Raw genomic sequence first — 57,671 nt, 5'->3', positions numbered from 1 at the left:
CGTCTGGTCGACTGCCGCGCGGCGCTGGTCGAGGAGGGCCTGGCCGCGCTCACCTGCGGGGCGTTCCACATCCGCTCGGGCGGGCGGGCCTACTTCAACACCACCCCGCTCGGCCGCGCCGTCACCGGCACGCTCCTGGTGCGGGCAATGCTGGAGGACAACGTCCAGATCTGGGGCGACGGCTCCACCTTCAAGGGCAACGACATCGAGCGGTTCTACCGCTACGGCCTGCTCGCCAACCCGAACCTGCGGATCTACAAGCCCTGGCTCGACGCGGACTTCGTGACCGAGCTCGGCGGCCGCAAGGAAATGTCGGAGTGGCTGCTCGCCCACGACCTGCCCTACCGCGACAGCACGGAGAAGGCGTACTCCACCGACGCCAACATCTGGGGCGCCACCCACGAGGCCAAGACGCTGGAGCATCTGGACACCGGCGTGGAGACCGTCGAGCCGATCATGGGCGTGCGGTTCTGGGACCCCGAGGTCGACATCCTCACCGAGGACGTCACCATCGGCTTCGACCAGGGCCGCCCGGTGACGGTCAACGGCAAGGAGTACGACTCCCCCGTCGACCTGGTGATGGAAGCCAACGCCATCGGCGGCCGGCACGGCATGGGCATGTCGGACCAGATCGAGAACCGGATCATCGAGGCCAAGAGCCGCGGCATCTACGAGGCGCCCGGCATGGCGCTGCTGCACGCCGCGTACGAGCGGCTGGTCAACGCGATCCACAACGAGGACACCCTCGCCCAGTACCACAACGAGGGGCGGCGCCTGGGCCGGCTGATGTACGAGGGCCGCTGGCTGGACCCGCAGGCCCTGATGGTGCGCGAGTCGCTCCAGCGCTGGGTCGGCGCGGCCGTCACCGGCGAGGTCACCCTGCGGCTGCGGCGCGGCGAGGACTACTCGATCCTCGACACCACCGGCCCGGCCTTCAGCTACCACCCGGACAAGCTGTCCATGGAGCGCACCGAGGACTCGGCGTTCGGCCCGGTGGACCGGATCGGCCAGCTCACCATGCGCAACCTCGACATCGCCGACTCGCGCGCCAAGCTGGAGCAGTACGCCGGGATCGGCCTGATCGGCACCACCAACCCCGCCGTCGGTGCCGCCCAGGCGGCCGCGACCGGGCTGATCGGCAGCATGCCGGAGGGCGGCGCCGAGGCCATCGCCTCCCGCGGCGAGGTCTCCGACGACGAGGAGATGCTGGACCGCGCCGCGATGGAGTTCGGCACGGACTGATCCGGCCCGCCGAGCGGACGGCTCGGCTCGGCTCCCGGAGGAGAACGGACCACCGAAGAGGCCGGCTCGGCGCCCACGGCGCCGGGCCGGCCTCTTCCGCTCCCCGGGATCGGAGGCCGTGTCACATCTGCGGCGGCCCGTCCGTCAGTGTGGTGAGCGGGAACGGGCCGCACACGGAGAGCGCCGGCGGGCCGGATCGCAGCAGGCGCGAGGGAGGACACCGGTCATGGACGAGAAGCACACCGCGGCGGCCGCGGGCAAGGAACCGGGCGACCGGGCGGACCGGGAGTGGCTGGCCACCCGCTTCGAGGAGCAGCGCGGCCAACTGCGGGCGGTCGCCTACCGGATGCTCGGCTCGCTGAGCGAGGCGGACGACGCCGTCCAGGAGGCGTGGCTGCGGCTGAGCCGGTCCGGGGTGGACGGGGTGGAGAACCTGGGCGGCTGGATGACGACGATCGTCGGCCGGGTGTGCCTGGACCAGCTCCGCACCCGGCGGGCCCGGCGCGAGGACCCGTTCGACGGCGGGGTGTACGTCCCCGAGCCGGTGGTGAGCCGGGTGGAGGGGCCCGACCCGGAGCAGGAGGCGCTGCTGGCGGACTCGGTGGGCCTGGCGCTGCTGGTCGTCCTGGAGACCCTGACGCCCGCGGAACGGCTCGCCTTCGTCCTGCACGACATGTTCGCGGTCCCCTTCGACGCGATCGCCCCGATCGTCGACCGCACCCCGGCCGCCGCGCGCCAGCTCGCCAGCCGAGCCCGCCGCCGGGTCCAGGGCACCGCGCCGGTCCCGGACACCGACCCGGCCCGCCGACGCGAGGTGGTGGACGCCTTCCTCGCCGCCTCGCGCGGCGGGGACTTCGATGCGCTGCTGGCCGTCCTGGACCCGGACGTGGTGCTGCGCGCCGACGGCGGGGCCGCGGCACCCGACATGACGAAGCTGGTCCGCGGCGCGGCGGCGGTCATCGAGCAGGCGATGCTGTACTCCAAGGTCGTGTCGTCCGCGCGGCCGGCGCTGGTCAACGGGGCGCCTGGGCTGGTCAGCATGCGGGAGGGGCGGCCGTTCTCCGTGATGGGCTTCACCGTCGCGGACGGGCGGATCGTGGAGATCGACATCCTGGCCGACCCGGTGCGGCTCGCCGTGCTGGACCTGACGTTCCTCGACGAGTGAGGGCATCCGGGCGGCGCGTTCCCGGACGGCTCAGCCGCTCCCGTACGCGGCCAGTGTCCGGTCGATGGCCGGGGCGAGGAAGGCGCGGGTGAGCTCGGCGCGCCGGACCGGCCAGTCGGCGCGGTGGGCGTCGGGCGCCCCGGGCGCGTCCGGTGACGGGGGCGCGTCCGGTGACGCGGGCGCGGGGCCGTAGCGCCGGTGCCGGATGTCGGCGAGGACCTGCGTCGGCGCGCCCAGCCCGGCCAGCACGGGCAGCGCGCGGCGCTTGCTGATCAAGGTGCCGTTGCGCAGGGTCACGGTCGCGCGGGCCAGGGTCAGCAACCCGAGGTCCACCCAGATGTCCCGCAGCCAGTATTCCGGGTGGCCCAACGCGGGCCGCCAGAAGCCGCGCAGGTCGGCGAGGACGAAGGCGGTCAGCTGGTCGTCGGTCACCGGGGGCAGGAGCGCGGCCGGGTCCTCGCCGTACAGGACCCGGCCGAAGGTGTGGAGTTCCCGGCGGGTGACCGGGGTGATCTGACGGTGCATCAACTCTTCGTGGGCCCATGCCAGATGGAGATGCGCCGGGTCGTCCGGCGCGGTGCCGTCGAGGTAGGCGCAGTGCAGCGACCGGGCCGCCGGACCGCCGGTCGCGGCGAGCCGGCGGTGCAGACCGGCCAGGTCGTCCGCCTCCTGCGGTGTGGCGGGACGGGCCAGGAACGCGATCAGGTCGAGGTCGCTGCGGCCCTCTTGGTAGTCGCCGCCGGCGAGCGAGCCGTGGGCCCAGAGCGCCCGCAGCGGCACCCGGTCCCGGAGTCCGGTCAGAAAGGCGCGGAGCAGGGCGGCGGTGGCCTGCGGTGCCGGTTCGTACACATCCGTCGCCGGCCGCATCGCCGCCTCCTGTCCCGGCCGCCGCGGCGGCCGTCCCGAATTCCGTGCCCGCCACCTGCCCGGCCCGCGCCGCCCCGAACCGCCTTACGGCACCGCGCCCGGGCAACGTACCGCCGTCCGCCCCGAAGCCGTCGGCCCCCGCGCGGCGGCCGGGCCGGGTCAGCCCCCCTCCAACCCCAGCCGGACCACCCGCACGATCTCCTCGTCGGTCAGGCCCAGGTGGCGCGCCTCGGCGATGAGGCGCTCGGCGGTCTCGCCGACGCGGGCGCGGGCCGGCGAGGCGGCTCCGGTGACCACCGCGCCGCGGCCGCGGCGGAGTTCGATCAGCCCCTCCTCCTTCAGCCGCTGGTAGCCGCGGAGCACGGTGTGGACGTTGACGCCGAGCGAGGCGGCGAGCGCGCGGGCGGCGGGCAGCCGTTCACCGGACCGGACCGATCCGTCGGCGATGGCGCCGCGCACCGATGCGGCGATCTGGTCGCCGAGCGGAACCGGCGAGCCCGGGTCGACACGGAACAGCACGTCAGCCTCCTTCCCCGGACCGCTCGCGGTCGAGATACGTGTTGAGCAGCGCGGCGGCCGTTGCGGAGTCGTCGACCGTCACCACGAACTCCCGGCCCGTGGTGAGCCGCAGCACCACCCCCTCGCCCGAACGGAGCAGCAGGCCGCTGCCGCCGGGCCGGATGCGGTACCCCCAGCCACCGTACTCGGCGAGCGTGGAGATCCGGCGGCTGGACGCCTCCGCCACCTTGCCCAGCGGTATCCGGTGCAGCGGGACCGGCAGCAGGGTCGGGGTGAGGGTCAGCCCGCGCCGGTCGACGGTCACCCGCACGGAGCAGTGGACCGCGACCGCCAGGCCGCCGAGGAGCATGACCGCACCGCCGACCCACCCGGCGGACACTCCCAGGACGACCCCGAGACAGGCCATCGCACCGGCCAGCACGGCCATCGGCGGCGAGCTGATGGTCCGTGACCAGCCGGCCCGGACACCGGCGGGCAGGTCCAGGCGGCGCACCGGCCCGGACGCCGGACGGCGCTCCGCCGGGTCGGCGCCGGCGAGCAGCCACCCCAGCCCGGCGGCGACGACGCCCGCCCCCAGCGCCACGAACATCTGCCAGCCGGACAGCCGGACCGCGGCCACGTCGGTCCCACCGGCGTTCCCGAACAGGATCGCGACCGCCGGACAGCCGAGGACGACGGCCGTGAAGTAGCCCGTCGCGACCAGCAGGCGCCCGCTCTGCGCGGGCATCCGGAGCTGGACGAGGCCGACGGTGCCCGCGCCGAGGACGAGCAGGGTCAGCAGGCACCCCCACAGGAAGCCCTGCGTCGAGGAGTAGCCGTCGGGTCGGCCGTCGAAGCCGAAGTGGGTGGCGATCCGTTCGGGCAGCCGGCCGGCGACGGATGCGTAGATGCCACCGAGGGTCACGGTGACGAGGATGAACGGCAAGGCGACTGTCCAGCCCCGCCGACGAGCGTTCACGGGCGGGTCGGACGGCATGGATCGCATCATGGCAACCTCCAGTTGTTCGCATCCTAGTAGAACAACGACCCGCGATCGACAATGCCGCACCCATCTCATATCTGAGATACGGTCACCCCATGGCAGACGACTACCTCGTACGCATCGGCAGGCTCATCCGTGACGCCCGGCAGCACCGTGGCTGGACACAGACGCAGCTCGCCGACGCACTCGGCACCAGCCAGAGCGCGGTCAATCGCATCGAACGCGGGAACCAGAACATCAGCCTTGAGATGATCGCCCGCATCGGCGAGGCCCTGGACAGCGAAATCGTCTCGCTCGGGTACGCGGGGCCGATGCATCTGCGGGTGGTCGGCGGCCGCCGACTGTCCGGCAGCATCGACGTCAAGACGAGCAAGAACGCCTGCGTCGCGCTGCTGTGCGCGACGCTGCTCAACGCGGGCCGCACAACTCTGCGCCGGGTGGCCCGCATTGAGGAGGTCTACCGCATCCTGGAGGTGCTGGGCAGCATCGGCGTCCGCACCCGCTGGATCAACGACGGCAACGACCTGGAGATCGTGCCGCCGGCCCAACTCGACCTGGCCGCCATGGACTTGGAGGCGGCCCGGCGCACCCGCAGCGTCATCATGTTCCTCGGCCCGCTGCTGCACCGGATGGACCGCTTCAAACTGCCCTACGCGGGCGGCTGCGATCTCGGCACCCGGACCGTCACCCCCCACATGACCGCACTGCGGCACTTCGGCCTGGAGATCACCGCGACCGACGGCACCTACCTCGCCGAGGTCGACCGCAGCGTCGCCCCCAAGCGCGCCATCGTCCTGACCGAACGCGGCGACACCGTCACCGAGAACGCGCTGCTGGCCGCCGCCCGGCACGACGGCGTCACGGTCATCCGCAACGCCTCCTCCAACTACATGGTCCAGGACCTGTGCTTCTTCCTGGAGGAACTGGGCGTCCGGGTCGACGGGATCGGCACCACCACCCTCACCGTCCACGGCGTGGCGAAGATCGACCGCGACGTGGACTTCGCACCCTCCGAGGACCCGGTCGAGGCGATGAGCCTGCTGGCCGCCGCGGTCGTCACCGAGTCGGAACTGACGATCCGCCGGGTCCCGGTGGAGTTCCTGGAGATCGAACTGGCCGTCCTGGAGGAGATGGGCCTGGACCACGAGCGCAGCGCGGAGTACCCCGCCGACAACGGTCGCACCCGACTCATCGACCTGACGGTCCGCCCCTCCAAACTCCAGGCCCCGCTCGACAAGATCCACCCCATGCCCTTCCCGGGCCTCAACATCGACAACGTCCCCTTCTTCGCGGCCATCGCGGCCACCGCCCAGGGCCAGACCCTGATCCACGACTGGGTCTACGACAACCGCGCCATCTACCTCACCGACCTCACCCGACTCGGCGCCCAGGTCAAACTCCTCGACCCGCACCGCGTCCTGGTCGACGGCCCCACCCGCTGGCGCTCCGCGGAAATGATGTGCCCCCCGGCACTCCGCCCCGCCGTCGTCGTCCTCCTGGCCATGATGGCCGCCGAGGGCACCTCGGTCCTGCGCAACGTCTACGTCATCAACCGCGGCTACGAGGACCTCGCCGAACGCCTCAACTCGATCGGCGCGCAGATCGAGATCTTCCGGGACATTTGATACGCGGATGCCGCCGCCCCCCGTCTGACCTGCTGCTTAGCGAGTCAGGGAGGGGTGCAGCGGCATCCGTGGGACTTCTCTGGGACTTTGCGATCGAGCCGGGGATCCTACGGACTCATCAGTCCGGACCCGGCGCTGTCCGGTCCGCGGCTACGCGAAGATCGCGTCGATGGCAGTGCTGCCCCGCGCGCCCGCGCGGGGCAGGAAGTGGGAGTACTTCCGCAGCGTGAGCCCGGGGTCGGAGTGGCCCAGCCAGCCTGCCCGCGAGACGACCGATTCGCCGAGGTGCCAGTTGCCCTTTGCGTTCCGGGTGACCGACACCTCGTCGGCCCAACCGACCTCGCCGGGCTTCAGAGTGCCCGTGGTATCGCTGCTCTCCGTGTTCCGCGTGAACCAGGTGTGTTTCTGCGTTTCGGGGAATCGGCTCACAAACACCGATCCCGGCTGCCTCGGATGTGCGAGGCAGCCGGGATCAATCAGCCCGCCGGGTCAAAGACCATGTGCCCGTTAGGCGCAACCAGCCTGTTCAGCCGGCCTTCAGTTCACGGATCGTACGGATGGGCCAGGAGCCTGAGCGGCATTCACCGCCGATAGATGGCTGGACCCGCTTCGCACGAACGACTCGCTCCAGCTGACTACACCCCACCGGGCCTGGTGGACGTGCACTCGGGCTCCTGGGAGAGCGTGTCGCATTTCGCGGTGATGCTGTGGAAACCGTCGACGCCCTCCACCGGCATGGTGACGGTCATGTGGTGCGTCCACGTCGACCCGACATCGTTGCTGAATGTCCAGTCGCCGGTGGTCGTCTTGAGCGCCAAGGCTCGCACCAACCACGCTGTCTGGCCGGGCGGAATCTGGAATGCCTTACTGGTGCCCGATGTATCAGTGCTGGTCTGATTGCTGCTCCAGGTGTGTTGGTAGCCAACCTGGACGTCGGATTTCAGTGGGCTCAGATCCTCGCCACCGAATTTGCCCGGTCCGAGCGTGAGGCTGACGCCGACGGTGCTTGTCTCGGTGATTGTGTCCGCTGTGGACGACGACCAGTTGAAGGTGCAGCTCATATCGCCGGCGGTACTGGAGTTCTTGCAGCTGGGGGAGGAACCATCCTGGTCACTCGATGTGGAAACGAGTGAGTAGGGTCCGATGAAGGCGGGCTTGGAGTCGTCGGTGATGGTGTACGAACTCGACGTGATGACGCCGGATCCCTTGTTGCGCTGGGTCAGCGCGTACTGCGTCGCCAGATCATCGAGGGTCGGGCCGCTTGCGCCGTCACCGGGGGCCGCGGTCACGGTCCACTGCTCAGTGGTGTCTCCCCCGCTGGCGCCCGCTCCAGCGGTGCAGCCACGGGAATTCATCTGGAGGGCGGCACCGCCGGCGTAAGGGGAGGCGTACTGGTCCCAATACGACGAGACGCATTCGTCGTTGTCGGCGCGCCGAATCAGGTAGGTGTTGGCCACGCCGGTGACCGGTTCGGCGTAGAACAGCTGTTTCTGGTTTGTGGCATCGCAGGTGACGTTCATGGTGAGGAAGCCATTTCCGTCGATTTCGACGCAGCCGCTCTTGCTGGGGATGTTGTTGGCGATCTGGAAGCTGCCGTCGTTGTTGGGGTTGGGCTTGAAGCTCCACTGATCGCTCGGCACCGTGCCCTTGTCCGTGGGCCGCAGGACGGGGTCATTGCTGTCCGATGAGCCGTCATTCAGCAGATCAACGGCGCCATTCGGGTTCCCGGCCCGCGCCATCCCGGTGACCTCGTGCTGCACGCGGGCGATGGTCATGCACCCGGTGTTGGAACCCTTGTCACACGAGGGGTCTTCTGCGTGAGCCGGCGTGGTAGCCAGCAGTGACAGCGGCATGGCGAGTGCGAACGCAAGGAACGCAGGCATTCTTCGTGTCGCATTTCGCGGGACTTGTTCAGTGGGCATGAGCCATTTCCCTTTCGTCTTTCTTCGTGCTTCCGGCACTGCGACCACCTGACGCTGAGGCGACCCCGGCCTCTGGGGCGTCATCTCAGCGGTCATGGTTCTCGGTCCTCGTTCCGGTGAGCTGTGCTCTTCGGGCCGGCCAGGTGACCCCGAGCGGCACCGGTCCACCCCGTGCGCCCAGACCACCGCGGCACCGTCAACGTAGGCGCAGGCAAGCGGAGGAACATCCTCCAACTGACGGATATAGTTCGTGATTTCCGGGCGCCGGGCCGTGGTGACCTGCGGTCAGTCCTGCCGAGGCGGCACCCCGGGCTTCTGCCGGCGGGTCACCTCCGCGGCGACTTCGACCCGTGAGGTCATCGCCAGCTTTCTGAGGATGCTGGACACATGGGTGCTGACGGTGCTTCGGGCGATGGACAGCCGAGAGGCGATCTCGGGATTGGAACACCCTTCGGCCACGTGCTCCGCAACCACGCGTTCGGTATGGGTGAGTGCTTCCCAGCCGCCGTGAGAACCGGTTCGGGGCCTGTGTGAGCCCCGGCGAACGGCGACCGCACGCAGCCGGGAGGTCGCCTGGGCCGCGTCCCAGACCGCGCCCATCCGCGTGAAGGTGTCCAGCGCCTGATCGAGCAGGACGCGGGCCTCGGCCAGCTGCCCGCTACGGGCCAGCAGTTCCGCCGCATCGGTAAGGGCGTGTGCCGCGTTGAGTGGCCGCGGAGCGTTGCGGTAGCAGCGGACCGCTTCCATGAGCAGATCGGGGTCCTCGCTCAGCAAGCCTTGGCAGCGGTAGGCGTCACCGAGCTGGTTGGGGCCGCCGCTGTGGTCGGCGCGCTGTTGTGCGGCGGCGGCGTATCGCTGCGCGTTCGCAAGGTCCCCCTGTGCCAGGGCGAGGCGGACCAGATCGGGTGTCAGAACGCTGAGGTTCCGCCGGCCCGGGTGGCCGCTCCCGAACGCCTCGGCGAGTCGGGAGTAGGCGTGCTGGACATCGTCCTGCGCTTCGTCCAGAAGGGCGCCGGCGCGCAACGGCAGATACGCGTAGAAGGCAGCGACCGCCGGGTTGCCGCCCTCGGGCAGCGGAGCGGTCAGATGTGCTTCGGCGAGGGGATGCCTGCCTCTGTGCACGGCGATCGATGCCGCCACCGCTCGCAACGCCCGGCTCAGCGCCTCCTGGCCTCCGCAGGCGAGACCTGAGGCGACCTCCGCCAGCGCATCGTCCCAGCGCCCCGTGTGAAATGCGAGGAGCGCGCAGGCCAGGTGGTACCAGGGCAGAAACATCCCTCCGGTGCGCTCCGCCGGGATGCGTATGGCGGCGAGGGTCCGCCGGGCGTCGTGCCCGAGGTCGAGGGCGATGTAGTAGTTCACCAGCGCGAGTTGCATCCCCATCCACTGCGCCGGGTGCACCGTGTCGGGCATGATGCGGAACGCCTGCCGCGCAAGTTCAATCGCCTCGGCGTCAGGCGCCTCCAGGAAACGCTTGGCTGCCAGCACGGTCAAGGCGTCGGCCAGGGCCTGGTTGTCTCCGGCCTTGTAGGCTGCGCGCCGGGCACGTGAGGCGACCACGCCGGCTTCGGTGAGGTCGCCCAGCGCGAAGAGGCATGCGGCGCTGAACGCCTGGAGCCGGACCGCCTCGATCGCCGGTACGTCCGGGCTCCGGCATCCGGCCCGCGCCTCCGCCAGCGCCAGGTCAGGCATGCCACGGGCGAACGCGGCCTGGATGACGATCCAGCGCATCAGGTGTCCCCACCCGGGGTCAGGCGCCTTAGCCAGGGCGCAGCGGGCACTTTCCTCCGCCTCGGCAAGGAGACCACAGGAGAGCTGCGCAAGGGCATGGTGGAGACGGAGGTTGGCGTACCCGGCATCCGTGGGGTCGCCGACTTCCAGCGCCATGGTGAGCAGCCGCATTGCCATGTCCGGTGCCCGCATGGTGAGCCGTGCCGCGACCCCTTCCAGCCACGTGATCAGGAAGTCGGGGCTCGGCAGCCCACTCAGGAGGTGCTCGGCAACGCGTTCGGGAGCTGCCCCGGCCTCGGCCAGACACTGCGCTGCTCTCATGTGCAGCATGGCCCGGACCGACCCCGGCACGGCGTCGTACAAGGCGTGCCGGATGAGCTCATGTCGGAAGCGCAGCTGTTGGCCGGTGTCCCCCAGCACCCCGGCTGCCTCGGCCTCCGCGATGACGGCCAGCAGGTCGGGTAGCGGAAGGTCCACCACCGCTGCGAGTTCGGCGGTGGTGCAACCGGCGCCCAGCACGGAGGCCACGCGCAGCACCTGCAGCACGTCATCACGCAGGTACCGAAGCCGGTGCGTCACCAGTGCGGTCAGCGACGGCAGCGTGCAGCCGGCGGCGATGTCCGCCATGGCCTCACCGGTCTCGATGGCCTGCTCGCGCCTCAGCGCGGCGATCAACTCGGCGAGGTACAGCGGGTTACCGGCGGCTCCCTCGGCCATGCGGCGCAGTCGCGGACCGGCCGGCCGGTCGCACAGGTCCGCCAGCAGAGCCGCCACGGCCTCCGTATCGAGGGGTGCCAGCTCCAGCAGTGTGCGATTCCCGGCGATCGGGCTCCCCGACAGGTGGCCGACCTCCGCGGCTCCGGACACGGGTCGGTGAGCCCCCACCACCAGAAGCGGCAATCGATGCACCGAACACACCAGCTTGTGCAGCATGGCCACGCTTGCCGAGTCCGCCCACTGGAGGTCGTCGAGGAACAGCGCCAGCGGCCCCTGTGCGCACAGGTCCTCGACCAGTCCGGTCATCGCCTCGCTCGTCGCGGCACAGGCTCCAGTCGCCTCGGCCTTGGCGCCCGGCACCCCGTAGCAGGCATCGCCATCCAGCACCTCGGCGACGTGGGCCCGCCAGGCATCCGGGGGAGACTCCTCCAGCCTCAAGCAGCTTGAGATGAAGGCGAACGGCAATGCCTCCGACCGCTCCTGGACCCTCCCCCGCAGCACTCGCAGGCCCCTGCGCTCTGCGGCTGCCGCGGCTTGCTCAAGCACCGCGGTCTTCCCGAGACCGGCCTCACCCACGACGAACGCGGCGTGCCCCACACCTGCAAGCGTGGACTCCGCCAGCCTGGACAGCTCCGCCAACTCAGCTGCACGACCCACAAGCCGACCTTTGAATGCAGTCATCACTTCGCCCCCGAGCCATGTAACGCCAGGCCTTCCATAGCCCATGTCTTGGATTTGTGTAGTGAACGACCGCCGCCCGGACAAGGTCCGCTCGTCGTTCAAGGCAGCTGTGGAGCCCGGGTATACGCAGTCCAGGACGTGACTCTCGTCGTATCGCCCGGTTGCCCCGGCCGCGGGGACCAGACGAGTACCGAACGGCGGCGGCCCGGAGGCCAAGGCGACCAAGGTGGAGCCGCGGGCTCGGGGCTCCACGCCTGGCGATCCGTACCCCCACGCGGCCTCGTTCGCCGGGGTGCCGCCGCATGGCTCAGGTTGACTGGATCGAGCGCAGCATGTTCAGGCCGGCTGCCCGACGGGCCGGCCAGATCGCGGCCAGGACGCCGATCGCCAGGGCCAGCACCAGGAAGATCCCCAGCCTCCCCCACGGCAGCGCCATCTCGTACGTCGTCATCGACGACGTCATCAAGCTGCCTCCGGCCCAGGCCAGGAAGATGCCCGTGCCGATCCCGAGTACAGCGCCGAACAGGGAGATCACGATCGACTCCAGCCGGACCATCTGCTTGATTCCGGCGCGGTCGAGGCCGATGGCCCGCAGCATCCCGATCTCCCGGGTGCGCTCGAAGACCGACATGGCCAGGGTGTTGACGACACCGAGCACCGCGATGACGACGGCCATGCTGAGCAGCCCGTACATCATGTTGAGTGCCGTGGTCATTGCCCCGCCTGCCGCCTTGATGAATTGCTCCTGGCTTTCGACCTTCAGCAGGGGGCTGTCGCCGAGCGCGGCACGGATCTTCCGCTCCAGGCCCGCGTCCTTGCCGGGCCCGGCCTTGACCAGTACCTTGTCGAGCTTCTTGGTGCCGGAGTACGGGAAGACGTCGGCGAGTGTGCCCAGCGCATCCTGCACGGCGCGGGTCTGGGCGTAGATGCCGACGACCGTCAGCTTCTTCGTCCGGGTCTTGCCGGTGTTTGTGCCGACGTCGAGGGTGGCGCCGAGTTTGAGGCCGGCCTTCTGGGCGAACTCGTCGGAGACCGCGATCTTCCCGGGGCCGATGTCACGCAGCGATCCGGCGCGGAAGTCGAGCTCCGCGGTCTTGCCGAACGCCTTGGGGTCGGTGCCGGTGATGACGGCGCGCCCGCTCTTGGTGCCGAATCCCGTCGAGGTGACGGGGACGGCCGCGGCTACCCCGGGTACCCTCGCGACCTTGTCGGCCGCGCCCGGTTCGAGACCGCCGCGGTGGAAGCTGTTGGAGACCGTGTAGTCGGCGGTCAGTCCCTGGGCGATCTGCTTGTCCATGGCCTGTTGGGTGGAGTACCCGGCGACGGTCAGAGCGGTGATCAGGGTGAGCCCGATCATCAGGGCCGATGCGGTGGCGGCGGTGCGGCGCGGGTTGCGCAGCGCGTTCTCCTTGGCCAGCTTGCCGCTGACGCCGAACCAGCGGGTGGTGACCTTGCCGGCCAGGGTGATCAGCGGCCGGGAGAGCAGCGGGGCCAGCACGATCATGCCGCTCATGGTCAGCCCGGAGCCGAGCATGGCGATCTGCAGGTCGGACCGGGAGAGGGTCTGGAGGGTGGTGACGTGGAGCATCACCAGTACCCCGGCCCCGGTGAGCAGAGTGCCGAGCACGTTGCGGATCACCAGGGCGCGGGTGGGCGGCGCCTGGTCGACGCTGCTGAGCGCCTCGACGGGGGCGATCTTCGCGGCCTTGCGGGACGGCAGCCAGGCGGCCAGTACGGTGACGAGGACGCCGACCGCGAGCGAAGAGACAACGGTCGAGGACGTGATGACCAGCGGCCCGTCGGGCAAATCGGCGCCGGTCGCGTTGAGCAGCGGGCGCATGGCGGCGGCGATGCCGAGGCCGAGCGCGAATCCGGCGGCGGAGGCGCCGAGGCCGAGGAGGGCGGCCTCGGCGAGGACGGAGCGTACGACCTGGCGGCGCGAGGCGCCCACGGCCCGCATCAGCGCGATCTCGCGGCTGCGCTGGGCGATGAGCATGGTGAAGGTGTTGGCGATGATGAACGCGCCGACGAACAGCGCGATGCCGGCGAAAACCATCAGCAGCTTGGCGAAGAACCCGCTGTCCCCGGCGCCCCCTCCGGACTGCATGGCTGCCAGGTCGGCACCGCTGACGACCCTGGCGCCCTTCTCGGGAAGCAGCGTTTGCACCCGGGCGGTCAGCGCACGTTCATCGGTACCGGTTTTGGCCGCGACCGTGATCTCGTCGAACTGACCGGCCTGGAGGAACAGCTTCTGCGCGGTCGGGGTGTCGAAGAGGGTGAGGGTGCCGCCGGCGGCGACCCGCGGGTCGTCGGTGGAGACGGTACCGACCAGCTTCTTGGTCAGGGCAGGCCCGTCGGTGGCGAAGCGGACGGTGTCGCCGATCCGGTAGCCGGTCTTCTCGGCGGTCCTGGTGTCCAGCGCCAGCTCGCCCTCGGCTGCGGGACCGCGGCCTGCTGCCAGCGGGAAGCGGCTGTCCTTGCCGTCCTTGCCGGGCAGGTAGTTGGTGGCCAGGTTCTGCCAGTTGTTGTCGGCGTTGACCGGGCTGCCGTCCTTGGCGGCCAAGGTGGCCGTTCCGTTGACGGTGGGGCGCACCGAGGCGACGCCGGGCAGCGCGCGGATCTTCCGCGCCAGCTCGGTGTCAAGGACGGTGATCGGCTTGCCTTCCGAGCCACCGGGCCCGGAGGCGCCATCGGCCTGTACGGAGGCGGCCACGCCCTTGAGGTTCTTGGCGGCGGCGTTGTGGAAGGAGCCGGCGACACTGTCGCCGAAGACAAGGGTGCCGGAGACGAAGGCGACACCGAGGAGGACCGCGAGTGCGGTCATGAGCAGTCGGGATTTGTGCGCAAGGACGTTGCGCAGGGCTGTACGCAGCATGTCGGAGCCAGTCCTGGAGGTACGCGGTCGGGACAGGGAGGCCGTGCGGGAGGAAAGCCGAACGGGAGGGAAGCCGTGCTGGAGGGGAAGCCGTGCGAGCGGGACGCGTCAGCTCGTCCGTCCCTCGGTGTCGAAGAGCCGCAAACGGTCGAGCACGGCCTCGGGGGTGGGGTCGGGCAGATCGTCGATGAGCCTCCCGTCGGCGAGGAAGACCACCCGGTCCGCGTAGGAGGCGGCCACCTGGTCGTGGGTGACCATCACGACCGTCTGCCCCAACTCGCGTACGGATTCCCGCAGAAAGCCCAGGACCTCCGCGCCGGAACGGGAGTCGAGGTTGCCGGTCGGCTCGTCCGCGAAGACGATCTCCGGCCGTCCGGCCAGCGCGCGGGCCACGGCGACGCGCTGCTGCTGGCCGCCGGAGAGCTGCGAGGGGCGGTGCCGCAGCCGTTCGGAAAGGCCGAGGGTCCCCACGATCAGCTTCAGCCACTGCTGGTCGGGCTTGTGGCCGGCGATGTCCATCGGCAGCGTGATGTTCTCCAGGGCATCCAGCGTGGGCAGCAGATTGAACGCCTGGAAGACGAAGCCGATCTTCTCCCGCCGGAGCCTGGTGAGTTGCCGGTCGCCCAGGCCGGACAACTCGGTGCTACCGATACGAGCAGACCCGCTGGAGACCGAGTCGAGCCCCGCCATGCAGTGCATCAGCGTCGACTTGCCGGAGCCGGACGGCCCCATGATCGCGGTGAATTGACCACGGCCGAACTCCACAGAGACCGAGTCGAGGGCGACGACGCGGGTCTCGCCCTCGCCATAGACCTTGGTCAGCTCTGCTGCGCGAGCAGCGACGCCCAAGGGGGCCCGGAGGCCAAGGTTGGGGGTGGTGGTCTGCGACATGGGGACTCCTCGCGGTGGTGCGGTGCGGAACTCCCGACCATCGTGGCCGCGGCCCACCCCCGCCTGCGTCGCCCTGGGGTCGGGAATACGCCGCCTACCGAGGGGCAGATCCGCCGCGCCGTGTCACCCTCACGGACCATGGCCCCTCTACCCAAAGAGAGGCCCGAAGCCCAGGCCGGGGGCTCAGCCCATGAGCCCGGCCTGGTGTGCCAGCAGTGCCGCCTGTACCCGGCTACCGCACGCCGTCTTCGCCAGGATCGATCGGACATGGGTCTTGACCGTCCCCACACCGATACCGAGGCGTCTGCCGATCTCCTGGCTCGACAACCCCTCCCCCAGCATGACCAGCACCTCCCGTTCCCGGTCCGTCAGCCCCGCCACCCTGCTGTCCGGGGCGGCGGCCACGGCACCGGCCCCGCCGCCGCGCAGCATCCGCCGGACGACGATCCCGGTGACGCCGGGGGAGAGGACCGCGTCCCCCGCTGCCGCCGCGCGTACCGCGCTGATCAGCTCCTGCGGCCTCTCGTCCTTGAGCAGGAAGCCGGTGGCCCCCGCCCGCAGGGCCCGGAGCACGTTCTCCTCGTCGCCGAAGGTGGTGAGCATGACCACCTGCGGCGCGGGGTCGAGGGCGACCAGTGTTTCGACGGCCGCGAGCCCGTCGAGTATGGGCATACGGATGTCGAGGAGCACCACATCGGGCCGGTGCTCGGCGGCGAGCCGGACGGCCCCGGCACCGTTGGCCGCCTCGGCCACCACCTCGATGCCGTCGGTGTGCTGGAGGATCAGCCGGACGCTGTGCCGGATCATCTCCTCGTCGTCGGCGAGCAGCACCCGGATCGCGGAACCCGCCCCGGAGTCGGCGAAGTTGGCCCGGTCAGTCATGCGTCTTTCTCCCACGGGGTGGTTCGGTCGCCTTTTCGGTCACCATGGGGACCGTGAAGCGGTCGATCGCAATCAAGATGTCGGCCCGGAAGCAGTACCGGACGATCTCCAGCCGCCCGCCCTTGGGAATCCCGCGCGGGTACGGATACAGGCAGTCCGTGGCGGAAGCCGGCCGCGGCGGCTCGCGCCCGGCGGCGGCCGCGCGTGCCCCGAGGTCGTCCGGTGCCACGACGCGCTTCACCTGCTCCCTGGTCATGCCCACCCGCGGCTTCTGGGCGGTCCGGTTCTCGGGACCGTGATGTGCGTGGTCCACCAGCACGACCCCGAACAGCATCATCACGCCCACCCCCACCAGGCCGAGCAGCCCGGTGACGGCACCGGCCAGGCGCCGCTGGAGGGCCGAGAGCCCGCTGCCGGGCCCGTCGACGGTGGCCGGGCTGCTGTCGTACGGCGCCGTGCCCGCCGTCTCCGCGCCGGGCCCGGGGTCGGCGGGGATGTCGGCCGCCACGGCGAAGCCGCCACCGGGCGTCCGGTGTGCCTCCAGGCCACCGCCGAGCAGCGCCACCCGCTCCCGCAGCCCGATCAGCCCGCGCCCGGTGCCGAGCCCGGTCGTGGCGGTGGGCGGCACCGGCGGCACACCGTTGCGCACCCGCACCTCCACCCGCTCGTCGGCGTGCCGGACTGCGACGGTCACCTGCGCCCCGGCCGCATACCGGTGCACGTTGGTCAGCGACTCGCGCACCACCCGGTGCACCGCCCGCCGCACCCTGGCCGGCCGCGCATCGAGATCCGGCCCCTCCCAGACCAGATCAACGGGGATACCGCCGCCGCGCGACTCCTCGGCCAGCGCTTCGATATCCGCGCGCGTTCCCGTCGCATCCGTCAGTGCGTCGGTGCCGGTGTCCCGCCCCAACAGGCCCAGGACCCCCAGCACCTCCCGCAGCTCCTCCATCGCGTCCCGGGCGGCACGGCCCACCGCGGCGGCCTCGTCCTGCAGTCCGGGCGCCTCCTTGGACAGCGCCATCTCCAGCCCGCCTGCGTGCAGGGAAACCAGGCTCAGGCGATGCCCGACCAGATCGTGCATCTCCGCCGCGATCCGCGACCGCTCGCGCATCCGCGACTCGCTGTCCGCAAGTCGCCGCGCCTCCTCGGCGGCGGCCGTGCGTTCCCGCAACGCCCGCAGCAGCCGATCCTGCTGCCCTGCGACGGTGCCCACCAACCCGGGAATGACCACCGTGGTGGTGGCGAGCACTGCACTCAGCGCAAGACCGAACGACTTGCTGCCCATCTCCAGCACGGGCGCGAACGCCGCGCAGGTGGCCACCGTTACGGCAGCCGCGCCGAGCAACAGCCCGGCTCGCTGCCGCGACGTCTCCAACTGCCGGGCCGCGGTGTAGACGGCTACCGCGGTCAGCAGCGCCACGGCGGGCATCACCCCCATCAGCACCGCCAGCCCGAGCACGCTGACCACCGGGAACCGGCGCCGCACCAGCACCAGCGCGATGCCCACGAGCCCCAGGGCCACCGCTCCGTCCTTGAGCCTCGCGTCGAACGCCGACTCACCCGTGTGGACGAGCAGCACCAGCACCCCGGCCAGGACCGCCTCACCCGCCGCCCGCAACAGCTGCCATCCGCTCTCCCCGGGCCCGGCGAGGAGGCCTCGGGTACGGCGGTTCTCGGTGGCAGGTGGAGCACTGGACGGCATAACGCCGATTATCGAGGTCTTCCTTCGGGGACGCCCTGCGCCTTGGGGACGACCCGCCTCTGCCCAAAGGCAGAGGCACCACCGGATGGCAGAGGAACGAGTACTGGCAAGGTTCGGGCCAGAGGCGGCCCGGCGCCGCAGCCGGATCTCGGAGGGCAGCCGGAGCGATCAGGGCGGCCGGTCCAGCCCGCTTGTGCTGGACCGGGCGAGGCAGCCCCGTCGCCGTCGGCTGCTCTGTCTCTTGGCCACCCACCAGGATGCTCTCCCTGTCCCGTTCGTCAGCGTTCCTCGGCAAAGGGTTTGTTCGCTGCGTAGGGATGTACATGCCGGTCGTCGTTGAACGGCCCCGTAGGGGCCCCGGCCCACACGGCAGTAGGCCCCGCCAGATCTCACGGGGCCTACTGCCGACCGAGATCGGTCGCGACATCTGAACACCCCTCACCCCCGCCCCACCCCTTCCGACAAGTGCGCGCCACTGGCCGGGAAGGTGCGCGGCGCCGCTCGGCGGACGGGGCGGGACGGGGCTGGGTCGGAATCGTGCCCGGTCAGGCCGAGGGGGCGTGGGTCACGAACGGGCCAGTGCGGTGTCGCGGTGTTCGTGGCGTGGTGCGGAGGGTGTGCGGGTGTCGAGGAAGACGCGGACCGCGCCCGTCCATGCGAGGGCGGAGCCGAGCAGGTGCAGGACGACGGCCGCTCCGGGGAGGGCGGTGGCGGACTGGACCAGGCCGACCAGTCCTTGGGCGAGGAGCACCGCGAGGAACACGGTGGTGCGGCGGTGGGCGGTGCGGTCGGGGTCCGTCCGGGTGCGGTTCCAGAGGGCGGTGGCGAGGGCCAGGACCACGGCGGCGACGGCTCCGTGCAGCCAGGTCATGACGGTCCAGTTCAGCGGCATCCGCGTCACGTCGGAGGAGTCGCCGGCATGCGGTCCGGTACCGGTGACCAGCGTGCCGGCCACGAGGAGCAGTGCCGTGCCGGCGAACAGGGCGGTGGCGAGCCGCCGGACGGGGGCGGTGACGGGTGGGGCGGGGCGGTCGAGCGTACGGGTCCGGTGCCAGGAGACCGTGCTTCCCGTCAGGAGCAGCACGGCGGCGAGGAAGTGCGCGGTGACCATGTAGGGGCTCAGTCGCGCCAGCACGGTCAGGCCGCCGACGACGGCGTTGAGCAGGACGATCCAGAACTGGGCCCAGGCCCATCGGGTCACCGCGGGGACGGCGTCGCGCTGCAGTCGGGAGACGATGATGAGCCAGCCGACGGCCGCGGACACCACGAAGGTCAGCAGGCGGTTGCCGAATTCGATGGCGCCGTGCAGTCCCAGCGCGGGCGTGGCCGCGAGGCTGTCGGCGGAGCAGTTGGGCCACTGGTCGCAGCCCAGGCCGGAGCCGCTGACGCGGACCACGGCGCCGGTGACGATGATCATCACGCTGGCGGCCAGTGCGCCCGCGGCGGCCGTTCGGAGGGCCGGCCGCCCGAAGGCGACTCGTGCGGCGAGCCACTGGAAGGGTGTCGTCATGTCCGGCCTGCTCCAGGGTGGGTCGGTGGGCAGGAGACGGCGTCGGGAACGGGCGGCGCCTGCGCCGGGAACGGGAACGGGAGCCCCCGCGGCGGTGCCGCTGCGGGCGGCGCGGTGGGCTCGGGCCACGACTTTACTCCGCGGCCCTTCGCCCTCCGCATGCGGCTTCGGTTCCCGCCCGCCTCGTCCAACTCCGGTGCTCAGAGCCGGTGTTCAGCCCCAGATTTCGGTGCCGGATGCCCGGTTCCGGTCGGCGGGAGGACGGGGTTCCGGTACAACTCCTTGGCGATGATGGAGCGTTGGACCTCGGTGGCGCCCTCGTAGATCCGGGGGGCGCGGACCTCGCGGTAGAGGTGTTCCAGGAGGTGGCCGCGGCGCAGGGCGCGGGCGCCGTGGATCTGGACGGCGGCGTCGACGACGTCCTGGGCGGTCTCGGTGGCGAGGAGTTTGGCCATCGCCGAGCGGCGGGCGATGTCCGGTGCGCCGCGGTCGTAGGCGGCTGCGGCCGCGTACACCAGCAGCCGGGCGGCCTCGACGCGGGTGGCCATCTCGGCGAGCCGGTGGCCGACGGACTGGAGGTCCTTGAGCGGTCCGCCGAACGCGGTGCGGGTGCCGGCGTGCGCCAGCGCGGCGTCCAGCGCGGCCTGCGCCATGCCGACCGCGAAGGCGCCCACGCTCGGCCGGAAGAGGTTCAGGGTGCGCATCGCCACCCCGAACCCGCCGCCCACCTCACCGAGCACGTCCGCGTCGGTCACCGGCGTGCCGTCGAAGACCAGGGTGCCGATGGGGTGCGGGCTGAGCATGTCCAGCCGCTCGCCGCCCAGGCCCGGGCGGTCGGCGGGGACGAGGAAGGCGGTGATGCCGCGGGCGCCGTCGGGGCCGCCGGTGCGGGCGAAGACGGTGGCGAAGTCGGCCTCGGGCGCGTTGGAGATCCAGCACTTCTCACCGGTCAGCCGCCAGCGGCCGGGGCCGTCGGGCTCGGCGGACAGGGCGAGCGCCGCGGCGTCCGAACCCGCGCCGGGCTCGCTCAGCGCGAAGGCCGCGACCGCCCGTCCGGCCGTCACCTCCGGTAGCCAGCGGCCCCGTTGGGCGTCCGTGCCGGACTGGACGATCGGGCAGGCGCCCAGCCCTTGGAGCGCCAGGGCGGTCTCCGCCTCGGTGCACTCCTGGGCCAGCGACTCCCGCAGGAGACACAGGTCCAGTGCGCGCGGGCTGCCGCCGTCGGGGAAGAGCCGTTGCAGCAGGCCCAGTTCGCCGAGGGCGGCGACCAGGGGCCGGTTGACCCGGCCCGGTTCCCCCTTCTCCGCCAGGGGGCGCAGCCGTTCGGCCGTCCTGGCGCGCAGCCGGGCGCACCATTGCTGTTCCTCCGGTCCCAGTGCGAATGCGGTCACGAGCGGCTCCCCTGGTAGCGGTACCGGACGCGGCGACGGCCCGGCGGCCGGTTATCGCGGTCTGTTGACTGCCGTCACGAAGACGTTACGCTGACGAGGATCCGTACGGCAGTCCTCCCCGGTCCCCACACCCCACCTCCACCCCTCCCCGGCCGCCCGGCGGCCACCCGGCCCAAGGGGGCGCACCCCGCATGGAGCTACGGTCCTCGGCCCACACCGACACCTTCACGCGCGACCGGCTGCCACCGCCGGAGCAGTGGCCGCACCTCACCGACCTGGGCTATCCCGACCGGCTGAACTGCGGCGCGGAACTCCTCGACGGCACCATCGCCCGGCTGGGCCCGGACCGGCCCGCACTCCGCGACGCGCACGGCCGGGTGTGGTCCTACGGGGAGTTGCGGGAGCGGGTCGACGCGATCGCCCGTACCCTCACCGGCCCGTTGGGCGTCGTGCCGGGCAACCGCGTGCTGCTGCGCGGTCCCACCACGCCCTGGTTGGCCGCCTGCTGGCTCGCGGTCATGAAGGCCGGCGCGGTGGCGGTGACCGTCCTGGCCGCGCACCGGCCGGACGAACTCGCCACGATCTGCCGGCTCGCCCGGGTCGGGCACGCGCTGTGCGACGCCGCCGCGGTCGGCGATCTGGTCCGGGCCGACGTCCCGGGATTGCGGATCACCACCTTCGGCGGGGACGGCCCGGACGACCTGGCGCAGTGCGCGCGGCCCGGCGGCGCGCCGTACCGCGCGGTGCCGACCGCCTCCGACGACGTCGCGCTGATCGCCTTCACCTCGGGCACCACCGGCCGTCCCAAGGGGTGTCTGCACTTCCACCGCGATGTGCTCGCCATCGCGGACACCTTCTCGGCGCAGGTGTTGCGGCCGCGTCCGGACGACGTGTTCGCCGGCAGTCCCCCGCTCGGCTTCACCTTCGGGCTCGGCGGGCTGGTGGTCTTCCCGTTGCGGGCCGGGGCCTCGGCGTACCTGGCCGACTGGGCCGGGCCGGAGCGGCTGCTCGGCGACATCGCGGCCCACCGGATCTCGGTGCTGTTCACCGCGCCGACCGCCTACCGGGCGATGCTGTCCAAGCTCGCCGGGCACGATCTGGCCTCGCTCCGCCGCTGCGTGTCGGCCGGCGAGAACCTGCCAGCCGCGACCTGGCGGTCCTGGCACGAGGCGACCGGCCTGCGGATCATCAACGGGATCGGCGCCACGGAGCTGCTGCACATCTTCCTGTCCGCCGCCGACGACGCGATCCGGCCGGGGACGACGGGGCTGCCGGTGCCCGGTTTCGAGGCGCGGGTGGTGGGTCCGGACGGCCGGCCGGTGCCGGACGGCGAACCGGGGCTGCTGGCGGTCCGCGGCCCGACCGGCTGCCGCTACCTGGCCGACACCCGGCAGACCGGCTACGTCCGCGACGGCTGGAACCTCACCGGCGACACCTATGTACGGGACGGGGACGGCTACTTCCGCTACGTGGCCCGCGCGGACGACATGATCATCTCGGCCGGGTACAACATCGCCGGTCCCGAGGTGGAGGACGCCCTGCTGCGGCACCCGGACGTCACCGAGGCGGCGGTGGTCGGCCGGCCCGACGCGGACCGCGGCCAGGTGGTCGTCGCCCATGTGGTGCTGCGGGACGGCGTGCCGCCCGGGGCGGACACCGTCACCGCGCTGCGGGCGTTCGTCAAAGCCCGGATCGCGCCCTACAAGTGCCCGCGCGAGGTGATCTTCCACACCGCGCTGCCGCGCACCCCGACCGGCAAGCTCCAGCGCTTCCGACTGCGCGACCGGGATCTAGAGTGACCCGGTGAGCGACGAGCAAGCCCAGCACACCCCGCGGTCCCTGATCGTCACCTTCTACGGGGCCTACGGACGCGGCGCCGCGGACGGTTCCGGCGGCGCGCCCGGCCCGGTGCCGGTGGCCGCGCTGATCCGGCTGCTCGGGGCGCTCGGCGTGGATCCGCCGTCGGTGCGTTCCGCGGTCTCCCGGCTCAAGCGCCGCGGGCTGCTGGTCGCGGAGCGCACGGCCGCGGGCGCCGCCGCGTACGGCCTCTCCGACGCGGGCCGCCAGTTGCTGGAGGACGGCGACCGCCGGATATTCGGGCGGCCCGCCCGACCGCCGGCGGAGGGCTGGGTGCTGGCCGTCTTCTCGGTCCCCGAGGAGGAGCGGCACAAGCGCCACCTGCTGCGCTCCCGGCTGGCCCGGCTGGGCTTCGGCACCGCGGCGCCCGGCGTCTGGATCGCCCCCGCGCACCTCTACGAGGAGACCCGGCACACCCTGGAGCGGCTCCAGCTGGCCGCCTACGTGGACCTGTTCACCGGTACCCATGCCGGTTTCACGCCCACCGCGCAGGCCGTGGCGCGCTGGTGGGACCTGGACGCCCTCGCCGCGCGCCACCGCGCCTTCCTGGCCGCGCACGAACCGGTCCTGGACCGCTGGACCCGGCGCCGCTCACTGCCCCCCGAGGCGGCCTACCGCGACTACCTGCTCGCCCTGGACGCCTGGCGCCATCTGCCGTACGCGGATCCCGGGCTGCCCCCGGCGCTCCTGCCGGCGGACTGGCCGGGCGGTCGCGCGGCGGAGGTGTTCGGCCGGCTGCACGGCAAACTGCGGGCGGCCGGCGCCCGTTACGTGCAGGAGGCGACGGCCGGGTCGTTCCGCACCCAGGACGCGGGCTGAACCTCCCCATTCTCGACTCCGCTCGAATGGGAGGCGGCCCGCTTCCTCGTACGCCCCGTGCCGTCGCCTCCGGCCCGCGGCCCCGGTGTTCCCCCTGGGCCGCGGGCACCCCGTGCCCCCTGTTTCAGCGTCGCCGCTGCTGCGCCCCCACCGTGACGGCGGTGCGGCGCGGCCGGACGACCGGTCCGGCGGCGGCCGCCGCTGCCGGGCGCGGCCGGGCGGCGGCGATCACCGACACCACGTCCTTGAAGGAGCTGCACATCCGCGTGCCGGCGACCGCGGCGAGTTCACCGAACGTTCCGCTGCCGTAGGTGACCGCGACCGGCTCCATGCGCGCGGTCACCGCCATCCGCATGTCCCCCACGGTGTCCCCCACATAAGCGCTCTGCCAGGCCGGGACCCCCAGCCGGCCGGCCGCGCGCAGCACCATCTCCGGGTGCGGCTTGCCGCGCCGCACCATGTCCTGCCCGACGACCGGGCCGACCAGGTCGCGGATGCCCATCACATCGAGCAGGGCCTCGGCGCTGCGGGTGGTCTTGGAGGTGGCGACGGCGAGTTCGACGCCGTGGGCGCGCAGCGCGGACAGCCCGGCCGTCACTCCGGGGTAGAGCAGCTGCGGCCCCTGGCACAGGACCTCGTAGGCGAACAGTTCCCGGTAGCGGGAGATGGCGGCCTGCACCCGGCCGTCGTCCTCGGGCCGGCCCAGCAGCCGGCCGAACGCGGCGGCCGGGGGCTTGCCGATGGCCGTGGCCGCCTGCCGCGCGGTGACCGAACAGCCCTGCTCCGCGGCCACCTTGACCAGCAGCTTGCTGATCGCGGGCAGGGTGTTGGCGAGGGTGCCGTCCAGATCGAAGACGGCGGCCTTGAGCGTCTCGCCGCCGGCGCTCCGCGCGCCTCTCATCACAGGACGTTCGCCGACTTCCATTGATACGCGCATGGATGGGGACCTTTCCGGGTTCCGATGGGTGCGGGGGCTCGGGTGACTGTGCGGGCCCAGCTGGTCGGGCGGGCCTGCGGTCGACGACTGTGGCGGCAGAGGCGGTCTCGCCGTGGCGCACCGCTGTCCAAGGGCGGTACGCGACCGTCGAGGTGGCGGCATCGGAAGGGATCGTCCCGTTTACCGCCTTCGGAGATTTAAAAACCGCCTGCGCTGTTTGTCAATGTGCCTTAGCCCCTCCCTGACGGTCGACAAGCAATCCGGGGCGGGCCACACTGGACATATGCGCCACCAACGCCCGGCGCCAGGTACGGACCAGGAGGCAGAGCGATCACTTCCCGACAGAGCGGGGAGGATCCGGCCATTTCCCTCCACCATAGCGAACCGCATGGTTGGTTTTCTCTGTAGACTGCAAACACGTTGCAGTCGTACGAGAGACGGGACGGACACGTGCCCACGCAGCATCGCGCCATCCAGAGCCGCCAGGCGCTCATCCGCTCGGCCGCCGAGACGTTCCTGGAAAAGGGAGTGCCCGCCGCAGGCATGGTCGAGATCAGCCGGCGGGCCCGGCTCAGCAAGGGCGCCCTCTACTTCCACTTCACGTCCAAGGACGACCTGACCCTCGCCGTGCGGGACGCCGCCCTGGCCACCCTCAACGAGGTCGAGGAGGGCTTCCTCCGCTCCCCCGAGCCGCTGACCGTCGCCGTCCGGGACTTCGCCGTCGAGCTGTTCGGCCGGGTGCAGTCGGACGCGGTGCTGCGCGCCGGGCTGCGGCTGCGCCCCGAGACCGCGCCCGGTCTGGACATCCACGCCTTGGAGCAGCGCTGGTACGCGCTCTTCCTCGACAAGGCGGTCACCTGCGGCACCGGCGAGCCGGTCCACCTCGGGGACGAGCTCACCGGCCCGCACCCCACGGACGTCGAGCCCCGGCGCACCGCCCAGCTGCTGACGTCGATCGTGGTGGGGCTGCTGCACCTGGGCGGCGGCGACCGGATGTGGTGGGACGCGGAGGCGGTCGCCGGACTGTGGGGGCTGCTGCCGGCCGCGGCGGGCCGGGTCGCGGCCGCCGGAATCCCGGCGCCGGCGCAGGTCCCGGCCGGCTGACCGCCCGGCCCGCCCCGCGGCGGCCGGCGGCCCGCACCCCGCTCCGGCCCCGCACCGGTCTCACAACTCCACGAGCACCGCTCCGACATGGCGTCCCCGGGTGAGCTCGCAGAGCGCCCTCGGCGCCTGCTCGACCCCCGTCAGCAGGGCGTGCGGGAAGACAAGGGAGCCGTCCCGCAGCCCCCGGCCGAACTCCGCGGTCCACTCCTCCGGCAGGTCGGGGTGCGCGTACAGCCCGAAGCCGCGCAGCGTCACCCGGCGCGTGATGATCAGTGCCGAGTCCAGCTCGACCGGACCGGCCACCCCACCGCCCGCGCCCAACTGACTGGACAGCGCGCCGACCAGGGCGAACCGGGCCTCCGGGCGCGCCACCGCGAGCGCCGCGCGCAGTTGCTCACCGCCCACGGTGTCCAGCAGCACGTCGATGCCGTCCGGCGCCGCTCGGCGCAGCTGCTCCTCGATGGGCCCGGCCCCGCGCACCACCGCGGCGTCGTACCCCAACTCCGCCCGCAGGCGGGCCGCCTTGGCCTCCGAGCCGGTGCTGCCGATCACCCGGCCGGCTCCCAGCCGGCGGGCGAGCTGGCCGGCCAGGCTGCCCACCCCGCCGGCCGCGCCGCTGACGAACACGGTGTCGCCCGGCCGGACCCCGGCGGTCCGGCTCAGCGCGCCCCAGGCGGTGGCGCCCTGGGAGAGGTGCGCGGCCAGGGAGGGGAGGGCGTCGGGGTCCAGCCGCCGGGCGTGCTTCTCGTCGACGACCGCGAACTCCCGCCATCCGTAAGGGTGGTGGACCAGGTCACCGGGGACGAGGGTGTCGCCGGCGGCCGCCACGACCTCGCCGACCGCGGAGCCCCACAGCGGCCGGCCGGGTTCGAAGGAGGGCATCGGCAGCCGGACCTCGGTCATCCGCGTCCGCATCGCCGCGGTGACCGCCATATAGCGGGTGCGCACCAGCACCTGCCCTGGTCCCGGCTCGGGCAGGGGGACCTCGACCACCTCGAAGTGACGCTCCGTCACCTGCTCGTCGCCGACACGGCGGGCGAGCCGTACCTCCCGGTGGACGGCGGGGAGGTCGGGCGCGGCGGGGACGGTCATCGGTCTGCTCCTTGCGCGTTCGGCGGTACCACGCGGCACCGCATCACCGGGCATGTATTCCGGCCGTAAACGCCTCGCCGCCCATGAATACCGCACGGTTGGCTTCTTTATGATGCGGAAATAGACTGCGCGGCCACGGCAGCGGGTCTCGCCCGGACTCAACAACTCCACGAGAGCATACGGAGGATGATCGGTGGTCAAGCAGGAACGGGCGGTGCGCACCCGGCGAGCCGTTCTCGAAGCCGCGGCCCACGTCATCGGCACCCGCGGCTACCAGGCCGCCACGATGGCAGAGATCATCCAACGCGCCGGGGTCACCAAGGGAGCCGTCTACTTCCACTTCCGCTCCAAGGACGCACTGGCGCGCGCAGTCATCCGGGAGCAGACCGAACCGTTCGTTCCGCCGGTCAGCGACTCCCGTCTGCAGGACGCCATCGACTTCACCCATCAGGTCGCGCTGGCCCTGCGCAGCGACCCGTTGCTGCAGGCCGGCACCCGGATCGCGGTCGAGACGACGTTCAGCGAGGAGCCGCTGGTCCCGTATCAGGCGTGGACCGACATCATCACCGCGATGTTCACCGACGCCCGGGACAAGGGCGAACTGCTGCCCGCCGTCGCGCCGGACCGGGCCGCGGAGTTCTTCGTCGCCGCGTACATGGGCGTGCAGCTGTTCTCGCGGGCCGCGACCAATCGGGCCGATCTTCCCGAGCGGGTCACCGCCCTGTGGAAGCACACGCTGCCGGGCCTGGCGTCGCCGGGTGCGCTGAGCCATCTGGACCCGCACGGCCGATCTGTGAAGATCGCCGTCTGACCCTCCACCAGGACTCGCCACGGCGAGGGAACGGTCGGCTCGTCACTGGAAAACAAACCGCATGGTTCGTATCTTGGGGCGGAGACCGGATCCCGACCGCCGGAGCGCCGAGCGCCGCCCCTCTGAAAGGACCTCCATGGCCAGCGCCACCCTCACCCCGTCCGCATGTGATCAGTCCGGCGGCATCCACGGACGACGGGGGGACGGAAACCGACCGCGGGCGCTGACCTCGACGGTGCCCCGGGAGTACGTGCACCGGGCCGCGGTGTCGGAGGTGTTCCTGACCAACTGGCGGCAGAGCGGGTCGGACGGCTGGCTGGTGACCGCCCAGTGGCCCCGCGCGCACAGCTTCTACGGGCCGGCGCACGGGCTGCACGATCCGCTGCTGCTGATCGAGACGGTGCGGCAGGCGGGGATATTACTGAGCCACGTCGCGCACGGCGTGCCGCTGGACCACCGGATCATCTGGCAGCAGGTCCGTTACGCGCTCCGCCCGCAGGCGCTGCGCGCCGCCCTGAAACCGGCCGACATCGCGCTGCACATCACCGACCGCGACGTGGTCCGCAGGCGGAAGCAACTGGTCAGCATCCGCCAGGAGTTCCGCATCGTGTGCGACGGCGCGGAGCTGGCCCGCGCGACGCTGGCGTACTCCTGCCACAGTCCGGCCGTCTACCGCCGGGTGCGCGGCGAGTACGGCGATCTGGCGCTCGCCAACGCCCGGCGGCTGCCGCCGGCGGAGCCGGTCGCGCCACAGGCCGTGGGCCGGGACCGGACCGGTGACGTGGTGCTCTCCCCCACGGACCGCGCCGACCGCTGGCGGCTGCGGGTGGACACCTCGCATCCGGTGCTGTTCGACCACCCGGTGGACCACGTCCCGGGCATGCTGATGGTCGAGGCGGCCCGGCAGGCCGCGCGGGCGGCGGCGCCCGACTGGGCGCTGCCGGTCGCGCTGACCTGCTCCTTCGAGCGGTACGCCGAACTGGACGCGCCGTGCTGGGTGCAGGCCCGGCCCGCCGGGGTGGCCGACGACGGCCGCCGGGAGGTGGCGGTGTGCGTCGAGCAGCACGGCCGGGCGCTGCTCGACGCGCGGGTCACCGGTCTTCCGCTGCCGGAGTGCCTGCCCGACCTGTGCTGACGGCGGGCGCGTGGACCGCGCCGCGGATCGGCCCCGCCCCGCGCTGCGTCCGGCCTCCCCGTCAGTGCAGCGTGAGGCGGGGCTTCGGCGCGTCGGTACGGCCGGTGGGCGGGGTGCGGCTGCCGGCCTGGTAGGGCAGCGGCCAGGGGGCGCCCGGTCCGCTGTAGCCCTGGTCGGCGGCGGCGTGCAGGGTCCAGTGCGGGTCGTAGAGGTGGGGTCGGGCCAGGGCGCACAGGTCGGTGCGGCCGGCCAGGATCAGGGAGTTGACGTCGTCCCAGGAGGAGATGGCGCCGACCGCGATGACGGGGATGCCGAGGGTGTTGCGGATGCGGTCGGCGAACGGGGCCTGGTAGGAGCGGCCGAAGTCGGGGCGCTCGTGGGGCACGACCTGTCCGGTGGAGACGTCGATGGCGTCGGCGCCGTGCTCGGCGAAGGCGGCCGCGAGGGCCACCGCGTCGTCGGCGGTGGTGCCGCCCTCCGCCCAGTCGGTTGCGGAGATCCGGACAGTCATGGGGCGGTCTTCCGGCCATTGTTCCCGTACCGCGTCGAACACTTCGAGGGGGAAGCGGAGGCGGCCGGCGAGGGAGCCGCCGTAGGCGTCGGTACGTCGGTTGGTCAGCGGTGAGAGGAATCCGGAGAGGAGGTAGCCGTGGGCGCAGTGGAGTTCGAGGAGGTCGAAGCCGGCGCGGGCGGCAGCGGCGGCGGAGCGGGCGAACTGCTCCCGTACCGCGGCGAGTTCGGCGGTGGTCAGGGCGTGCGGGACCTGGTTGACGCCCGGGCGGTAGGGCAGTGCGGAGGGGGCGACGAGCGGCCAGTTGCCGTCCGGGAGCGGCTGGTCGATGCCCTCCCACATCCGGCGGGTGGAGCCCTTGCGGCCGGAGTGGCCCAGCTGGACGCCCAGGGCGGTGCCGGGCGCCCGGGTGTGCACGAAGTCGGTGACGCGCCGCCAGGCCCGCTCGTGTTCCGGGGTGTACAGACCGGTGCAGGCCGGGGTGATCCGCCCCTCGGGGCTGACGCACACCATTTCCGTCATCACCAGGCCGGCGCCGCCCAGGGCGCGGGCGCCGAGGTGGACGAGGTGGAAGTCGCCGGGCGTGCCGTCGCCGTCGGCCGCGTACATGTCCATCGGGGAGACCACGACGCGGTTGCGCAGGGTCAGTCCGCGGAGCCGGAAGGGGGTGAACATCGGCGGTGTCCCGGTGGGGACGCCCGCCTCCGCGGCGACCGCGTCGGTGAACTCCGCGTCGCGCAGGCGCAGGTTGTCGTGGGTGACCCGGCGGCTGCGGGTGAGCAGGTTGAAGGCGAACTGGTGCGGCGGCTGGCCGGTGTAGGTGGCGAGGTCCTCGAACCACGCGAGGCTGGCGCGGGCGGCGCGCTGGGTGGAGGCGACGACGGGGCGGCGTTCGGCCTCGTAGGCGGCGAGGGCGTCCGGCAGGGTGGGCTGCTCCCGTAGGCACGCGGTGAGGGCGAGGGCGTCCTCGACGGCGAGTTTGGTGCCGGAGCCGATGGAGAAGTGGGCGGTGTGCGCGGCGTCGCCGAGCAGCACGATCGGGCCGTGTGACCAGCGCTCGTTGGCAACCGTGCGGAAGGCGATCCAGCTGGAGTTGTTGGTGCGCAGCGGGCGGCCGCCCAGGCTGTCGGCGAAGAGAGCGGCGCACCAGGCGGCCGAGGCGGACTCGTCGTGGGTGTCCAGGCCGTTGGCGCGCCAGACCTCTTCGCGCATCTCGACGATGACGGTGCTGGCGCCGCCGTCGGGTTCACCGGGGCCCTCGGGCGCGGGGCGGGCGTACGGGTAGGCGTGGAGCTGGGCGATGCCGCGGCCGGTGTCGGCGATCTCGAAGCGGAAGGCGTCCAGGGCGAAGTCGGCGGAGAGCCAGATGTAGCGGCAGCGGTGGGTGGTCAGCTGCGGGCGGAAGACGTCCGCGTGTGCGGTGCGGGTGGTGCTGTGCACTCCGTCGGCGGCGATCACCAGGTCGTGGTCGCGGGCGAGTCGGGCGGCCGGCGGGGCCTCGGTGCCGAAGACCAGCCGTACGCCCAGGGAGCGGCAGCGGTCGTGGAGGATCGCCAGCAGCCGGCGGCGGCCGAGGGCGGCGAAGCCGTGGCCGCCGGAGGTGAGAGTGCGGCCGCGGTGCACGATGTCGATGTCGTCCCAGCGCACGAACTCCGCTTGCAGGGCGCGGTAGACGACCGGGTCGGCGTGTTCGATGCCGCCGAGGGTCTCGTCGGAGAGGACGACGCCGAAGCCGAAGGTGTCGTCGGGGGCGTTGCGCTCCCAGACGGTGATCTCGCGGGCCGGGTCGAGCCGTTTGAGCAGGGCCGCGGCGTAGAGCCCGCCGGGGCCACCGCCGAGGACGGCGACCTTCAGCGGCCGCGGGTCGGGGCCCGCGGACCCGGTCACTTTCCCTGCCACTGGGGGGGCCGCTTCTCGGTGAAGGCGGCGTGGAATTCGGCGTAGTCGGCGCTGTTCATCAGCAGCGCCTGGGTGGCGGCGTCCATTTCGACGGCGGCGGCCAGCGGCATGTCGAGTTCGGCGGTGAGCAGGGCCTTGGTCTGGGCGTGGGCCAGTGCGGGGCCGTCGGCGAGCCGGCGGGCGAGGGCGGCGGCCCGCTCGTCGGCGCGGCCCTCCTCGGCGAGTTCGCTGATCAGGCCGAGGCGTTCGGCCTCGGGGGCGCGGACCGGGTCGCCGAGCATCAGCACCCGGGTGGCGTGGCCGAGGCCGATGACGCGCGGCAGAAGGTAGGCCGCGCCCATGTCGCCGCCGGAGAGGCCGACCCGGGTGAAGAGGAACGCGAAGCGGGCGGAGGGGTCGGCGACCCGGAAGTCGGCGGCGAGCGCGAGCACCGCGCCGGCGCCGGCGGCCACGCCGTGCACGGCCGCGATGACCGGGAAGGGGCATTCCCGGATGGCCCGGACGACCTGCCCGGTCATCCGGTTGAAGTCCAGGAGCTGGGCGGTGTCCATGCCGAGGGTGACGCCGATGATCTCCTCGACGTCGCCGCCGGAGCAGAAGCCGCGGCCCTCGCCGGCCAGGACCAGGGCGCGCACCGAGCGTTCCCGGGAGAGTTCGGCGAGCAGGTCGCGGAGGTCGGCGTAGGACTCGAAGGTGAGCGCATTGAGCTTCTCGGGGCGGGCGAGGGTGACGGTGGCGACGCCGTCCTCTCTGGTGACCCGGATGTGCTGCCATGCGCCGGTGCTTCGGGCGGATCCTGCGAACGGGCTCATCGGTCTGCCTGCCCCCTTCAGCCGGATGGCTGGTGCGTGTGGTGGCCGCGGATGCGGTGGCGGTGCGGGACGCGCGAAATGCCCTTCGAAGCTATCACTCCTTTGTGACTGTCGTCATGATGGCGCGATATCGGGTCGGGTGCGCCGGGGCGGTCGGCGGAGCGCGGGACGGGCCGGAAGTCCTGCCGCTCGCGGGGCGTAGGTCCCGGCCGGCCCGGTCTCCCGACCCTGCTGCCGGCGTCGGTGCGCGGCCTAGCGTGGAGGCGTCCCGCAGGGCCCGGACGCCGGTCCCGGCCCTCGGCGAAGGGAGCGGCGCATGCCGGAACCGCAGACCACGGAACCGACCGCGCAGCACGCGCCCGGGCCGTCCGGCCCCTCGTGCTGGCGGATCGAACTGCCGCACGCCCCGTCCGCGGTGTCCCTGGCCCGCGCCCTGACCGGCGCCGCGCTGAGGGATCTGCGGACCACCGCCGACCGCGCCACCGCCGTGCTGCTCACCGCCGAACTGGTCGCCAACGCCGTCGCGCACACCCGCGGACCCGGCCCCGTCGAGCTGGTGGTGCGGGCCCGGACGGCGGGCTGCGAGGTGGAGGTGCACGACGCGGATCCGTCGCCGGTGGCGGGGCTGGACGGGGCGGCGGACGAGGCGGGGCGGACGGGGTGCGGGGCGGCGGAGCCGGTCGCCGGGGGGCCGGGGGCGGCGGGGCTTCGGGCCGCCGGGGTCGGGGCCGCGGGCGGTCAGCGGTCGCCGGCGGCCGGGCGGGGGCTACGGCTGGTCCGGGGGCTCAGTTCGGCCGCCGGTTGCCGCCGGACGGCGCGCGGCAAGGCGGTGTGGTTCACCCTTCCCGCGCTGCGGGAGCCGCGGCTGTCGTGACGGCCGACGTGCCGGCTGTCCCGGCGGGCAGCTCGCCGGGGACGGGGGCGGCGTCGGGGGCATCCGCGGTGCGGGGCTCCGGGAGGTCCTCCGCACCGTCCGGGGCGGAGCCGGGGGTTCCGGTCCCGAGGCGCGAGTGGCGGCGCCCGTAGAGCGCGTAGACGACCGCGCCGATAGCGAGGAATCCGGCGAACTGGAGCCAGGTGGCCGGGCCGGTGCCGTAGACGAGGTAGCCGCAGAAGGCGACGCCCAGCAGGGGGCTGACCGGGAACAGCGGGACGCGGAAGCGGCGCCCCAGGTCGGGCCGGGTGCGGCGGAGGACCAGCACGCTGATGTTGACCACCGCCATGACCGCCAGCGTGCCGACGCTGCTCAGGTTCATCACCATGTCGAGCGGGACGACCGCGGCCGGGACGGCGAAGACCAGGGCGACGATCCAGGTGTTGGCGACGGGCGTGGCGGTCCGCGGCGAGACCCGCGCGAAGACCCGCGGGACCAGGCCGTCCCGCGCCATCGACATCAGGATGCGGGTCTGCCCGTACATCACGGCGAGGACCACGGAGGCGATGGCGACGACCGCGCCGAAGGCGATCACCGTGCCGCCGATGCCGGACTGGGTGACCCGGTCGACGATCAGCGACAGCGCCGCGGGGCGGCCCGCGACCTGCCCGGAGGAGAGCGCGCCGATGGCGGCCAGCGCGACCAGGCAGTAGAGGACGGTGACCACACCGATGCAGATCAGGATCGCGAGGGGGATGTTCCGGCGCGGGTTGCGCGCCTCCTCCCCGGCGGTGGTGATCGCGTCGAAGCCGATGTACGAGAAGAACGCGACGGAGGCGCCGGAGGTGATCCCGGCGAGGCCCTCGGGGGCGAACGGGGAGAGGTTGCCGCTGCGGAACGCGCCGAAGCCGATCACGCAGAACAGCACCAGGACCGCCAGCTTGAGCACCGCCATCGCCGCGGTGGCGCGGGCGCTCTCCCGAACGCCGCGGACCAGCAGCAGCGCGGCCAGCAGCACCACGACCACGGCCGGGAGGTTGACGACGCCGCCGTCGCCGGGCGGGTTGGCGAGCGCGGCGGGCAGCTGCCAGCCGGTGAGGCTGCCGAGCAGTTGGTTGAGGTACTGGCCCCAGCCGACGGCGACCGCCGAGACCGAGACGCCGTATTCGAGCAGCAGGCACCAGCCGACGAGGAAGGCGGTGCGCTCGCCGAGGGTGGCGTAGGCGTAGGAGTACGAACTGCCGGAGACCGGGATCGCGCCGCCCAGCTCGGCGAAGGAGAAGGCGGTGAAGACGCAGGTGACGGCCGCCAGGACGAAGGAGACGACGACCGCGGGACCGGCCTGGGCGACGGTGTCGGAGAGCCCGACGAAGATGCCGGTGCCGACGACGGCACCGATGCCGAAGCAGACCAGTTGGAAGAGGCCCATGCTGCGCCGCAGCCCGTGGCCGTGGAGGTCCGCTCCGGATTCGGCGATGAGGAGGTCGGGGGACTTGATGCGCAGTCCGGACGCGCCTGAGCGGGGCATGGGTGGTTCTCTCTCTGGTGGTGCGAGGCGCGCGGCGCGGGTGGGCCGGGCGCGCAGCGGGGTCCGAACCGGTGGGTCCGGACCCCGTGAGCGGCTCGATGGTAACCATCCGGGCCGCCTGACCGCGCATGGGGCGGACGGCTGCGCCCTGCCCGGTGCCCCGACGGGCGGCAGGGAGGAGCCGCCCGGCTAGCCGGCCAGCGTCGCCACCATCACGGCCTTGATGGTGTGCATCCGGTTCTCCGCCTCGTCGAAGACGACCGAGTGCGCCGACTCGAAGACCTCGTCGGTGACCTCCAGCGAGGTCAGGCCGTGGCGGGCGTGGATCTCCCGGCCGACCTCGGTGCCGAGGTCGTGGTAGGCGGGCAGGCAGTGCAGGAACTTCACCCCGGGCTTGCCGGTGGCGCGCAGCACGTCCATCGTGACCGCGTACGGGGCGAGCAGCGCGATCCGCTCGTCCCAGACCTCCTTGGGCTCGCCCATGGAGACCCACACGTCGGTGGCGACGAAGTCGGCGCCCCGCACGCCCTCGGCGACCTCCTCGGTCAGGGTGATCCGGGCCCCGCTGGTCTCCGCGAGCGCCCGCGCCCGGGCGATGACGGCCTCTTCGGGCCAGAGCTTCCGGGGCGCCACGATCCGTACGTCCATGCCGAGCAGGGCGCCGGTGACGAGGTAGGAGTTGCCCATGTTGTTGCGGGCGTCGCCGAGGTAGGCGAAGGCGGTCTCCTCCAGGGGGCGGCCGCCGCCGTGCTCGATCATGGTCAGGACGTCGGCGAGCATCTGGGTCGGGTGCCAGTCGTCGGTGAGCCCGTTGTAGACGGGCACCCCGGCGTGCGCGGCGAGTTCTTCGACGTCGGCGTGGGCGCTGCCGCGGAACTCGATGGCGTCGAACATCCGGCCCAGGACGCGGGCGGTGTCCTTGACCGACTCCTTGTGCCCGATCTGCGAACCGGTCGGGTCGAGATAGGTGGTCGTGGCGCCCTGGTCCGCGGCCGCGACCTCGAAGGAGCAGCGGGTCCGGGTCGAGGTCTTCTCGAAGATCAGGGCGATGTTGCGGCCGTTCAGGCGGCGGACCTCGGTACCGGCGTGCTTGGCCGCCTTCAGCTCGGCGGCCAGGTCGATCAGTCGGCGGAACTCCTCGGCGCTGAAGTCCAGCTCCTTGAGGAAGTGGCGGCCCGTGAGGTCTATCGCCATGGGTGGGCTCCTGGTTCGCGGCGGTCGGGATGGATGGGGTGGAGCGGGGTGGAGCGGGGCCGATGCCGGGGCGGGCCGCAAGCGGGGGCGGGCCGATGTCGGCGTCGGATCTTGCGGTCGGCGTCGGGCCGATACCGGGGCCGGGCCGAGGGTCGGACCAGTCCCGGTGGGCGGATCGGACGGATCCGATGGGTGGATCGGATCGCGCTCGAACACTGGAAGTGTATACGAGGTGCCGTATCTCTATACGGAGTCTTCCCCCATGAGCGTGCTCCAACCCGATGCGGTGCGGTGCGGTGTGCTGCGGTCCGGTGGGGGCTGGTGCGGTTCGGTGGGGGCTGGTGCGGTTCGGTGGGGGCTGGTGCGGCCCGGTGGGGCCGGGCCTGGACTGATGCCGCGGCCCGGCACCCCACCGTGACACGGACCCGGCGGGCCCGCCCACCCGGACCGTCCTGCCGGCTCGGCCCACGCCCCTCTCAGCCCACGCCCCTCTCAGCCCACGCCCGGCACGGCGTCCCTCGTCACCGGGCAGCTCATACAGCGCGGTCCGCCGCGGCCCCGGCCCAGCTCGCTCCCGGGGATCGTGATCACCTCGATGCCGCGCTTGCGCAGGAAGGTGTTGGTGGTGACGTTCCGCTCGTAGGCCACCACCACGCCCGGCTCCACCGCCAGCACGTTGCAGCCGTCGTCCCACTGCTCGCGTTCGGCGGCGTGCACGTCCTGGGTCGCGGTGAGCACCCGGATGTCGGAGAGGCCCAGGGAGGCCGCTATGGCGCGGTGCATGTGCTCCGGCGGATGGTCGGTGACCTTGAGGTCCTGCGCACCCGCGCCCGGTTCGATGGTGTACGAGCGGAGCATGCCCAGACCCGCGTACTGGGTGAAGGTGTCCCCGTCGATCATGGTCATCACGGTGTCCAGGTGCATGAACGCCCGTCGCTTGGGCATGTCCAGCGCCACGATCGTCTGCGCGGACCCCGCCTCGAACAGCCCGCGGGCCAGGAGTTCCACCGCCTGCGGAGTGGTCCGCTCGCTCATGCCGATCAGCACCGCGCCGTTCCCCATCACCAGGACGTCGCCGCCCTCGATCGTCGAGGGGTAGTCCGCCTGGCCCTCGGACCAGACGTGGAAGGACTCGTCGCGGAAGAGCGGGTGGTAGTGGTAGATGGCTTCGTAGTGCACGGTCTCGCGCTGCCGGGCGGGCCAGCGCATCGAGTTGATCGACACCCCGTCGTAGATCCAGGCGGAGGTGTCGCGGGTGAAGAGGTGGTTGGGCAGCGGACCCAACAGGAAGTCGTCGAGGTCCATCACGTGGAAGCGGACCGAGGTGGGTTCGGGGTGGCGTTCCAGGAACTCGCGCTTGGTCATCCCGCCGACCAGCGCCTCGACGAGTTCGGACACCGGCAGTTCCTCGAACGCCGCCCGCAAGTGGTCGGTCGCCAGCGGCCCGTACTCGTTCTCGTCGAAGACCCGGTCCAGGACCAGCGTGCGCGCCTGGGGGATCTGCAGGCTGTCGGCCAGCAGATCCCCGAAGAGGTGCACCTCGACGCCCCGGTCGCGGAGCACGTCCGCGAACCCGTCGTGCTCGGCCCGGGCCCGACGGACCCACAGCACGTCGTCGAAGAGCAGGGTGTCCTTGTTGGAGGGGGTGAGCCGCTTCAGTTCCAGATCGGGGCGGTGCAGGATCACCCGGCGCAGCCGCCCGGCCTCTGAGTCGACATGGAATCCCATCTCCCCATCTTGTCGGCTCGGAGCGCGCGACGTCGGGAGTCGGGGATGTCGGGGGGTGTTGGTGGGCGCCGCACCCGCCCCCGAGCCCCCGCTCCGACACCCCCACTCCCACCCCCACCCCCAGGCAGCCCGTCTCCCTCGCGCTCCCCATCTACCGCCCCGGGATCAGCACCGCCGCAACCTCAGCGCCGCGGCCACCGCGCCCGCCGACATCACCGCCGCGATGATCCAGCCGCCGCGCAGCGCCCCGAACTCCGGGTGCTGCTGGCCGCCCATGGTGGCGACCAGTACGGCGACGCCGAGCGCGGTTCCGGCCTGCCGGGAGACCATCAGGACCCCCGAACCGAGGGAGAGTTGGCTACTGGGCAGCGACCCCGCGGCGGCGAACATCACCGGCTGGTACAGCCCGGTGCCGATCCCCGCGAAGATCAACCCGGGCAGGAACCGCACCGCGTAGTGCGTGCCCCCGCTCCCGTCGCCGGCCAGGACGATCCACCACAGGGCGGCCGCCACGAACCCCAGCGCGCCGATCACCGCCGTCCCCCGGCCACCGACCGCCCCGACGATCCGGCCGGAGACCGCGGAGACCACCAGTACGGTCAGCGGCCAGGGCGCCATCGCCAGCCCTGCCGTCCGTACCGAGTAGTGCCAGACGTCGGTGAACAACAGGCTGGCGGCGAGCATCATCGCCCCGTAGGCGACGAAGTAGCCGAGCAGCCCCAGGGTGGCCGGGGTGAATCCGGGGGTGCGGAAGAGCACCGGGTGCAGGATGGGTTGCGCGGCCCGTCGGACATGGCGCACGCCCAGCACACCGGCCAGTACACCGGCGGCGAGGACGGCGAGCGTGACCGGGGCGGCATACCCCCACTCGGGGGCCTGGACGCACGCGGTCACCAGCGCACCGATGCAGACCAGCACCAACGCCGTCCCCGGCAGGTCGAGCGCCTGCCGCGGCCCGCGTGCCGAGCGGGGCAGCAGTCGGACGCCCGCGCCGACCGCGAGCAGCACCACCGGAACGTTGATCAGGAAGATCAGCCGCCAGTCGGAGGCGGCGAGCAGCCCGCCGATCACCGGCCCGGAACTCGCGGCCACGGCGCTGACCGCCGTCCACGCGCCGACCGCGGTCGCCCGCTCGCGGGCCGGGAAGGCGGGCAGCGCGAGGGAGAGGGAGGTGGGGATCAGCACGGCGGCGGCCGCGCCCTGCACCACGCGCGCCACGACGAGCAGGGTGAGTGTGGGCGCCGCCCCACAGGCCGCCGATGCCAGGCCGAACAGCACCATGCCGATGAGGAAGCAGCGCCGCCGCCCGGCCTCGTCGGCGAGCCGCCCGGCGGGTACGAGGAGCGCGGCGAGCACGACGGTGTAGCCGTTGAGCACCCAGGAGAGCGCGGAGGCGGGTGCCGGTGCGAAGTCCTGGCCGATCGCCGGGAACGCGATGGTGACCGCGATCAGGTCGAGTACGGCGAGGAACTGCGCCGCGGAGGCGATCGTCAGGATCAGCCAGCGGCGGGGGTCGGGCGCATCGCCAGGCTCTGGCGCATCGCCGGGGCCGGAGGCTGCGGGCCGGTCGGAGGCTACAGGCCGGTCGGAGGCTGCGGGCCGGTCGGAAGTTGCCCGGGGGGCGGGGGCCACGCGCGGGCCGGGTTCTACGCGGGCTGCCGCGGGGTCGGCGGAGGCGTCGGCCTGTCGGCCGGTGGCACGGACTGACGGCCGCGCGACGGTCGTCGAGGTGCGGGGCTGCGGGCCGGTGGCCGGGGCGCAGGGGTGCCCGTTGTCGTCGGGTCGGCGGGTAGCGGGGGTGGCGCCGGTGGGCGCACCCGTCCCCGGGCTTCCCGGAAGAGGAGTGGTCATGTCGCTCAAGCATCGGCCGTAGGCACCCCCGTCACGAGTGGCAGCCCTGCCACCACCCGCTACATTCCTGCCACCCGTTCTGCCACACTCGCGCCATGCCCTCGATCGCGATCGCCGTCACCGACGGCATGCCGTTCTTCGAACTCTCCGTCCCCTGCCACATCTTCGGCTTCGACCGGCTCCAGCCGCCTCCGGACTGGTACGACCTCCGGGTGTGCGCGATCGGGGGCACGGAGGGTGAAGCGCCGCTCGCCGGGCCGTGGTTCAGTGCCCGGACCCCGCACGGCATCGAGGACCTGATCTCCGCCGACACGGTCATCGTGCCGGCGTCCGCGGACGTCCACGGCGACCCGCCGGCCGAACTCGTCGCGGCGCTGCGCGAGGCCCATCGGCTCGGCGCACGCCTGGTCTCGTTCTGTTCCGGTGCCTTCACCCTCGCCGCGACCGGACTGCTCGACGGCCGGACCGCGGCCACCCACTGGATGTACGCGGCCCTGCTCGCCGAGCGCTATCCGAAGGTCACCGTGGACCCGTCGGTCCTCTACGTCGACCACGGCGATGTGCTCACCGGCGCGGGCGCCACCGCCTCCATCGACGTCTGCCTGCACCTCATCCGCGAGGACTTCGGCACCGGCGTCGCCAACTCCTACGCCCGGCAGCTGGTCGCGCCCGCGCACCGCCCCGGCGGCCAGGCGCAGTACATCGAGACGCCGCTGCCGGAACGCCGCGACGACTCCCTGGCGCCGGTGCTGCACTGGGCCGCCGAACGGCTCCGCGAACCGCTGACCGTCGCCGACCTCGCGCGGTACGCGCACACCAGCCCGCGCACCCTCGTCCGGCGCTTCCACGCCGCGACCGGGACCACGCCGATGCAGTGGCTCCAGTCCCAACGCATCGCCCGTGCACGCGAGTTGCTGGAGAGCACCGATCTGCCAGTGGACCGGGTGGCGGAGGTCGCCGGCCTGGGAACGGCCGCCAACCTCCGCCGCCACTTCACCCGGGCGATGGGCGTGCCCCCGGTCGACTACCGGCGGACGTACCGGACGGCACGGGTGGCATCAGTCGCACCCGTGGCACCCGTGGCCCCTGTCCCATCGGGAGCCCCTGTCCCATCGGGGGCACCCGTGGCACCGGTGGCGTGAACCGCCGACGCCGAGCCCTGGACGCGGCGGACCCGCGGCCGGTTGCGGACCCGCCGTGGCCGGTTACAGCCGTGGGTCCACCGGCTCCGACTCCAGCGCGAGCACCGCGAAGACCGCTTCGTGCACCCGCCAGAGCGGTTCCCCGTCCGCCAGCCGGTCGAGCGCCTCCAGCCCCAGTGCGTACTCGCGCAGGGCCAGCGAACGCTTGTGGCCGAGGTGGCGGATGCGCAGCCGCCGCAGGTTGTCCGGGCGGGTGTACTCCGGACCGTAGATGATCCGCAGGTACTCCCGGCCACGGCACTTGATGCCCGGCTGGACGAGCCGGCCGTCCGGCTGCCGGACCAGCGCCCGGACCGGCTTGACGACCATGCCCTCACCGCCGCCGGCGGTCAGATCCAGCCACCACGCGACACCCGCCGCGACCGACGCCTCGTCCTCGGTGTCGACGACCAGCCGCCGGGTCGGCGCGAGCAGCCGTATTCGGTCGGCGGCGGGCGCTGCGGCGCCAGGCGCAGCGAGTACGCCGGGCGTCCCGGCGTCGTGGGCCGCCGTGTCTTCCCACGCCCCCGCCGGGAGCGCCTGATCGGCCGCTATCAGCCGGTCGATCAGGGCCAGTTGCTCGGTGTGCGGCACGGCGGCCAGGCTGCGCCCCTCAACGGCGAGTACCTGGAAGGGCGCGAGCCGGATCCCGGCCAGCCCGCCGCGTCCCGCCTGCCCGGTCCGTCCAGTCGGCCCGGTCGGTCCAGCCGGTACGGTCGGCCCCGGCTGCGCGTCGGCCGCAGTCGGTGCCGTTTCCCCGACCCGCCAGCAGTACCGCCGGTACGCGTCGGTGAACGCCGCGGCATCGGCGGCCCGCCCGCGCTGCCGGTCGAGCAGCGCCGCCACCTCGACCCCGCGGGCGGCCGCCGCCTCCAGCGCGCCGAGCGCCCCCGGGAACACCGCCCCGGACGCCGCGCCGACCGCCGCGTACTGCGTCCGCAACAGACCCGTCGCCTTGAGGGACCACGGCATCAACTCGGCGTCCAGCAGCAGCCATTCGGTGTCCAGCTCGGCCCACAACCCGGCCTGGTCCGCACAGTCGCGGACCCGCCGCAGTATCCGCTCCGTCGTCTCCCGGTCGTCGAAGAACGGCCGTCCGGTGCGGGTGTACAGGGCACCCGAGACGTCTTCGCCCGTCACCCCGAAGCGCTCACGGGCCACCGCCTCGTCCCGGCAGACCAGCACCACCGCCCGGGAACCCATGTGCTTCTCCTCGCACACCACTTCGCGGACGCCCGCCGCGCGGTACTCGGCGAACGCCTCCAGCGGGTGCTCCAGGAAGCCTTCGTCGCGTGCGTCCGCCTCCTCGGACGGTCTGGCGGTCGCGCAGGGCGCCATGGTCGGCGGGAGATACGGCAGCAGCCGCGGGTCTATCGCGAAGCGGCTCATCACTTCCAGCGCGGCCGCGGCGTTCTCCTCCTTCACGGCGAGGCGGCCCATGTGGCGGGTCTCCACGATCCGCCGGCCGGCCACGTCGCCGAGATCCAGCGGGCGACCGTCCGCCCCGCCCGGCGCTTCCGTGGCCAGCGGTTTGGTCGGCTCGTACCAGACGCGCTCGGCCGGTACGTCGACCAGTTCACGCTCCGGCCAGCGCAGCGCGGTCAACTTCCCGCCGAAGACGCAGCCGGTGTCCAGGCAGATGGTGTTGTTGAGCCAGCCGGCGCGCGGGGTGGGCGTGTGGCCGTAGACGACGGCGGCGCGGCCGCGGTACTCCTCCGCCCACGGATAGCGCACGGGCAGGCCGAACTCGTCGGTCTCGCCGGTGGTGTCGCCGTACAGCGCGAAGGACCGCACCCGGCCCGACGTACGGCCGTGGTACTTCTCCGGCAGCCCGGCATGGCAGACCACCAATCCACCCCCGTCCAGGACGTAGTGACTGACCAGCCCCCTGATGAACTCCGCGGCCCCGGCGCGGAACGCCTCGTCCTCCTTCTCGAACTGCTCGACGGTTTCAGCGAGGCCGTGCGTGTGCTGCACCGCGCGACCACTGAGATAACGCCCGAGCTTGTTCTCGTGATTCCCGGATACGCACAGTGCGTGACCGGACGCCACCATTCCCGTCACCAGGCGCAGTACGCCCGGACTGTCCGGCCCCCGGTCGACGAGGTCACCGACGAAGACCGCCGTACGGCCCTCGGGGTGCACCGCGTCCACGGCCCGCCCCTGCCCGTCCCGGGCGAGCTCGTAGCCGAGCCGGCCCAGCAGGGTCTCCAGCTCGGAGCGGCAACCGTGGATGTCGCCGACGATGTCGAACGGCCCCGCGAGGTGCCGCAGGTCGTTGAACCGCCGCTCCCTGACGACCTCCGCGGCCTCGATCTCCCGCTCGCCACGCAGGAGGTGCACCTTCCGGAACCCCTCGCGCTCCAACTTCCCCACCGAGCGCCGCAGTTCGCGCTGGTGCCGCTGGATGACACGACGCGGCAGCCCGACCCGGTCGGCGCGCGCCGCGTTCCGCTCGGCGCAGACGTGCTCGGGCACGTCCAGCACGATCGCCACCGGCAGGACATCGTGCTCGCGGGCCAGCCGCACCAGCCGGGCGCGCGATTCGGCCTGCACGTTGGTGGCGTCCACCACCGTCAACCGCCCGGCCGCGAGCCGCTTGCCGACGATGAAGTGCAGGACCTCGAAGGCATCGCCACTGGCGGCCTGGTCGTTCTCGTCGTCGCTGACCAGCCCCCGGCAGAAGTCCGACGAGATCACCTCGGTCGGTTTGAAGTGCCGGGCGGCGAAGGTCGACTTGCCGGAGCCGGTCGCGCCGATCAGCACCACCAGCGACAGATCGGGCACAGCCAGCGAACCCGCCGCCGGGCGCGGCGCACGAACCGACTGCCGCCCGGCCTGCGCCTCCGGCCGCGACTGCGGTCGCGCCTGCGGCTGCGACGCACCGTTCCCGTCACTCATGCCACTGCCCCCTTCCCATCGACCGGCCCGCCACCGACACCACTGACACCCCGGACACCCCGGTCGCCACTGACACCACCGCCACCATGGTCAACACCGCCGCCATGGTCACCAATGACGCCACGGCCACTACGGACACCACCAGCGCCATCCACATTGCTCACGCCTCTACTACCTTCTACGCCTGTTACGCCTTTCTCGCCGCCCCTGCTCCCCCTGCTCCCCTCACTCCCCTTGCTTTCTTTGCTTTCCTTGCCGCCCTTACGGTCCGCGCGGGTGTCACCACCCCCACGGGCACCACCGCCCTCGCAGGTGAAGCACGCAAGCTGAGTGGGCGCCCCGACCTCCGGGTCCTCCGGCCCCACGGGGCCGAACGTCACCGCATAGCCGTGCCGCGCGGCGACCTCCTCCGCCCAGCGCCGGAACTCCTCCCGCGTCCACTCGAACCGGTGGTCCGCGTGCCGCACCTGCCCGGCGGGCAACGATTCCCAGCGCACGTTGTACTCGACGTTGGGCGTGGTCACGACGACCGTCCGGGGCCTGGCCGCCCCGAAGACCGCGTACTCCAGTGCTGGCAGCCGCTCCGGGTCGACATGCTCCACGACCTCGCTGAGCACCGCCGCGTCGTAGCCCTTGAGCCTGCTGTCCGTGTACGCCAACGACCCCTGGACGAGCCTCACGCGCTGGGACTGCCGCTCGGAGATCCGGTCGAGGCGGAGTCTGCGGTGGGCCTCGTGGAGCGCCCGCATCGACACGTCCATCCCGACGATCTCGGTGAACTGCCCTTCCTTGAGCAGCGCACCGATCAACTGCCCCTGCCCGCAGCCAAGATCGAGGACCCGGGCGGCCCCGGCCGAGCGCAGCACGTCGAGAACGGCCTCCCGTCGCCGTACGGCGAGCGGCACCGGCTTCTCCTCGGTGTCGGAATCCTCGTCCACCGCGTTGTCGATCTCCTCGACGGCCGCGTCGTCCGTCTCGGCGAGCCGCTCCAGTTCCAGCCGCGCCATCGCCTCACGGGCCAGCGACCAGCGGCGGGCCAGATAGCGGCCGACGATCAACCGCTGCTCCGGGTGGTGCTCCAGCCAGCCCTCGCCGGCGCGCAGCAGCTTGTCGACCTCGTCGGGCATCACCCAGTAGTGCTTGGCGTCGTCCAGGACCGGCAGCAGCACATACAAATGCCGTAGCGCGGCGGCGAGTTCGTACTCGCCCTCCAGGACCAGCCGTACATAGCGCGAGTCGCCCCACTCGGGGAAGGTCTCGTCCAACGGCAGCGGTTCGGCCAGCACCGACCAGCCGAGCGGCCCGAAGAGCTTCTCCACCAGCTCGGCACCGCCCCGGGCGGGCAGCACCGGCACCTCGATGCGCAGCGGCATGGGCCGCCCGGTCAGCTCCGGCCGGGCCGCGCACTGCCCCTTCATCGCGCTCGCGAAAACGCTCCGCAGCGCCACCGCCAGCAAGGACGACGCCGCGTAGGGCCGGTCGTTCACGTACCGCCCGAGCGCCGAATCCGGAGCCCCGCCGCGCCCCTTCCCCTGCCCGCGACGCACGAGGGCAACGGGATCGACCTCCAACAGCAACGCAGCCGTGCAGCGCTCCGCGTCCGCCTCCGGGTAGAGGACGTGCGCGGTGCCGTGCGAGGTCGAGAACTGCTGCGCCTTGTCGGGATGCTTGTGCAACAGGAACCCGAGGTCCGTCGCGGGGCCGTCGGTCGTACCGGTGGTGGTTATGGTCAGAAACACACGCTGAGTATCGGTGTGTACGGTGCCGCTCCCCCACCGATTTTCCGCGGGCCCCGCACCTGGCGGGGAGCGCGCCGGTTCTCCAGCCCGGCGAAACCGCCCGCGCCGGCGGCCCGTTCCCCGCCAAGGACATCAGCGGCGACTGGTGCGGTTTCCCGTGAGCGCCGCATCGGCAGCAGCGAGGATGTTGCCGAAGACGTGGGTGATGACGGGTTTGGCGAGCACGCGGGTGATGGCGTCCGCGCCGAAGGGGGCGGGGACCTGGCAGACCGTCGTCCAGACGACCAGGGTGCCCTCGGCGACTTCGGTGAAGGTCATGCGGCCGAGCTCGTGCCGGGCCGGCGGAAAGCTGCGGTCGACGACGTAGTCGAAGTCGTACGGCGCGTTGTACGCAGTGATCCGCTCCCGGAACCAGCCGATGAGCCAGGTGTGCAACCGGACGGCACCCACCCCGTAGGGCGCGCCCGCTCCCGGCCGAGCCAATCGCGCCCTGAGGACGAACGGGGAACGGGTGTAGTGGGTGCTCGTCGCGCACCACTCGAATACGTCGGCGATCGGCGCCGCAATGACACGTCGTATCGTCACGGTTTCCATGCCGTGTCCCTTCTCCTGGCCGGCAGGCACGGCACGACGGCCGCGCCTGGCTCACCGGGTAGACACCGCAGCACCCGAGATCGTGACGCCCCCGCTCATGACGCACATCACCTCACGAGCGAGGGCAGACAGGCAGGCAGGTCTACGCCGCGGTACGGGCTCGCCGCCTCAACCGAACGCGAGGCACGAGGCGTCCGCCCCGGCTACCGAAGGACCTGGCGACGTCAGCCCAGCTGCGACTGGACCTCCGCGGAGATCAGCTCCAGGTGGTCCAGATCATCCAGATCCAGCATCTGGAGATAGGCCCGGGACGAGCCGATGGCGGCGTACCGGCCGAGCTTGTCCACGACCTCCGCGGGCGAGCCCGCCAGACCGTTGGCCTTGAGCTCGTGCACCTCGCGGCCGATGGCCGCGGCCCGTCGCGCCACCTCGGCGTCGTTCTTGCCGACGCAGACGACCAGGGCGTTGGAGTACACCAGGTCGTCGCCCTTGCGCCCGACGGCTTCGGCGGCCGCCCGCACCCGACCGAACTGACGCTCACTGTCTTCGAGCGAGGCGAAGGGCATGTTGAACTCGTCGGCGTACTGCGCGGCCAGTCGCGGGGTGCGCGTCGCGCCGTGTCCCCCGATCAGCACCGGCACCTTGCGCTGAGCGGGCTTGGGCAGCGCGGGCGACTTCTCCAGCTGGTAGTAGCTCCCCTCGTAAGTGAACTCCTTTCCTACTTCGGTGCCCCACAGGCCGGTGATGATCGCCAGCTGTTCCTCCAACCGCGCGAGCTTCTCCTTGGGGAACGGGATGCCGTACGCCTTGTGCTCCTCCTCGAACCACCCGGCACCCAGGCCGAGTTCGATCCGGCCACCGGACATCTGGTCCACCTGGGCGACCTGGATGGCCAGCACGCCCGGCAGCCGGAAGGTGCCTGCCGTCATGAGGGTGCCGAGCCGGATCCGCTTGGTCTCGCGGGCCAGACCGGCCAGCGTGATCCAGGCGTCCGTCGGGCCGGGCAGACCGTCGGCGTCCCCCATCCGCAGGTAGTGGTCGGAACGGAAGAAGGCGTCGAACCCGAGGTCCTCGGTGGCCTTGGCGACCGTCAGAAGGGTGTCGTAGGAAGCCCCCTGCTGGGGCTCGGTGAAGATGCGTAGGTCCATACCTCCATCCTGCACGGTGTCCAGCGGAACACTCGTCAGCGCCTACCGTCGCGCCAGACGAGTCCGCTTCCCGCGCGTGCCGTGTGCGTGGTGGGTGCGATGAGCGACGCCCTCGGTCCCGAACCGGCCCCGACCGATTCCCCGACGCCCGCCCCGGGCCTCGAACTCCCGGCTCTCCGCTCTCCGCTCCCGGCTCCCGGCTCCCGGCTCCCGGCAGGCTGCAAGACCTGAGCCGCCAAGGATCCGCAACAAGGGCAACGGATCTGACGGTGGCGATGACGGCAACGGAAGGTGTCGGCGAGGTCCGTGCCGGTTACCGCTGGACGCAGGGAGAAACAGAGAGAAGCAGGGAGCAGCAGGAAGCAACGAGGAGGGGCGAAGAGGAGCGGCGGAGAACAGCGGAGAGGAATCGACTGGCGGGATCGACAAAAGGAAGGGGCGAAGGGAGGGAAGGAATGCCGCTGGCAGTAAGGAAGGGATGGAGGAAAGCCAAAGGGACATGGGCGGTCGCGCTGTCTGCGGTCGCGCTTCCGGTCATGGCCGGCCAGGGGCGCGGGTTGCGTGCCTCTGCCCAGACATGCCGGTTCAAGCGGTCAGCCGGCATAGGGTGCCAGCCGGGCCGACCGTGGTCGCAGGGGGCAGGTCGGGAGGCGGCCCGCCCGCTGCTAGGCAAGGTGCCGGTCGCGCACCTCCAGCTTCTCCAGTATCCCGGCGACGTGGTCCCGCGACTCGTCTGCGGTGTCCATGGCTTCCACACAGGTCCAGTACATCCCCTCCTCCTCGGCCGAGATCACCACTCCCACCAGCGCCTCGCACACCTCTCGGAGCAGTTGAGACAGGCCGATTAAGGCCGACTTGACGTCGCGTATCTCGGTCAGCTGGACTGCCCGCAGCCCGCCGGTGGTCGCTGTCGAGCACAGCAGTCCCCCGCTGAACCGCCCGCCCGCGTCGCCCAACCCTCGGGCTCTGGACCGCACTTCGTACGGACCGAATATCGCGAGATGGCTGCCTATCGCCTCCGCCAAGGCTTGCGCCTGCCACGCCTCGACGACCACGTCATGCACCGTGTTCGCCTGCGCCAGACCGCGCCGACTGGCCGCGATGATCCGCACCGCGTCCATCTGTGTCCCTCCTTCCTTCGTCATGCGCATTCACCCCGCCCTCCTTCCACTACCCAGAGTGAGGCCCAACAGCCAAAAACGCCAGAGGAATTCGCAAATCTGTGGACAACCAAGGCGCTGTGGAAAGATCCATGACTCCATAGAGTGACGAGAGGCGGATTCGGGGCGGTCGCGGCAGCACTTCCGGCCCTCGGGGTTCCCTCGTGCGCCTCTCTGTTCCCGTCCATCACCCAGCATGAATTGGGTCACGTACGACTCTCAACGTTCTTTTGGCGCACCAGCCACTGCGATCCCTGCCTTTCGGCTCGGCACGCAGGTCTCACAGCGCACACCACGTGTCGGCAGTGACGATGGCGGCCACGGCGGTGGCGCATGAACCGGCGCGCGGTCCACAGCGCGGTCCACAGCGCGAGCCGGCCCGCAACCCGGCAAGGAAAAGCCGACGGGGCGGAGGCTCTCGCCCCGCCCCGCCGGCCTCAACCTGTCGCGCGATGCCCGCTCCCCGCTCGACCGGGGCTCACTTGCCGTCCCGCGGCCGGTCCGGGGGCGCCTGCCGGACCGCCGGGAACCGCGTCTCGTTGCGTTCGATCTTCGCGGCGAGCGCGGTCAACGGGTCGATCCCCAGCGCCTGACAGAACTGGAGGAGATACGCCAGGACATCAGCGACCTCGTCCTCCACCCGGCCGGCCGCCTTCGGGTCGGCCATCACGCTCGCCGACTCCTCCGGCGTCAACCACTGGAAGATCTCAACCAGTTCCGCGGTCTCGACACTGAGCGCCGCGGCCAGGTTCTTGGGGGTGTGGTACTGCTGCCAGTCCCGGGCGGCCGCGAAGTCGGCCAGGCGTCGCTGCAGGGCATGAAGATCCTCACTCATACCCCTAGGTGTAGCACCTGCACCCCGGGCAGCCCCTCCGCGACCGAGGGGTCCCGCACCGTGCCCAGCAGCCGGACGTGCCCGCGTTCGGCCATCCGCACGGCCAGTGACACCAGTTCCCTGGCCTGCTGGCGGTCCATACAGCGGTCCATGCCGTCGGCCATCACCGTCATCTGCTGCAGCGCCGACGGGATCTCCCCGACCGGATCCATGGCCAACACTCCGGGGCCGGTGAGGAGCACCAGCGCCAGCGCGAGGAACCGCAGCTCACCGTCGCCGAGCTGCTCGACGGGCATCTCCCCCAGGGCGCCGCGGTCGAGGACCGTCCTCACGGCCTGCGGATCCGGCACCGCCTGCCCACCCGCCACCGCACCGTCGCCGGCTCCCCCGACGGCCACGGCGTCCCCTGCCGTCGTGGCATCCGGCTGCCAGGGCACCGCCCGCAGCCCGTCGACCGGCCCGTTGCAGGCATCCCGTACGGCTGCGACCAAGATGGCGTGCCGCCGGGCGCATTCGCGGCTGGTGCGCTCCAGTACAGCGGCGAGGTTTTCGCAGGACGACCGCAGCCGCCCCTCATCGCGCTCGTCGTGGCCCCAACCACTGGCCTCACCGCCGTTCCGGATCCCCTTGCGGCCGAGCGGACCCGCCGTCGGCCCTCCGGGACCGCCGGTTCCTCCGCCCTTCCCGGAACGGCCCGGTCCGCCGCCCCGGCCGCCGCCGCGCGCCCCGGTGCCGCGCCCCGCGCCTCCCCCGCCGGACGCGCCGCCCGCCGTACGACCGTCGGGCGCGACGCCGCCCGCCGCCTGACCCCGCATGGCCTCCGGCCGCGGATCGCACACGAAGGCCGAACGCAGGGCGACCACGACTTGTTCCGCGGCGGCCAGGACGAGGCGCTGCCCCTCCGTCTTGCCCGCCACTCGCAGCGGGAGGAGGGAGGTGGCCAACCGGTCGTCGGGCAGTGGAGCACGCGTCACGGGGGTCGCGCCGGCGGTGTGCCAGGCCGCCTGGACGGCGGAACGGGTGGGGTCGGTGAGGGCGGTGGTGAGCAGCGTCTCTCCACAGCCCGTCAACCGCTCGCCGACGATGCGGAGTTCGGGTTCGGCCTGTACGGCGAGATCGAGGTGGATGGGGCCCATCGAGCCGTCGACCGTACAGCCGAGGCGGAATCCGCGCCGTCCTTGGTCATCGGGGCGCGCGCTCGCCGGCACACAGGCGGAGGCCCCGCCCGCCACCACCCCCACGGCCCGTTCCAACGGGTCGCCGCTGCCGAGCCGGGCGAGGATCTCGTAGGCCTGGAGCACGCTGGACTTGCCGCTTCCGCTGTCTCCACTGAGCAGCGTCAACGGGCCGAGCGGCAGGGTGACGCCACGATGGGACTTGAAGGCGGACAGTCGTAATTCGGTGACCGCCGGACGTGCGCTGTCGGTATCCATGCGGGGACGCTATGCAGTCGCCCGCGCGGAGAACCGTTACGCCCAACTGCTCTTCCTACGAATGGGGGACGGTACCCGCCGCCGGCTCCGCGACTTCGGTTCCGGCCGGCGCCAGCAGGAACACATTGGTGTCCACGCGGTGCATGCCGCTGCCGAGGCCGAAGACGACCCCGCTGGCGAAGTCGAGGATGCGCTTGGCGACATCGGTGTCCGCACTGCTGAGGTCCAAGAGGACCGGCAGCTGTGCCATGAGGTACTCGGCCACTTCCCGGGCATCCGCGAAGGTCTGGACGCGGATGACGATGAACCGCCGGGTCTCCTCGGTCGGTTCGTCGTCCGGGAGAGCGCGGTGGTCGGGCCAGGAGGGCCATTCGCGGCCGCCACGTAGCGGTACGACTTCAGCGAGCCCTTCCCACTGCTCGTCGGTGGCATCGGGGCCGTTCACCGAATCACCTCACCCAGAGGAGCGCTGGCTTTCTGCGGTATGTGCATCGCACGATTCTAGAGATAAACCTACAAACGTCGCCGACTGCGACACACGTGGCGGCGCAGCTCTCTCATCCTGCCTCATCGCCCTGACCAGTGCGGACACCTCGGCAGATCTGCCGGGTCGAGTTTCTGTATGCCTGTTCATCCTCTCTTGTGACGGCGGCCGGCCGTGCCACCCCGGCAGGTCATGCACAAGTACCTGACAGGGACTCAGCATTGGGCGGTGCAGACGTCCCTGAGTGCGCATTAGCGCACGAGGGCTGGGCACCCGCGAGCGTGCGGCACCACCGTCTCAGGCGTGGGCTTCGTCACGGCAACGGCCCCGTAAGGGGCGGCGGGGCCGAGGCGCTGCGTAGGCGGGATCAAGTGCGGTGCGGCGATGCGACAGGAGGCAAGGGAGCGGGGGCGGGAGGCGGCGCTCTCCGCCCGGCTTCATCCAGGCCGATGTGCGGGCCAGGGGGCGCGCTTCACATCGTCTGCGCGTAACGGCGTCCCGCCCGGTCGCCCGGTCGGCGCGAGGGTCGGGCGCGGTGGCGGCGGTTCGGGTGTTTGCGCTGGCCGAGGGCGTTGTCAGTGGCATCTCGTACGGTGGGTGCATGAGTACGGAGAGTGACTGCCGGGAGTGGGTGCGGGCGAGGTCCGGGCCGTCGGGAGGGAGGCGGCACGGATCGTTCCCCGGGGCGTGGTGGGCGAGGGGTCAGCGGGCCAGACGGCCGAGGAGCGAGGAGGCCGTGGCGATACCGGCGACCGCCGCGGCGGCGAGCACGACGAAGTCGAGGGCCAGATGGGAGGTGGTGCCCAGGAGCAGTCCGCGGAGGGCGTCGACCTGATAGCTGAGGGGGTTGATCTTGCTGACGGTCTGCAGCCAACCAGGCATGACGGCAACGGGATAGAGGGCGTTGGAGGCGAAGAAGAGCGGCATGGTGATGGCCTGGCCGATGCCCATCAGGCGGTCGCGGGTCAGCACGATGCCGGCGATCGAAATCGACAGACAGGAGAAGAAGGCGGAGCCGAGGACCACGGCGACGGCCACACCCAGGAGGCGCAGTGGGTTCCACGTCATGGCCACCCCCAGCAGGGCGGCGATGACGATCACCACCACGGCCTGGAGCAGTGCCTTCACCCCGGCGGCGAACGCCTTGCCGGCGATCAGGGCGGAGCGCGGCGTGGGGGTGACCAGCAGCTTGGTGAGAATGCCGGCGTCCCGCTCCCAAATGATCATGATGCCGTAGAAGATCGCGATGAACATGGCGGACTGGGCGATGATCCCGGGCGCCAGATAGTCGATATAGGGGGTGCCACCGGTGGGGATGGCCTTGATACGGGTGAAGGTCTCGCCGAAGACCACGAGCCACAGGGCGGGTTGGACGGCGCGCGTGTAGAGCTCCGTGCGGTCATGACGGAGTTTCTGCAACTCGACCACGCACATCGCGGCGACTCTGGCGGGCAGCACCCGCCAGCCCGCGCGGGCGCGCGGTGGGACCAGCAGGAGGTCCAAGTGGCGGGTGGCGGCTTCGGTCTCAACCGACTCGGGCTGCGGTACGACGGGTGCTCCGGACATCGCGGAAGTCTCCTGACTGCTCGTCGAGGCCGGTGCCGGCGACGTCCCGGAAGACGTCCTCCAGCGTCGGCTCCGCGTCGTACGAGGGCGAGGACGCGGGCGTGGGCGAGGTTGCGGGCGAGGGCGAGGGAGAAGTGTGGGGCGTGGACGATGCGGTCGCGGTGCGTGCGGCGCGGGCGCGGCGCACGCGCAGGGCCTCGCGGAGTTCCCCGGGCGTGCCCAGGGCACGGATCCGGCCGCGGTGCATCAGGGCGACGCGGTCGCAGTACTGCTCGGCCTCGTCCATGTAGTGGGTGGTGACCAGGACGGTCATTCCGGTGGCGGCGCGGACCGCGTTGATGTGCTCCCAGACGCTGGTGCGGGCGATCGGGTCGAGGCCGATCGTCGGTTCGTCGAGCATCAGCAGGCGGGGCGCGCTGACCAGTGCCTGGGCGAGTTCCAGGCGGCGGATCATGCCGCCGGAGTACGTCTTGGCGAGTCGGTCGGCAGCGTCGGTGAGGTGGACGGCGGCCAGTGCCTGGGTGACGCGGGCGGCGCGCTCGCGTCGGGGGACGTCGAAGACCCGGGCGAAGAGTGCGACGTTCTCCCGGCCGGTCAGTCCGGCGTCGGCGGACAGTTGCTGCGGCACATAGCCAAGGAGGCGCCGGACGGCCATCCGCTCCCGCGCCGCGTCGTGCCCGAAGACCCGGACCATCCCCACGGGGACCGGCAGGAGGGTGGTGATGCAGCGGATGGCGGTGGTCTTGCCCGCGCCGTTCGGGCCGAGCAGGCCGAAGACCTCGCCGGGGCGGACGGCCAGGTCCACGCCGTCCACGGCACGGGTCTCACCGAAGGCGTAGCGGAGGGCGCGGCAGGTGAGGGCGTCACTGCCCAGAGCCTCGTCCGGGGCAGGGGCAGGGGACCGGTCCAGGGCGGGAGCCGCCGGGCGTCCGGGCTGCGTGCCTGCGGTGTCCGGGGCTTCTCCGGGGGCGGTCCACGGCGCGGTACGGCCCGGGTCGTCGCTGGTCATGGTCCCTCCGTCTGCTGGTGCAGGTTGTGGGCGAGCCGGCGCAGCGCCGGAAGGGCGGCCTCCAGTGCCGTCCGGTCGGCCTCGGTGAGGCGCGTGACCTGTTCGCGGACCAGCGCGCTGCGGCGGGTCTCCCAGTCGTGCAGCCGCGACCGGGCCACCGGGGTGGGGAAGAGCTGGGCCGAGCGCCGGTCGGTGGGGTCGGTCTGGCGGCGTAGGTAACCGGCCCGGCTGAGCTGGTTGACCAGGGTGGATACCGAGTTGCCCGCGAGGTAGAGCTCTTTCGCGGCGGCGGAGACGCGGATGCCGGGCCGGGTGGCGACCAGCCGCAGGAGTTCGACCTGTGCACCGCGCAGCCGGGGGGCGGGCAGGCCGCGGCGGAGCCGCCGCCGGATCAGCCGTTGAATTCCGGCCAGTACGTCGGCCAGCTCGTCAGGGAGGTCCCCTGTAGCCATATATCGACTTTAGCTCTGAGTGAGAGGCACGTCAGGTGATGCGGAGCGAGGCGGGGCGGCGACGGAGTGTGCGCCCCGGCCGGGTGCGGGACGGCGGGGCCCTGCGCCGGGCAGGTGCACGAAGGAGCCGACGCGGCGATGGCCAACGGCGAGGCGGCCTCCGCCGCCGGAAGACCCGGCAGCCGACGGTCGTAGGGAGGGGCGGCCACCGGCCGCATTCCCATGGCGGGACGCGACGGGCACGGGAGCGGCCGTGCACCGGTCCGTGAAGCTGGAGTTGGGGTTCGGGATGCGGAGCGATGGAGGGCGGGAGTGAGGCAGGAGTGGGAGAGCAAGGCACTGCGAAAGCGGGGAGGAAAAAGCGGGCGACGACATGTCTCGGCGCGGGGTGGTGCTGGGCCCGGTGGAACGGCGAACCGTACGACACGTGATGGGTATTGTGGCGCCGCGTGGGCGACAGCACGGTGTGGACTCTGGCAATCGCGGCGCTAACGGGTGGGACGGCGGTACTGGCCAGCTGGGTGACCAGTCGCGGCAGTACGCAGGCGGCCAAAATCCAGGCGGAGACCGCGGCGCGCTCGCAGCGCGCGGAGAAGCTGCGGGAGAGCCGGCGCACCGCATACCTGGATCTGATCGAGCAGACCCATCGGATCGGCGAGTTGTACTGGGAGATTTCCGCGGAACTGCGGGAGTCCGCCTCGGACACGCGGACCTCCAGGCTCGACGCGCTGCTCGACCGCGAGACCGCGGAGTACGCGAAGATCCGCCGCTGCGCGCGAATCGTGGAGCTGGAGGGCCCGCCCTCCGCCGCAGCCGCGGCACTCGCCCTGCAGAAGGCGACCGGGCCCTTCTACGAAACGCTACGGGCAGGGATGGCCGAGGACACGAACTGCCGCGAGGAGTTCAACGCCGCATACTCCCCCTTCTGGAAGGCGCTGGAGAACTTCGTGGACGTGGCCCGGGCGGCACACCAGACGGACTGAGCGCCTCGGCCGAAAGGACAGGGGGCGGATACCGGTGCCGGTACCGGATGCCGGTGCCGGACCTGCAGTCAGTCACACCGCCGGTCACCACACCGCCGGACCCCCGCACCGGCAAGCCACCGAACCGCCACACCTTCACACCTCCAGAATGGCAAATCGCCGGAATACCAAAGCACCCGCCCTATCCGTGTTCACCAGGGCGCGCCCGTCGCCGTACCGGATGCGATGCGACCGGCAGAGTGAGCATTCAGCCCCCGGCCACCCATTCGGCGTAATGGGGCGCAAGGGAATGGTGGGCGGCCACCGAGTGTGTTCCGCCCCGGAAGTGACGGGTGATGGCGGGTAACGGCGCGTAAGGCGGGGGCGTGGTGCGTCGCGGACTCCGGCTACCGGACGGAGACAGCCGAGGCAGGGCCGCAAGCCGCTTCGTACGATATCCAGGATGAAATGGCACCTTTGCGGCCGATGAGCGAAGGAAGGTGTGCCTTCCCACCGCCCCCGATACGGGGACGGTAATTCGCCCAGCCCTCTCGGGAATTCATCCAACTGACGAAAACACCTGTCCTTCTCACTCCAGGAGTTCCGAATGGCCCAGGAAGCCGACAGCACCGTCTGGAACTGCCCATTCGATTATGCCGAGGCGCTGGAGTTCGATCCGACGCTCCGGCGGATCATGACCGAAGAGCCGGTCGCGCGTATTCGGCTGCCCTATGGCGAGGGCGAGGCGTGGCTGGTCACGAAGTACGACGACGTGCGGACCGTGACGACGGACCGGCGGTTCAGCCGCCATGCGGTCGTCGGGCGGGACTTTCCGCGCATGACGCCGGAGCCGATCGTGCAGGCCGAGGCGATCAACGTGATGGACCCGCCCGCGAGCAGCCGGCTGCGGAGCCTGGTCGCCAAGGCGTTCGCGCCGAAGCAGGTGGAGCGCATGCGGGCGCGCACGCAGCACGTCGTCGACGAGCTGCTGGACCGGATGGTCGAGAACGGGGCGCCGGGCGACCTCATGGAGAACCTCGCGTCGCCGCTGCCGCTGACGACGATCTGCGAGGTGCTCGACATCCCCGACGGCGAGCGCGCACAGCTGCGCGGGTACGCCCGGACGATGATGAACGTCAGCCTCGACAACAAGGACAACGCCGTCCGAGCCAAGGCCGACATGCGGGAGTACTTCACGGAGCTGACCGCACGGCGCCGCCGGGACCCCGGGGACGACCTGATCAGCGCGCTGGCGACCGCCCGCGTCGGGGACGAGGTCCTGGACGCGAAGGAACTCACGGTCATGGCCATGGTGCTCCTCATCACCGGTCAGGACACCACGACCTACGAGATCGGCAACCTCTCCTACACGCTGCTGACCCGGCCCAAGGACCTGGCGATGCTGCGGGAGCGGCCCGAGGCGCTGCCGCAGGCGATGGAGGAGATGCTGCGGTTCATCCCGTTCCGCAAGGGAGTCGGCATCCCGCGGGTCGCGCTGGAGGACGTGGAGCTCAGCGGGGTCACGATCCGCGCCGGGGACGTCGTGCACGTCTCGTACCTGACGGCAAACCGGGACAGCACGAAGTTCGAGCGCCCCGACGAGTTGGACCTGACGCGGGAGGCGACCGGTCACATGACGTTCGGCTGGGGTGCGCACCACTGCCTGGGCGCCCCGCTGGCCCTCACGGAACTCCAGGTCGCGCTCAGCACCCTGCTGAAGCGGTTCCCCGAGCTGAAGCTGGCGAAGCCGGCCGAGGAACTGCGCTGGAACACGACGGCGATCTGGCGTTACCCACTGGCTCTGCCGGTGGTGTGGTGAGGCGCCGGGGCCGCGGTAAATCCGCGGTCCCGGCCGCGGAATGCGGAACTCACCCCGCTGGCGTACGGTCTTAGGAATGACCCATCTGCACCGGGAGAGTTCAGTCTTCGACAGATGGCCCGCTCGCGTCCTTCCAGGGGTCTGTGTCATACAGGCCGGCGGAATCGCCGAAGATTCCGCCGGCCGACAACGGAAGTGACAACTACGCGAAATGCAGAGCGAGAACAGCACTGGGCGGACCACAGTCTGCAAGGAGTGCATCGATGGCCGTTTTGTGCAAACCGGCAATCGCGGTCCCTGAATACATCATCACCAGGGACGACACCCTCGAACTGGCACGAGAGCTGCATGCGAACCATGCACAGCTGAATCTCGTGCTGAGGCTGATCGAGCATACGGGCGTGGTACGGCGGCATCTGATCCAGCCGATCGACAAGGTGCTGGAGCATCCGGGGTTCGACGCCCGCAGTGCCATCTACGAAGAGGAGTCCAAGGCTCGCGTCCCCGCCGTGGTACGCAAAGCACTGGACCAAGCCGAGCTGGAACCACGGGACATCGACCTCATCATCTACGTCTCGTGCACGGGCTTCATGATGCCGGCACTGACGGCGTGGCTCATCAACCACATGGGGTTCCGGTCGGACACCCGGCAGATCCCGATCGCCCAACTCGGCTGCGCCGCGGGAGGTGCCGCGATCAATCGCGCGCACGACTTCTGCCGGGCGTATCCAGACGCCAACGTGCTGCTGGTCGCCTGCGAGTTCTGCTCGCTGTGCTACCAGCCCGAGGACGTCGGAGTCGGATCGCTGCTGTCCAACGGCCTGTTCGGGGACGCGGTCGCGGCAGCCGTGATGCGCGGCAAGGGCGGTACGGGCGTCCATCTGGAGCGGAACGCCTCGTACCTGATCCCGCACACCGAGGACTGGATCTCGTACGCGGTGCGCTCCACGGGATTCCACTTCCAGCTGGACAAGCGGGTCCCGGGCACGATGGAGCCGCTCGCACCGGCGCTCCGCGGCCTCGCTGAGCAGCACCAGTGGGACGCGGGCAACCTGGACTTCTACATCGTCCACGCGGGCGGTCCGCGCATCCTCGACGACCTGAGCCGGTTCCTCGAAGTGCCGCAGGAGGCATTCCGGTTCAGCCGGGCGACACTGACCGAGTACGGCAACATCGCCAGCGCGGTGGTGCTGGACGCCCTGGCCCGGATGTTCGACGAAGGGTCGGCGCAGGACGGACAGCACGGCCTGCTGGCCGGCTTCGGCCCCGGCATCACCGCCGAGATGTCGCTGGGGACGTGGACGTCGACAACAACCTGAGCCACAGAGAGGGATTCTGACGAGCCGTCATTCGTGGCGGCTCGTCAGGCGTATGTGCCACACCCCGCCCACCCGCATCGAAAGATCCTGGAACGCAGAAAAGCCTCGTTCCCCGAGTCGAAACTCGGGGAACGAGGCTTCATCAAAAACAGACAGGCCCCGCACCATCACGGTACGGGGCCCATCCCACAATTAGTTCGGCGGCGTCCTAC

44 protein-coding genes (1 of these 44 running past the window's edge) are annotated in these 57,671 nt (G+C 71.8%); 13 read left to right on the top strand and 31 right to left on the bottom strand.

Annotation, left to right across the window (positions count from 1 at the left end):
• Together argG and sigJ are read left to right on the top strand one after the other, a co-directional pair.
• Nucleotides 1–1,242, top strand: the 3' portion of a protein-coding gene (argG, locus tag CG747_RS17970; RefSeq protein WP_100602767.1) for an argininosuccinate synthase. Its footprint begins 204 nt before the window's first position; the window shows 1,242 of its 1,446 coding nt (coding positions 205–1,446); the start codon falls outside the window, past its left edge; it ends in the stop codon at nt 1,240–1,242.
• Nucleotides 1,243–1,468: 226 nt separating this feature from the next.
• Entirely contained in the window at nt 1,469–2,407 is a 939-nt protein-coding gene (gene sigJ, locus CG747_RS17965) for an RNA polymerase sigma factor SigJ (protein ID WP_100602766.1), read from the top strand.
• 30 nt (nt 2,408–2,437) lie between these two features.
• Here sigJ and CG747_RS17960 read toward each other — a convergent pair whose 3' ends face one another.
• The 3 genes from CG747_RS17960 to CG747_RS17950 all read right to left on the bottom strand — a co-directional run bounded on the left by CG747_RS17960 (nt 2,438) and on the right by CG747_RS17950 (nt 4,769).
• Nucleotides 2,438–3,274, bottom strand: coding sequence for a nucleotidyltransferase domain-containing protein (locus CG747_RS17960; RefSeq protein ID WP_107490313.1), 837 nt, complete (start codon nt 3,272–3,274; stop codon nt 2,438–2,440).
• Nucleotides 3,275–3,433: 159 nt separating this feature from the next.
• Entirely contained in the window at nt 3,434–3,793 is a 360-nt protein-coding gene (locus tag CG747_RS17955; RefSeq protein ID WP_100602765.1) for a GntR family transcriptional regulator, read from the bottom strand.
• A 1-nt stretch (nt 3,794) separates the two neighbouring features.
• Nucleotides 3,795–4,769, bottom strand: a complete 975-nt coding sequence (locus CG747_RS17950) for a DUF1648 domain-containing protein (RefSeq protein ID WP_257980502.1) — start codon at nt 4,767–4,769, stop codon at nt 3,795–3,797.
• Nucleotides 4,770–4,870: 101 nt separating this feature from the next.
• Between CG747_RS17950 and CG747_RS17945 the strand changes: the two genes are divergently transcribed.
• Nucleotides 4,871–6,400 (top strand): UDP-N-acetylglucosamine 1-carboxyvinyltransferase, encoded by a 1,530-nt coding sequence (locus tag CG747_RS17945; protein WP_100602763.1) that lies wholly within the window; start codon nt 4,871–4,873, stop codon nt 6,398–6,400.
• Between the two features lie 150 nt (nt 6,401–6,550).
• On the opposite strand, the gene CG747_RS17940 is transcribed toward CG747_RS17945, so the two are convergent.
• From CG747_RS17940 to CG747_RS17900, 9 genes are all read right to left on the bottom strand, one after another.
• Complete coding sequence (locus CG747_RS17940) at nt 6,551–6,829, bottom strand: hypothetical protein (RefSeq protein ID WP_100602762.1); 279 nt, start codon at nt 6,827–6,829, stop codon at nt 6,551–6,553.
• Nucleotides 6,830–7,035: 206 nt separating this feature from the next.
• Entirely contained in the window at nt 7,036–8,175 is a 1,140-nt protein-coding gene (locus CG747_RS17935) for a hypothetical protein (protein ID WP_100602761.1), read from the bottom strand.
• Nucleotides 8,176–8,607: 432 nt separating this feature from the next.
• A complete protein-coding gene (locus CG747_RS17930; RefSeq protein WP_146022102.1) occupies nt 8,608–11,553 on the bottom strand; it encodes an AAA family ATPase in 2,946 nt (981 codons plus the stop codon).
• Nucleotides 11,554–11,758: 205 nt separating this feature from the next.
• Complete coding sequence (locus CG747_RS17925; protein ID WP_100602759.1) at nt 11,759–14,326, bottom strand: ABC transporter permease; 2,568 nt, start codon at nt 14,324–14,326, stop codon at nt 11,759–11,761.
• A 108-nt stretch (nt 14,327–14,434) separates the two neighbouring features.
• Nucleotides 14,435–15,217 (bottom strand): ABC transporter ATP-binding protein, encoded by a 783-nt coding sequence (locus tag CG747_RS17920; RefSeq protein ID WP_100602758.1) that lies wholly within the window; start codon nt 15,215–15,217, stop codon nt 14,435–14,437.
• Nucleotides 15,218–15,400: 183 nt separating this feature from the next.
• Nucleotides 15,401–16,099, bottom strand: coding sequence for a response regulator transcription factor (locus CG747_RS17915; protein ID WP_100602757.1), 699 nt, complete (start codon nt 16,097–16,099; stop codon nt 15,401–15,403).
• Nucleotides 16,092–17,804: a sensor histidine kinase gene (locus tag CG747_RS17910; RefSeq protein ID WP_100602756.1), complete on the bottom strand. Its 1,713-nt coding sequence runs from the start codon at nt 17,802–17,804 to the stop codon at nt 16,092–16,094. The genes CG747_RS17915 and CG747_RS17910 overlap by 8 nt, the downstream gene beginning before the upstream one ends.
• Before the next feature lie 565 nt (nt 17,805–18,369).
• Complete coding sequence (locus CG747_RS17905; protein ID WP_100602755.1) at nt 18,370–19,314, bottom strand: heme A synthase; 945 nt, start codon at nt 19,312–19,314, stop codon at nt 18,370–18,372.
• A 200-nt stretch (nt 19,315–19,514) separates the two neighbouring features.
• Complete coding sequence (locus CG747_RS17900) at nt 19,515–20,705, bottom strand: acyl-CoA dehydrogenase family protein (RefSeq protein WP_257980501.1); 1,191 nt, start codon at nt 20,703–20,705, stop codon at nt 19,515–19,517.
• A 191-nt stretch (nt 20,706–20,896) separates the two neighbouring features.
• Here CG747_RS17900 and CG747_RS17895 point away from each other — a divergent pair, with 191 nt between their 5' ends.
• On the top strand, nt 20,897–22,504 hold the full coding sequence (locus tag CG747_RS17895; RefSeq protein ID WP_100602754.1) for an AMP-binding protein: 1,608 nt from the start codon (nt 20,897–20,899) through the stop codon (nt 22,502–22,504).
• Between the two features lie 4 nt (nt 22,505–22,508).
• Nucleotides 22,509–23,381 (top strand): PaaX family transcriptional regulator C-terminal domain-containing protein, encoded by an 873-nt coding sequence (locus CG747_RS17890; RefSeq protein ID WP_100602753.1) that lies wholly within the window; start codon nt 22,509–22,511, stop codon nt 23,379–23,381.
• A 124-nt stretch (nt 23,382–23,505) separates the two neighbouring features.
• Here CG747_RS17890 and CG747_RS17885 read toward each other — a convergent pair whose 3' ends face one another.
• On the bottom strand, nt 23,506–24,282 hold the full coding sequence (locus CG747_RS17885) for an HAD family hydrolase (RefSeq protein WP_100602752.1): 777 nt from the start codon (nt 24,280–24,282) through the stop codon (nt 23,506–23,508).
• Between the two features lie 486 nt (nt 24,283–24,768).
• Between CG747_RS17885 and CG747_RS17880 the strand changes: the two genes are divergently transcribed.
• Nucleotides 24,769–25,422, top strand: a complete 654-nt coding sequence (locus tag CG747_RS17880; RefSeq protein WP_100602751.1) for a TetR/AcrR family transcriptional regulator — start codon at nt 24,769–24,771, stop codon at nt 25,420–25,422.
• Nucleotides 25,423–25,482: 60 nt separating this feature from the next.
• Here CG747_RS17880 and CG747_RS17875 read toward each other — a convergent pair whose 3' ends face one another.
• Nucleotides 25,483–26,514, bottom strand: a complete 1,032-nt coding sequence (locus CG747_RS17875; protein ID WP_100602750.1) for an NADP-dependent oxidoreductase — start codon at nt 26,512–26,514, stop codon at nt 25,483–25,485.
• A gap of 193 nt (nt 26,515–26,707) precedes the next feature.
• On the opposite strand from CG747_RS17875, the gene CG747_RS17870 reads away from it, so the two are divergent.
• Together CG747_RS17870 and CG747_RS17865 are read left to right on the top strand one after the other, a co-directional pair.
• Nucleotides 26,708–27,325 (top strand): ScbR family autoregulator-binding transcription factor, encoded by a 618-nt coding sequence (locus tag CG747_RS17870; protein WP_100602749.1) that lies wholly within the window; start codon nt 26,708–26,710, stop codon nt 27,323–27,325.
• A 136-nt stretch (nt 27,326–27,461) separates the two neighbouring features.
• Nucleotides 27,462–28,460, top strand: coding sequence for a ScbA/BarX family gamma-butyrolactone biosynthesis protein (locus CG747_RS17865; protein ID WP_100602748.1), 999 nt, complete (start codon nt 27,462–27,464; stop codon nt 28,458–28,460).
• Nucleotides 28,461–28,521: 61 nt separating this feature from the next.
• Here the strand turns inward: CG747_RS17865 and CG747_RS17860 are convergent, their stop codons facing one another.
• Complete coding sequence (locus CG747_RS17860) at nt 28,522–30,858, bottom strand: bifunctional salicylyl-CoA 5-hydroxylase/oxidoreductase (RefSeq protein ID WP_100602747.1); 2,337 nt, start codon at nt 30,856–30,858, stop codon at nt 28,522–28,524.
• Nucleotides 30,855–31,682 carry an enoyl-CoA hydratase family protein gene (locus CG747_RS17855; RefSeq protein WP_100602746.1) on the bottom strand — a complete coding sequence of 276 codons (828 nt, stop codon included), beginning with the start codon at nt 31,680–31,682 and terminating at the stop codon, nt 30,855–30,857. The genes CG747_RS17860 and CG747_RS17855 overlap by 4 nt, the downstream gene beginning before the upstream one ends.
• A gap of 316 nt (nt 31,683–31,998) precedes the next feature.
• On the opposite strand from CG747_RS17855, the gene CG747_RS17850 reads away from it, so the two are divergent.
• A complete protein-coding gene (locus CG747_RS17850; protein ID WP_100602745.1) occupies nt 31,999–32,556 on the top strand; it encodes an ATP-binding protein in 558 nt (185 codons plus the stop codon).
• Here the strand turns inward: CG747_RS17850 and CG747_RS17845 are convergent.
• The 4 genes from CG747_RS17845 to CG747_RS17830 form a co-directional block, all read right to left on the bottom strand.
• Nucleotides 32,519–34,084 (bottom strand): amino acid permease, encoded by a 1,566-nt coding sequence (locus CG747_RS17845; protein ID WP_100602744.1) that lies wholly within the window; start codon nt 34,082–34,084, stop codon nt 32,519–32,521. The genes CG747_RS17850 and CG747_RS17845 overlap by 38 nt on opposite strands.
• A gap of 189 nt (nt 34,085–34,273) precedes the next feature.
• Nucleotides 34,274–35,278 carry an ornithine carbamoyltransferase gene (gene argF / locus CG747_RS17840; RefSeq protein ID WP_100602743.1) on the bottom strand — a complete coding sequence of 335 codons (1,005 nt, stop codon included), beginning with the start codon at nt 35,276–35,278 and terminating at the stop codon, nt 34,274–34,276.
• A gap of 492 nt (nt 35,279–35,770) precedes the next feature.
• Entirely contained in the window at nt 35,771–37,006 is a 1,236-nt protein-coding gene (locus CG747_RS17835; RefSeq protein ID WP_100602742.1) for an arginine deiminase, read from the bottom strand.
• A gap of 165 nt (nt 37,007–37,171) precedes the next feature.
• On the bottom strand, nt 37,172–38,857 hold the full coding sequence (locus CG747_RS17830) for an MFS transporter (RefSeq protein WP_257980500.1): 1,686 nt from the start codon (nt 38,855–38,857) through the stop codon (nt 37,172–37,174).
• Between the two features lie 95 nt (nt 38,858–38,952).
• Here CG747_RS17830 and CG747_RS17825 point away from each other — a divergent pair, with 95 nt between their 5' ends.
• On the top strand, nt 38,953–39,999 hold the full coding sequence (locus CG747_RS17825) for a GlxA family transcriptional regulator (protein ID WP_100602741.1): 1,047 nt from the start codon (nt 38,953–38,955) through the stop codon (nt 39,997–39,999).
• Nucleotides 40,000–40,062: 63 nt separating this feature from the next.
• Here the strand turns inward: CG747_RS17825 and CG747_RS17820 are convergent, their stop codons facing one another.
• From CG747_RS17820 to CG747_RS17765, 11 genes are all read right to left on the bottom strand, one after another.
• Nucleotides 40,063–42,939 (bottom strand): polynucleotide kinase-phosphatase, encoded by a 2,877-nt coding sequence (locus CG747_RS17820; RefSeq protein ID WP_257980499.1) that lies wholly within the window; start codon nt 42,937–42,939, stop codon nt 40,063–40,065.
• The gene (locus tag CG747_RS17815) at nt 42,936–44,678 is read right to left on the bottom strand and encodes a 3' terminal RNA ribose 2'-O-methyltransferase Hen1 (protein WP_257980498.1); all 1,743 of its coding nucleotides are present in this window, start codon (nt 44,676–44,678) and stop codon (nt 42,936–42,938) included. Before CG747_RS17815 ends, CG747_RS17820 begins: the two co-directional genes overlap by 4 nt.
• A gap of 132 nt (nt 44,679–44,810) precedes the next feature.
• Complete coding sequence (locus CG747_RS17810; RefSeq protein WP_100602740.1) at nt 44,811–45,272, bottom strand: SRPBCC family protein; 462 nt, start codon at nt 45,270–45,272, stop codon at nt 44,811–44,813.
• A 224-nt stretch (nt 45,273–45,496) separates the two neighbouring features.
• Nucleotides 45,497–46,420 (bottom strand): LLM class F420-dependent oxidoreductase, encoded by a 924-nt coding sequence (locus CG747_RS17805; RefSeq protein WP_100602739.1) that lies wholly within the window; start codon nt 46,418–46,420, stop codon nt 45,497–45,499.
• 665 nt (nt 46,421–47,085) lie between these two features.
• Nucleotides 47,086–47,541 carry a DUF6099 family protein gene (locus tag CG747_RS17795; RefSeq protein WP_100602737.1) on the bottom strand — a complete coding sequence of 152 codons (456 nt, stop codon included), beginning with the start codon at nt 47,539–47,541 and terminating at the stop codon, nt 47,086–47,088.
• 517 nt (nt 47,542–48,058) lie between these two features.
• Nucleotides 48,059–48,415, bottom strand: a complete 357-nt coding sequence (locus tag CG747_RS17790; protein ID WP_100602736.1) for a nucleotide pyrophosphohydrolase — start codon at nt 48,413–48,415, stop codon at nt 48,059–48,061.
• Nucleotides 48,412–49,848: a biotin transporter BioY gene (locus tag CG747_RS17785; RefSeq protein ID WP_100602735.1), complete on the bottom strand. Its 1,437-nt coding sequence runs from the start codon at nt 49,846–49,848 to the stop codon at nt 48,412–48,414. Before CG747_RS17785 ends, CG747_RS17790 begins: the two co-directional genes overlap by 4 nt.
• A 55-nt stretch (nt 49,849–49,903) precedes the next feature.
• The gene (locus CG747_RS17780) at nt 49,904–50,293 is read right to left on the bottom strand and encodes a cell division protein SepF (RefSeq protein WP_100602734.1); all 390 of its coding nucleotides are present in this window, start codon (nt 50,291–50,293) and stop codon (nt 49,904–49,906) included.
• A 741-nt stretch (nt 50,294–51,034) separates the two neighbouring features.
• Entirely contained in the window at nt 51,035–51,898 is an 864-nt protein-coding gene (locus CG747_RS17775; RefSeq protein WP_100602733.1) for an ABC transporter permease, read from the bottom strand.
• A complete protein-coding gene (locus CG747_RS17770; protein ID WP_100602732.1) occupies nt 51,858–52,907 on the bottom strand; it encodes an ATP-binding cassette domain-containing protein in 1,050 nt (349 codons plus the stop codon). The genes CG747_RS17775 and CG747_RS17770 overlap by 41 nt, the downstream gene beginning before the upstream one ends.
• Nucleotides 52,904–53,359, bottom strand: coding sequence for a MarR family winged helix-turn-helix transcriptional regulator (locus CG747_RS17765; RefSeq protein WP_100602731.1), 456 nt, complete (start codon nt 53,357–53,359; stop codon nt 52,904–52,906). Before CG747_RS17765 ends, CG747_RS17770 begins: the two co-directional genes overlap by 4 nt.
• Before the next feature lie 449 nt (nt 53,360–53,808).
• Here CG747_RS17765 and CG747_RS17760 point away from each other — a divergent pair, with 449 nt between their 5' ends.
• The 3 genes from CG747_RS17760 to CG747_RS17750 all read left to right on the top strand — a co-directional run bounded on the left by CG747_RS17760 (nt 53,809) and on the right by CG747_RS17750 (nt 57,459).
• Nucleotides 53,809–54,342: a hypothetical protein gene (locus tag CG747_RS17760; RefSeq protein WP_100602914.1), complete on the top strand. Its 534-nt coding sequence runs from the start codon at nt 53,809–53,811 to the stop codon at nt 54,340–54,342.
• Between the two features lie 586 nt (nt 54,343–54,928).
• Nucleotides 54,929–56,140, top strand: coding sequence for a cytochrome P450 (locus tag CG747_RS17755; protein WP_100602730.1), 1,212 nt, complete (start codon nt 54,929–54,931; stop codon nt 56,138–56,140).
• Nucleotides 56,141–56,403: 263 nt separating this feature from the next.
• A complete protein-coding gene (locus CG747_RS17750) occupies nt 56,404–57,459 on the top strand; it encodes a type III polyketide synthase (protein WP_100602729.1) in 1,056 nt (351 codons plus the stop codon).
• Nucleotides 57,460–57,671: the final 212 nt, after the last annotated feature.

Origin of the sequence: Streptomyces sp. CB02959, assembly GCF_002803155.1 — a bacterium.
Taxonomy (GTDB): domain Bacteria; phylum Actinomycetota; class Actinomycetes; order Streptomycetales; family Streptomycetaceae; genus Streptomyces.
The sequence above is the reverse complement of the archived record's forward strand: the minus strand, read 5'-3'. Positions and strand labels throughout refer to the sequence as shown.

Bases quoted from the DNA above. Each gene is read 5' to 3' on its own strand.
- sigJ (WP_100602766.1), top strand. From the start codon at position 1,469: ATGGACGAGAAGCACACCGCGGCGGCCGCGGGCAAGGAACCGGGCGAC.
- CG747_RS17960 (WP_107490313.1), bottom strand. From the start codon at position 3,274: ATGCGGCCGGCGACGGATGTGTACGAACCGGCACCGCAGGCCACCGCC.
- CG747_RS17950 (WP_257980502.1), bottom strand. From the start codon at position 4,769: ATGCCGTCCGACCCGCCCGTGAACGCTCGTCGGCGGGGCTGGACAGTC.
- CG747_RS17945 (WP_100602763.1), top strand. From the start codon at position 4,871: ATGGCAGACGACTACCTCGTACGCATCGGCAGGCTCATCCGTGACGCC.
- CG747_RS17935 (WP_100602761.1), bottom strand. From the start codon at position 8,175: ATGACCATCGCCCGCGTGCAGCACGAGGTCACCGGGATGGCGCGGGCC.
- CG747_RS17925 (WP_100602759.1), bottom strand. From the start codon at position 14,326: ATGCTGCGTACAGCCCTGCGCAACGTCCTTGCGCACAAATCCCGACTG.
- CG747_RS17920 (WP_100602758.1), bottom strand. From the start codon at position 15,217: ATGTCGCAGACCACCACCCCCAACCTTGGCCTCCGGGCCCCCTTGGGC.
- CG747_RS17915 (WP_100602757.1), bottom strand. From the start codon at position 16,099: ATGACTGACCGGGCCAACTTCGCCGACTCCGGGGCGGGTTCCGCGATC.
- CG747_RS17910 (WP_100602756.1), bottom strand. From the start codon at position 17,804: ATGCCGTCCAGTGCTCCACCTGCCACCGAGAACCGCCGTACCCGAGGC.
- CG747_RS17905 (WP_100602755.1), bottom strand. From the start codon at position 19,314: ATGACGACACCCTTCCAGTGGCTCGCCGCACGAGTCGCCTTCGGGCGG.
- CG747_RS17895 (WP_100602754.1), top strand. From the start codon at position 20,897: ATGGAGCTACGGTCCTCGGCCCACACCGACACCTTCACGCGCGACCGG.
- CG747_RS17885 (WP_100602752.1), bottom strand. From the start codon at position 24,282: ATGAGAGGCGCGCGGAGCGCCGGCGGCGAGACGCTCAAGGCCGCCGTC.
- CG747_RS17875 (WP_100602750.1), bottom strand. From the start codon at position 26,514: ATGACCGTCCCCGCCGCGCCCGACCTCCCCGCCGTCCACCGGGAGGTA.
- CG747_RS17865 (WP_100602748.1), top strand. From the start codon at position 27,462: ATGGCCAGCGCCACCCTCACCCCGTCCGCATGTGATCAGTCCGGCGGC.
- CG747_RS17855 (WP_100602746.1), bottom strand. From the start codon at position 31,682: ATGAGCCCGTTCGCAGGATCCGCCCGAAGCACCGGCGCATGGCAGCAC.
- CG747_RS17850 (WP_100602745.1), top strand. From the start codon at position 31,999: ATGCCGGAACCGCAGACCACGGAACCGACCGCGCAGCACGCGCCCGGG.
- CG747_RS17845 (WP_100602744.1), bottom strand. From the start codon at position 34,084: ATGCCCCGCTCAGGCGCGTCCGGACTGCGCATCAAGTCCCCCGACCTC.
- argF (WP_100602743.1), bottom strand. From the start codon at position 35,278: ATGGCGATAGACCTCACGGGCCGCCACTTCCTCAAGGAGCTGGACTTC.
- CG747_RS17835 (WP_100602742.1), bottom strand. From the start codon at position 37,006: ATGGGATTCCATGTCGACTCAGAGGCCGGGCGGCTGCGCCGGGTGATC.
- CG747_RS17830 (WP_257980500.1), bottom strand. From the start codon at position 38,857: ATGACCACTCCTCTTCCGGGAAGCCCGGGGACGGGTGCGCCCACCGGC.
- CG747_RS17825 (WP_100602741.1), top strand. From the start codon at position 38,953: ATGCCCTCGATCGCGATCGCCGTCACCGACGGCATGCCGTTCTTCGAA.
- CG747_RS17820 (WP_257980499.1), bottom strand. From the start codon at position 42,939: ATGAGTGACGGGAACGGTGCGTCGCAGCCGCAGGCGCGACCGCAGTCG.
- CG747_RS17810 (WP_100602740.1), bottom strand. From the start codon at position 45,272: ATGGAAACCGTGACGATACGACGTGTCATTGCGGCGCCGATCGCCGAC.
- CG747_RS17805 (WP_100602739.1), bottom strand. From the start codon at position 46,420: ATGGACCTACGCATCTTCACCGAGCCCCAGCAGGGGGCTTCCTACGAC.
- CG747_RS17795 (WP_100602737.1), bottom strand. From the start codon at position 47,541: ATGGACGCGGTGCGGATCATCGCGGCCAGTCGGCGCGGTCTGGCGCAG.
- CG747_RS17790 (WP_100602736.1), bottom strand. From the start codon at position 48,415: ATGAGTGAGGATCTTCATGCCCTGCAGCGACGCCTGGCCGACTTCGCG.
- CG747_RS17785 (WP_100602735.1), bottom strand. From the start codon at position 49,848: ATGGATACCGACAGCGCACGTCCGGCGGTCACCGAATTACGACTGTCC.
- CG747_RS17775 (WP_100602733.1), bottom strand. From the start codon at position 51,898: ATGTCCGGAGCACCCGTCGTACCGCAGCCCGAGTCGGTTGAGACCGAA.
- CG747_RS17770 (WP_100602732.1), bottom strand. From the start codon at position 52,907: ATGACCAGCGACGACCCGGGCCGTACCGCGCCGTGGACCGCCCCCGGA.
- CG747_RS17765 (WP_100602731.1), bottom strand. From the start codon at position 53,359: ATGGCTACAGGGGACCTCCCTGACGAGCTGGCCGACGTACTGGCCGGA.
- CG747_RS17755 (WP_100602730.1), top strand. From the start codon at position 54,929: ATGGCCCAGGAAGCCGACAGCACCGTCTGGAACTGCCCATTCGATTAT.
- CG747_RS17750 (WP_100602729.1), top strand. From the start codon at position 56,404: ATGGCCGTTTTGTGCAAACCGGCAATCGCGGTCCCTGAATACATCATC.